Source organism: Vibrio sp. PSi01, from assembly GCF_054960695.1.
The window spans coordinates 1-56,310 of record NZ_JBHNYN010000023.1 but is presented as its reverse complement, the minus strand read 5'-3'; the positions used below and the strand labels follow the sequence as shown (position 1 = coordinate 56,310).

The 56,310-nt window shown below is 45.1% G+C and carries 51 protein-coding genes and 1 riboswitch; of the genes, 18 read left to right on the top strand and 33 right to left on the bottom strand.

The window, feature by feature from the left end; genetic code table 11:
* Positions 1-73: 73 nt before the first annotated feature.
* Positions 74-1,597, bottom strand: coding sequence for a YifB family Mg chelatase-like AAA ATPase (locus tag ACFI6G_RS20460; protein ID WP_016767536.1), 1,524 nt, complete (start codon positions 1,595-1,597; stop codon positions 74-76).
* Between the two features lie 471 nt (positions 1,598-2,068).
* On the opposite strand from ACFI6G_RS20460, the gene ilvG reads away from it, so the two are divergent.
* From ilvG to ilvA, 5 genes are read left to right on the top strand one after another with little or no spacing between them, the layout of a single operon-like run.
* Positions 2,069-3,715, top strand: a complete 1,647-nt coding sequence (gene ilvG / locus ACFI6G_RS20455; RefSeq protein ID WP_010433260.1) for an acetolactate synthase 2 catalytic subunit — start codon at positions 2,069-2,071, stop codon at positions 3,713-3,715.
* 1 nt (position 3,716) lies between these two features.
* Positions 3,717-4,001, top strand: coding sequence for an acetolactate synthase 2 small subunit (ilvM, locus tag ACFI6G_RS20450; protein ID WP_010433257.1), 285 nt, complete (start codon positions 3,717-3,719; stop codon positions 3,999-4,001).
* A gap of 12 nt (positions 4,002-4,013) precedes the next feature.
* Positions 4,014-4,982 carry a branched-chain amino acid transaminase gene (locus tag ACFI6G_RS20445; protein ID WP_462710446.1) on the top strand — a complete coding sequence of 323 codons (969 nt, stop codon included), beginning with the start codon at positions 4,014-4,016 and terminating at the stop codon, positions 4,980-4,982.
* Positions 4,983-5,015: 33 nt separating this feature from the next.
* Complete coding sequence (ilvD, locus tag ACFI6G_RS20440) at positions 5,016-6,857, top strand: dihydroxy-acid dehydratase (protein WP_010433252.1); 1,842 nt, start codon at positions 5,016-5,018, stop codon at positions 6,855-6,857.
* 2 nt (positions 6,858-6,859) lie between these two features.
* A complete protein-coding gene (gene ilvA / locus ACFI6G_RS20435; protein WP_462710445.1) occupies positions 6,860-8,404 on the top strand; it encodes a threonine ammonia-lyase, biosynthetic in 1,545 nt (514 codons plus the stop codon).
* A gap of 99 nt (positions 8,405-8,503) precedes the next feature.
* Here ilvA and punR read toward each other — a convergent pair whose 3' ends face one another.
* The gene (punR, locus tag ACFI6G_RS20430; protein WP_065100098.1) at positions 8,504-9,418 is read right to left on the bottom strand and encodes a DNA-binding transcriptional activator PunR; all 915 of its coding nucleotides are present in this window, start codon (positions 9,416-9,418) and stop codon (positions 8,504-8,506) included.
* 163 nt (positions 9,419-9,581) lie between these two features.
* On the opposite strand from punR, the gene punC reads away from it, so the two are divergent.
* Positions 9,582-10,793, top strand: a complete 1,212-nt coding sequence (gene punC, locus ACFI6G_RS20425) for a purine nucleoside transporter PunC (RefSeq protein WP_010433243.1) — start codon at positions 9,582-9,584, stop codon at positions 10,791-10,793.
* 79 nt (positions 10,794-10,872) lie between these two features.
* On the opposite strand, the gene glmU is transcribed toward punC, so the two are convergent.
* The 23 genes from glmU to ACFI6G_RS20310 form a co-directional block, all read right to left on the bottom strand.
* A complete protein-coding gene (gene glmU, locus ACFI6G_RS20420) occupies positions 10,873-12,234 on the bottom strand; it encodes a bifunctional UDP-N-acetylglucosamine diphosphorylase/glucosamine-1-phosphate N-acetyltransferase GlmU (protein ID WP_010433241.1) in 1,362 nt (453 codons plus the stop codon).
* Between the two features lie 183 nt (positions 12,235-12,417).
* On the bottom strand, positions 12,418-12,840 hold the full coding sequence (locus tag ACFI6G_RS20415; protein WP_010433239.1) for a F0F1 ATP synthase subunit epsilon: 423 nt from the start codon (positions 12,838-12,840) through the stop codon (positions 12,418-12,420).
* A gap of 18 nt (positions 12,841-12,858) precedes the next feature.
* The gene (gene atpD, locus ACFI6G_RS20410; RefSeq protein ID WP_009848119.1) at positions 12,859-14,262 is read right to left on the bottom strand and encodes a F0F1 ATP synthase subunit beta; all 1,404 of its coding nucleotides are present in this window, start codon (positions 14,260-14,262) and stop codon (positions 12,859-12,861) included.
* 34 nt (positions 14,263-14,296) lie between these two features.
* Entirely contained in the window at positions 14,297-15,163 is an 867-nt protein-coding gene (atpG, locus tag ACFI6G_RS20405; protein ID WP_009848120.1) for a F0F1 ATP synthase subunit gamma, read from the bottom strand.
* 48 nt (positions 15,164-15,211) lie between these two features.
* Positions 15,212-16,753, bottom strand: coding sequence for a F0F1 ATP synthase subunit alpha (gene atpA, locus ACFI6G_RS20400; RefSeq protein WP_010433235.1), 1,542 nt, complete (start codon positions 16,751-16,753; stop codon positions 15,212-15,214).
* Positions 16,754-16,766: 13 nt separating this feature from the next.
* Positions 16,767-17,300: a F0F1 ATP synthase subunit delta gene (atpH, locus tag ACFI6G_RS20395; protein ID WP_010433233.1), complete on the bottom strand. Its 534-nt coding sequence runs from the start codon at positions 17,298-17,300 to the stop codon at positions 16,767-16,769.
* A 15-nt stretch (positions 17,301-17,315) separates the two neighbouring features.
* Positions 17,316-17,786, bottom strand: coding sequence for a F0F1 ATP synthase subunit B (gene atpF, locus ACFI6G_RS20390; protein WP_010433231.1), 471 nt, complete (start codon positions 17,784-17,786; stop codon positions 17,316-17,318).
* 59 nt (positions 17,787-17,845) lie between these two features.
* The gene (gene atpE / locus ACFI6G_RS20385) at positions 17,846-18,103 is read right to left on the bottom strand and encodes a F0F1 ATP synthase subunit C (protein WP_004411110.1); all 258 of its coding nucleotides are present in this window, start codon (positions 18,101-18,103) and stop codon (positions 17,846-17,848) included.
* Between the two features lie 49 nt (positions 18,104-18,152).
* Complete coding sequence (atpB, locus tag ACFI6G_RS20380) at positions 18,153-18,950, bottom strand: F0F1 ATP synthase subunit A (protein WP_009848124.1); 798 nt, start codon at positions 18,948-18,950, stop codon at positions 18,153-18,155.
* An 8-nt stretch (positions 18,951-18,958) separates the two neighbouring features.
* Complete coding sequence (locus tag ACFI6G_RS20375) at positions 18,959-19,348, bottom strand: F0F1 ATP synthase subunit I (RefSeq protein WP_010433210.1); 390 nt, start codon at positions 19,346-19,348, stop codon at positions 18,959-18,961.
* A 191-nt stretch (positions 19,349-19,539) separates the two neighbouring features.
* Positions 19,540-20,421 carry a ParB/RepB/Spo0J family partition protein gene (locus ACFI6G_RS20370; RefSeq protein ID WP_010433208.1) on the bottom strand — a complete coding sequence of 294 codons (882 nt, stop codon included), beginning with the start codon at positions 20,419-20,421 and terminating at the stop codon, positions 19,540-19,542.
* 23 nt (positions 20,422-20,444) lie between these two features.
* Positions 20,445-21,218 carry a ParA family protein gene (locus tag ACFI6G_RS20365; protein ID WP_010433205.1) on the bottom strand — a complete coding sequence of 258 codons (774 nt, stop codon included), beginning with the start codon at positions 21,216-21,218 and terminating at the stop codon, positions 20,445-20,447.
* A gap of 14 nt (positions 21,219-21,232) precedes the next feature.
* The gene (gene rsmG / locus ACFI6G_RS20360; protein ID WP_016767540.1) at positions 21,233-21,865 is read right to left on the bottom strand and encodes a 16S rRNA (guanine(527)-N(7))-methyltransferase RsmG; all 633 of its coding nucleotides are present in this window, start codon (positions 21,863-21,865) and stop codon (positions 21,233-21,235) included.
* Positions 21,865-23,760, bottom strand: a complete 1,896-nt coding sequence (mnmG, locus tag ACFI6G_RS20355; protein WP_010433200.1) for a tRNA uridine-5-carboxymethylaminomethyl(34) synthesis enzyme MnmG — start codon at positions 23,758-23,760, stop codon at positions 21,865-21,867. Before mnmG ends, rsmG begins: the two co-directional genes overlap by 1 nt.
* Before the next feature lie 481 nt (positions 23,761-24,241).
* On the bottom strand, positions 24,242-24,676 hold the full coding sequence (gene mioC, locus ACFI6G_RS20350) for an FMN-binding protein MioC (protein ID WP_010433198.1): 435 nt from the start codon (positions 24,674-24,676) through the stop codon (positions 24,242-24,244).
* A 49-nt stretch (positions 24,677-24,725) separates the two neighbouring features.
* Positions 24,726-26,087 (bottom strand): tRNA uridine-5-carboxymethylaminomethyl(34) synthesis GTPase MnmE, encoded by a 1,362-nt coding sequence (mnmE, locus tag ACFI6G_RS20345; protein WP_010433195.1) that lies wholly within the window; start codon positions 26,085-26,087, stop codon positions 24,726-24,728.
* A gap of 130 nt (positions 26,088-26,217) precedes the next feature.
* Positions 26,218-27,837 carry a membrane protein insertase YidC gene (gene yidC / locus ACFI6G_RS20340; protein ID WP_010433191.1) on the bottom strand — a complete coding sequence of 540 codons (1,620 nt, stop codon included), beginning with the start codon at positions 27,835-27,837 and terminating at the stop codon, positions 26,218-26,220.
* 2 nt (positions 27,838-27,839) lie between these two features.
* A complete protein-coding gene (gene yidD / locus ACFI6G_RS20335; RefSeq protein ID WP_004735802.1) occupies positions 27,840-28,097 on the bottom strand; it encodes a membrane protein insertion efficiency factor YidD in 258 nt (85 codons plus the stop codon).
* On the bottom strand, positions 28,064-28,387 hold the full coding sequence (gene rnpA, locus ACFI6G_RS20330; RefSeq protein ID WP_016767542.1) for a ribonuclease P protein component: 324 nt from the start codon (positions 28,385-28,387) through the stop codon (positions 28,064-28,066). Before rnpA ends, yidD begins: the two co-directional genes overlap by 34 nt.
* A gap of 45 nt (positions 28,388-28,432) precedes the next feature.
* Positions 28,433-28,567, bottom strand: coding sequence for a 50S ribosomal protein L34 (gene rpmH / locus ACFI6G_RS20325; protein WP_004735800.1), 135 nt, complete (start codon positions 28,565-28,567; stop codon positions 28,433-28,435).
* A 206-nt stretch (positions 28,568-28,773) separates the two neighbouring features.
* Entirely contained in the window at positions 28,774-29,511 is a 738-nt protein-coding gene (locus tag ACFI6G_RS20320) for an amino acid ABC transporter ATP-binding protein (RefSeq protein ID WP_016787669.1), read from the bottom strand.
* Entirely contained in the window at positions 29,508-30,179 is a 672-nt protein-coding gene (locus tag ACFI6G_RS20315) for an amino acid ABC transporter permease (protein ID WP_010433176.1), read from the bottom strand. The genes ACFI6G_RS20320 and ACFI6G_RS20315 overlap by 4 nt, the downstream gene beginning before the upstream one ends.
* 130 nt (positions 30,180-30,309) lie before the next feature.
* The gene (locus tag ACFI6G_RS20310) at positions 30,310-31,059 is read right to left on the bottom strand and encodes an amino acid ABC transporter substrate-binding protein (RefSeq protein WP_016784131.1); all 750 of its coding nucleotides are present in this window, start codon (positions 31,057-31,059) and stop codon (positions 30,310-30,312) included.
* Between the two features lie 310 nt (positions 31,060-31,369).
* On the opposite strand from ACFI6G_RS20310, the gene dnaA reads away from it, so the two are divergent.
* The 5 genes from dnaA (at position 31,370) to ACFI6G_RS20285 (ending at position 38,512) form a co-directional block, all read left to right on the top strand.
* On the top strand, positions 31,370-32,791 hold the full coding sequence (dnaA, locus tag ACFI6G_RS20305; protein ID WP_016784132.1) for a chromosomal replication initiator protein DnaA: 1,422 nt from the start codon (positions 31,370-31,372) through the stop codon (positions 32,789-32,791).
* An 81-nt stretch (positions 32,792-32,872) separates the two neighbouring features.
* Positions 32,873-33,973, top strand: coding sequence for a DNA polymerase III subunit beta (gene dnaN / locus ACFI6G_RS20300; RefSeq protein ID WP_010433159.1), 1,101 nt, complete (start codon positions 32,873-32,875; stop codon positions 33,971-33,973).
* A gap of 53 nt (positions 33,974-34,026) precedes the next feature.
* Positions 34,027-35,106 (top strand): DNA replication/repair protein RecF, encoded by a 1,080-nt coding sequence (recF, locus tag ACFI6G_RS20295; RefSeq protein ID WP_010433158.1) that lies wholly within the window; start codon positions 34,027-34,029, stop codon positions 35,104-35,106.
* A 17-nt stretch (positions 35,107-35,123) separates the two neighbouring features.
* Positions 35,124-37,541, top strand: a complete 2,418-nt coding sequence (gyrB, locus tag ACFI6G_RS20290; RefSeq protein WP_462710444.1) for a DNA topoisomerase (ATP-hydrolyzing) subunit B — start codon at positions 35,124-35,126, stop codon at positions 37,539-37,541.
* A 536-nt stretch (positions 37,542-38,077) separates the two neighbouring features.
* Positions 38,078-38,512, top strand: a complete 435-nt coding sequence (locus tag ACFI6G_RS20285; protein ID WP_010433156.1) for an Hsp20 family protein — start codon at positions 38,078-38,080, stop codon at positions 38,510-38,512.
* A gap of 107 nt (positions 38,513-38,619) precedes the next feature.
* Here ACFI6G_RS20285 and ACFI6G_RS20280 read toward each other — a convergent pair whose 3' ends face one another.
* The 4 genes from ACFI6G_RS20280 to glyQ all read right to left on the bottom strand — a co-directional run bounded on the left by ACFI6G_RS20280 (position 38,620) and on the right by glyQ (position 45,413).
* Positions 38,620-39,870, bottom strand: a complete 1,251-nt coding sequence (locus ACFI6G_RS20280; RefSeq protein WP_016790455.1) for a valine--pyruvate transaminase — start codon at positions 39,868-39,870, stop codon at positions 38,620-38,622.
* A gap of 254 nt (positions 39,871-40,124) precedes the next feature.
* Positions 40,125-42,212 (bottom strand): alpha-amylase, encoded by a 2,088-nt coding sequence (locus ACFI6G_RS20275; protein WP_016791878.1) that lies wholly within the window; start codon positions 42,210-42,212, stop codon positions 40,125-40,127.
* Between the two features lie 202 nt (positions 42,213-42,414).
* Entirely contained in the window at positions 42,415-44,481 is a 2,067-nt protein-coding gene (glyS, locus tag ACFI6G_RS20270) for a glycine--tRNA ligase subunit beta (protein WP_016787670.1), read from the bottom strand.
* 2 nt (positions 44,482-44,483) lie between these two features.
* Positions 44,484-45,413, bottom strand: coding sequence for a glycine--tRNA ligase subunit alpha (gene glyQ / locus ACFI6G_RS20265; RefSeq protein ID WP_004736678.1), 930 nt, complete (start codon positions 45,411-45,413; stop codon positions 44,484-44,486).
* Between the two features lie 210 nt (positions 45,414-45,623).
* A riboswitch (yybP-ykoY riboswitch) is annotated at positions 45,624-45,799 on the top strand.
* 34 nt (positions 45,800-45,833) lie between these two features.
* Between glyQ and ACFI6G_RS20260 the strand changes: the two genes are divergently transcribed.
* Both ACFI6G_RS20260 and ACFI6G_RS20255 read left to right on the top strand, forming a co-directional pair.
* Positions 45,834-46,388, top strand: a complete 555-nt coding sequence (locus ACFI6G_RS20260; RefSeq protein ID WP_010433152.1) for a TMEM165/GDT1 family protein — start codon at positions 45,834-45,836, stop codon at positions 46,386-46,388.
* Positions 46,389-46,539: 151 nt separating this feature from the next.
* Positions 46,540-46,794 (top strand): hypothetical protein, encoded by a 255-nt coding sequence (locus ACFI6G_RS20255; RefSeq protein WP_016767550.1) that lies wholly within the window; start codon positions 46,540-46,542, stop codon positions 46,792-46,794.
* 83 nt (positions 46,795-46,877) lie between these two features.
* Here ACFI6G_RS20255 and tusA read toward each other — a convergent pair whose 3' ends face one another.
* Positions 46,878-47,129: a sulfurtransferase TusA gene (gene tusA, locus ACFI6G_RS20250; RefSeq protein ID WP_004736675.1), complete on the bottom strand. Its 252-nt coding sequence runs from the start codon at positions 47,127-47,129 to the stop codon at positions 46,878-46,880.
* Between the two features lie 149 nt (positions 47,130-47,278).
* On the opposite strand from tusA, the gene ACFI6G_RS20245 reads away from it, so the two are divergent.
* Both ACFI6G_RS20245 and ACFI6G_RS20240 read left to right on the top strand, forming a co-directional pair.
* Complete coding sequence (locus tag ACFI6G_RS20245; RefSeq protein ID WP_010433144.1) at positions 47,279-47,464, top strand: hypothetical protein; 186 nt, start codon at positions 47,279-47,281, stop codon at positions 47,462-47,464.
* 155 nt (positions 47,465-47,619) lie between these two features.
* Entirely contained in the window at positions 47,620-48,561 is a 942-nt protein-coding gene (locus ACFI6G_RS20240; protein ID WP_010433141.1) for a LysR family transcriptional regulator, read from the top strand.
* A gap of 135 nt (positions 48,562-48,696) precedes the next feature.
* Here the strand turns inward: ACFI6G_RS20240 and acuI are convergent, their stop codons facing one another.
* The 3 genes from acuI to fadB all read right to left on the bottom strand — a co-directional run bounded on the left by acuI (position 48,697) and on the right by fadB (position 53,281).
* On the bottom strand, positions 48,697-49,677 hold the full coding sequence (gene acuI, locus ACFI6G_RS20235) for an acrylyl-CoA reductase (NADPH) (protein WP_010433138.1): 981 nt from the start codon (positions 49,675-49,677) through the stop codon (positions 48,697-48,699).
* Positions 49,678-49,919: 242 nt separating this feature from the next.
* Positions 49,920-51,083 carry an acetyl-CoA C-acyltransferase FadA gene (gene fadA, locus ACFI6G_RS20230; RefSeq protein ID WP_009848166.1) on the bottom strand — a complete coding sequence of 388 codons (1,164 nt, stop codon included), beginning with the start codon at positions 51,081-51,083 and terminating at the stop codon, positions 49,920-49,922.
* A gap of 26 nt (positions 51,084-51,109) precedes the next feature.
* Complete coding sequence (gene fadB / locus ACFI6G_RS20225; protein WP_016767551.1) at positions 51,110-53,281, bottom strand: fatty acid oxidation complex subunit alpha FadB; 2,172 nt, start codon at positions 53,279-53,281, stop codon at positions 51,110-51,112.
* A 227-nt stretch (positions 53,282-53,508) separates the two neighbouring features.
* On the opposite strand from fadB, the gene ACFI6G_RS20220 reads away from it, so the two are divergent.
* Genes ACFI6G_RS20220 through hemG form a run of 3 tightly spaced genes read left to right on the top strand, consistent with a single transcriptional unit; the run spans position 53,509 to position 56,162 of the window.
* A complete protein-coding gene (locus ACFI6G_RS20220) occupies positions 53,509-54,132 on the top strand; it encodes a YigZ family protein (protein WP_016767552.1) in 624 nt (207 codons plus the stop codon).
* A gap of 34 nt (positions 54,133-54,166) precedes the next feature.
* A complete protein-coding gene (locus ACFI6G_RS20215) occupies positions 54,167-55,624 on the top strand; it encodes a TrkH family potassium uptake protein (protein WP_016787671.1) in 1,458 nt (485 codons plus the stop codon).
* Positions 55,625-55,634: 10 nt separating this feature from the next.
* On the top strand, positions 55,635-56,162 hold the full coding sequence (hemG, locus tag ACFI6G_RS20210) for a menaquinone-dependent protoporphyrinogen IX dehydrogenase (RefSeq protein WP_016767554.1): 528 nt from the start codon (positions 55,635-55,637) through the stop codon (positions 56,160-56,162).
* Positions 56,163-56,310: the final 148 nt, after the last annotated feature.

Below are 56,310 nucleotides of genomic sequence, written 5' to 3'. Positions count from 1 at the left end.
AAAAAGCAGGCTTTCTTGTTTTTATACCAATCGTAGTAAATAAATGACCCGTTGTTTACTACGATTGGTATTACTATACAGCTTGAGCTGTGAGTTGCTTCAACAACCGATCCATGGCTCGATAGCCAAGCGCTTCCGATAGGTGCTTCTTTTCAATCTGCTCATTACCGTCAAGGTCAGCAATGGTTCGCGCCACCTTGATGATCCGGTGGTAAGCGCGAATCGATAAGCCCAATCGGTGCAATGCCGTTTCCAGAAACTCCGCATCCTCACGTCTTAACGGGCAATACTTTTCAATTTCTCGGCTACCTAACAGTGCATTCGATTTATGATTGCGAGATAGCATCAGCTCACGAGCCTGCCTGACCCTTTGCTTTACGACTTGAGTCGTTTCACCACGGTCGCCACCTTCGGCTAACATCCCTTTGGGCAACAGGGGGATCTCTAACGACATATCGAATCGGTCCAATAACGGCCCTGATAGTCGATTGAGGTAGCGAAGGATGATTTGTGGGTTCGCTCGAGCTTGATTGCCTTCATAATAACCTGTAGGGCTTGGGTTAAGTGCACCGACTAATTGAAAGCGCGCAGGAAAACGCGTCTTACCTGCCGCACGAGAGATAATGATTTCACCCGACTCCAACGGCTCTCGCAAAGAATCGAGTACCTTGCGCTCAAACTCAGGCATCTCATCAAGAAACAATAACCCGTTATGCGCCAAAGATATCTCACCAGGGCGAGGCACCGAACCACCACCCACCAATGCTGCCATTGAGCTCGAATGATGGGGGGACCGAAAAGGTCGTTGCTTCCAGTTGTATTGATTGATCTCTTGTTGAGTTAAAGAAGCGATCGAAGCCGTTTCCATCGCTTCTTCGTTACTCATCTCAGGCAATAAATCGCGTAGTCGCGAGGCCAACATCGTTTTGCCAGTTCCAGGCGGGCCGAGGAACAATAAATTATGGTTACCAGCAGCAGCTATTTCTAATGCTCGCTTGCCTTGCTGCTGGCCGATAATATCTTGTAGGTCGCGAAGCACTGAAACATCAGCCTGATGATGTTCCGTTCTATATAGACCAAGCTGAGCCTGACCACACATATCTGCACAAACCTCCAACAAGGTTTGCGCCGACTTATGTGCCCCTTTACCGACTAAAGCAGCCTGATCGCCATTGTGATGCGGTACGACTAAGCAACGCTCAACTCTGTCAGCAGCGAGTGTTGCAGGCAGTACCCCTTTCACCGAGCGCAACTCACCCGACAGCGCTAACTCACCAATAAATTCATGTTGAGCTATTTTTGATGTGGGTAACTGGTCCGACGCAACTAAAATCCCAAGCGCGATAGGCAAGTCAAACCGCCCACCTTCTTTCGGTAAATCTGCGGGAGCTAAGTTAACCGTGATTCTTTTCGATGGAAACTCAAAGCGAGAATTGATGATCGCGCTTCTCACTCGATCTTTAGATTCCTTGACCGTTGTTTCAGGTAAACCCACCAACGTAAAACCGGGCATTCCATTGCTGATATGCACCTCGACTGTCACTTCTGGAGCCTCTACACCCACACTAGCTCGACTATGAATTATCGCGAGTCCCATAACTTTCCTTTGTCTTTGATTTAAAAGTATTCGCCCTGGATATTCATTGCTCACCAAAGCGATAAGGTTGTTATATAGCGTGGTGGAATGGTGTTTTAATGTGAAAAAAGAATGACATTTTCCTTGTCATGCAGCAGATTTGTGTGATAACACTAGAGATGTAGACATTTACTTAAGACAATAAACGAGAAAACTCGAATTTTATGACATTTAACGCTCGCATTTATGCACTGATTAACCTGATTATCGTAGTCATTATTGAGACTGCGCGGGGGCGAGTGGGAAAAAAGTAACCACGAATTAGAAAAAACCCCCGCACTGAAAAGTTCGGGGGTTTTTTCTAATTTAAAGATTCGATTTTTATAATTTTATTATTTTCGGCTTTGCCGATTTACAGGAAGAATGGGAGCACAAGATGTGCAGAGACAATGGAAACAATTACCAAAATAAAGGTAATACGGAGGAATTACGATGAAAGGCGCAGAACTGGTCGTATCCGCACTCAAGCAACAAGGCATTGAGACCGTATTTGGTTACCCAGGCGGTGCCATCATGCCAATCTACGATGCTCTTTATGACGGCGGTGTTGAACATATCCTATGTCGCCATGAGCAAGGTGCAGCAATGGCTGCCATTGGTATGGCTCGTGCAACTCAAGATGTGGCTGTTTGTATGGCAACCTCAGGCCCTGGTGCGACAAACCTAGTAACCGGCCTTGCTGATGCCTTTATGGATTCCATCCCACTCGTTGCTATCACAGGTCAAGTTGCTAGCTCACACATCGGTACTGATGCATTTCAAGAAATGGATGTGATTGGCATGTCTCTGTCATGTACTAAACACAGCTACCTAGTAACCGATATTGAAGACCTCGCTCCAACACTAGCGGAAGCGTTTGTCGTAGCAAAATCAGGTCGTCCCGGCCCGGTTATTGTTGATATCGCAAAAGACGTTCAATTAGCAGAAACACCTGTCGATGTTCTTCCTGAATTTACACCACCAGCGATACCTGTTGCGACAACTGACGCGATTGAACAAGCACAACACTTCCTATCTCAAGCGACTCGTCCTGTTTTATACGTAGGTGGTGGCGTTCAACTGGCTAAAGCAACGGAATCCGTTCGCGAATTTTTACGCCTAAACCCAATGCCAGCCGTAAGCACGCTCAAAGGCTTAGGTACTATCGAGCGTGACGACCCACATTACCTTGGTATGCTTGGTATGCACGGCACCAAGGCCGCTAACCTAGTTGTTCAAGAGAGTGACCTGTTGATTGTTGTCGGTGCTCGTTTTGATGACCGAGTAACAGGCAAGCTCGATACCTTTGCTCCTCACGCAAAAGTCATTCATATCGATATCGATGCGGCTGAGTTCAGTAAATTGCGCCTGGCAGATGCACCAATTCGTGGTGACATCAACAAAATCATGCCTCAACTGGAACTGAGCCAAGACATCTCATCTTGGGTTCACCACTCTGAAGGGCTACGTACTTCGTTCAAATGGCGCTACGACCACCCAGGCGATCTTATCTTTGCTCCACTACTGCTCAAGCAACTATCTGACATGATGCCTTCAAGCTCTATAGTTTCGACAGATGTAGGCCAACATCAGATGTGGGCAGCTCAGCATATTCAACCACGCGATCCACAAAACTTCATCACCTCTGCTGGATTGGGCACCATGGGCTTTGGTTTACCAGCAGCAATGGGTGCATCGGTTGGTCGTCCTGATGACCAATCTATTCTTATCTCTGGTGACGGTTCATTCATGATGAACGTACAAGAACTTGGCACGTTAAAACGTCGTCAAATCCCAGTGAAGATGGTACTGCTTAATAACTCTCGCTTAGGCATGGTTCGCCAATGGCAATCTCTGTTCTTTGATGGCCGCCATAGTGAAACCATCTTGGATGACAACCCAGATTTCGTGATGCTGGCAAAAGCATTCGATATCCCGGGCAAAACCATCACACGTAAAGAAGAAGTAGAACCTGCATTAAAAGAGATGCTTGAGAGCAAAACCGCTTACCTACTTCATGTTCTTATCGATGAAGAAGAAAACGTATGGCCACTAGTACCGCCAGGTGCTTCAAACAGCGAAATGTTGGAGAACACATAACATGAAAAGATACTTACTAGACATCAAAGCCGATGATAAACCAGTACTACTAGAACGTGTTCTTCGTGTTATCCGTCACCGTGGTTTCATCGTTAAACAAGTGGCAGGAACCCAAAACCAAGAAAGCAAAGTGGCAAGCGTTGAGATCATTGTTGACAGTGACCGTCCGATTTCATTCTTGGTTAATCAAATAGAAAAGCTGTGGGATGTGCGTACCGTTGACGTTATCTCTATCAGCCGTAATGAATTGCCAAACAACAACTTACAACAAAAGATAAGCGCATAAGGAACCGCAAACATGACAGCTAAAACAGCAGACTATATTTGGTTTAACGGTGAAATGGTTCCTTGGGCAGAGGCGAACGTTCACGTTCTTACTCACGCAATGCACTACGGTACTTCTGTATTTGAAGGCGTTCGTTGCTATAACACGCCAAAGGGTCCGGTTATCTTCCGTCACCCAGAGCATGCAAGACGCCTAAAAGACTCAGCGAAAATCTACCGCTTCCCAATTCCTTTTACTGAGGAAGAAATAATGGAAGCGACTCGCGAAACGCTACGCCAAAATAAGCTAGAGTCAGCGTACATCCGCCCTCTAGGCTTTGTGGGTAACGTTGGTTTAGGTGTTTGCCCTCCTGAAAATACAGAAATGGATCTGATCATCGCCGCTTTCCCATGGGGTTCTTACCTTGGTGAAGAAGCGCTAGAAAATGGCGTAGATGCGATGATCTCAAGCTGGAACCGTGCAGCACCAAATACAATCCCAACCTCAGCAAAGGCTGGTGGTAACTACCTATCTTCATTGCTAGTTGGTGGTGAAGCGCGTCGTCATGGTTACGATGAAGGTATTGCTCTGAGTGTTGATGGTTATCTTTCAGAGGGTGCAGGCGAGAACATTTTTGTTATTCGTAACGGCATTCTCTCTACACCACCAGCAACCAGCGCGATTCTGCCGGGTATCACTCGTGACTCGATCATGACACTAGCAAAAGACATGGGTTATGAAATCCGTGAAGAGAACATTGCTCGTGAAGCCCTGTACCTTGCTGACGAAGTCTTCATGACAGGTACAGCAGCAGAAATCGTTCCGGTTCGCAGCGTAGACAAAATTACAGTAGGTGAAGGCAAACGCGGTCCTATCACTGAAAAAGTTCAAGCGGCTTACTTTGGTTTATTCAATGGCTCGACTGAAGATAAGTGGGGCTGGTTAGATTATGTTTACCCAGCAGACCACCCGTCAGAAAACAAAACGCAAACAACTAAGTAAGCAACAGCCAAATATTTTATAAGGATTTAAGCAATGCCAATCTATCGTTCAGCAACGACTACCCACGGACGCAACATGGCTGGTGCGCGCGCTTTATGGCGTGCAACTGGCGTTAAAGATGATGACTTCGGTAAGCCAATCATCGCGGTTGTAAACTCGTTCACTCAATTCGTACCAGGCCACGTTCACCTTAAAGATATGGGTCAACTGGTTGCGGGTGAAATCGAGAAAGCGGGCGGTATCGCTAAAGAATTCAACACCATCGCTGTGGATGATGGTATCGCAATGGGTCACGGCGGCATGCTGTACTCACTGCCATCACGTGAGCTTATCGCAGACTCAGTAGAGTACATGGTGAATGCGCACTGTGCAGATGCGATGGTGTGTATCTCTAACTGTGACAAAATCACTCCGGGAATGATGATGGCTGCAATGCGCCTCAACATCCCTGTAATCTTTGTTTCTGGCGGCCCAATGGAAGCCGGTAAAACCAAGCTTTCAGATCAAATCATCAAGCTAGACCTTGTTGATGCGATGATTCAGGGTGCCGATCCAACCATTTCTGATGCGCAAAGTGAGCAAGTAGAACGTTCTGCATGTCCAACATGTGGCTCATGTTCAGGCATGTTCACAGCTAACTCAATGAACTGTCTGACAGAAGCGCTTGGCCTCTCTCAGCCAGGTAACGGTTCTATGCTAGCAACGCACGCTGACCGTGAAGAGCTATTCATCAATGCTGGTAAACGCATCGTTGACCTAACTAAGCGTTACTACGAGCAAGATGACGAATCAGCACTGCCACGCAACATTGCTAACCGCGCAGCCTTTGATAATGCAATGGCGCTAGATATCGCGATGGGTGGTTCAAGTAACACAGTACTTCACCTTTTAGCGGCAGCTCAAGAAGGTGAGATTGATTTTGATATGGGTGATATCGACGAGATGTCTCGCCGCGTTCCACACCTATGTAAGGTTGCTCCTTCAACACCTAAATACCACATGGAAGACGTGCACCGTGCTGGTGGCGTAATGGCTATCCTAGGTGAGCTTGATCGTGCAGGTCTATTGAACAACCAAACTCGCACCGTTCTTGGTCTAAGCATGCAAGAGCAACTTGCTCAATACGACATCATGCAGACAGAAGACGAAGCCGTACTTAAATTCTTCCGCGCTGGCCCTGCGGGCATCCGTACCACCAAAGCTTTCTCACAAGATTGTCGTTGGGATCGTCTTGATGACGACCGCAAAGAAGGTTGTATTCGTACCAAAGAGAACGCATTCAGCCAAGAAGGTGGCCTAGCGGTACTTTCGGGTAATATCGCCGTTGATGGTTGTATCGTTAAAACCGCGGGTGTTGATGAAGAAAACCTTAAATTCCAAGGCCCTGCAATCGTATTCGAAAGCCAAGATACGGCAGTAGACGGTATCTTAGCGGGTAAAGTAAAAGCAGGCGAAGTGGTTGTTATTCGCTACGAAGGTCCTAAAGGTGGTCCGGGCATGCAAGAGATGCTCTACCCTACCACTTACCTAAAATCTATGGGTCTAGGTAAGTCTTGTGCACTATTAACTGACGGACGTTTCTCTGGTGGTACATCAGGTCTGTCTATCGGTCACGCCTCTCCAGAAGCCGCAAGCGGTGGTGTAATTGGTCTAGTGAACACAGGCGATATCATCACTATCGATATCCCTAGCCGCTCAATCACGCTTGATGTTCCTGAAGAAGAACTAGAAGCACGTCGTGTTAAGCAAGATGCACTAGGCTGGAAACCAGAAAACCGTCAACGTGAAGTGTCTTTCGCATTGAAAGCTTACGCAAGCATGGCAACCAGTGCTGACAAAGGCGCTGTACGTGATAAGTCTAAGTTAGAGGGCTAACTATGAGTGATGACGCCTCCAGTCCCCAGAAACAAACTGGCGCAGATTATCTGCGTCAGATCCTGAGAGCGCCAGTTTACGAAGCGGCGATTGTGACACCTCTACAGGATATGCCACGTTTAAGTGCTCGAATTGGTAACCTGGTTCAGCTAAAACGCGAAGATCGCCAACCTGTGCACTCGTTCAAGTTGCGTGGTGCCTACAACATGGTATCAAGCCTCAATGAGCAACAGAAATCCGCTGGTGTGATTGCGGCATCGGCTGGTAACCACGCTCAAGGCATGGCACTGTCGGGTTCTAAATTGGGTATTCAGACCACGATTGTGATGCCAAAAACCACACCAGACATCAAGGTTGATGCGGTACGTGGATTTGGCGGTAATGTTGTTCTGCACGGCAGTAACTTTGATGAAGCGAAAGCGGAAGCGGAACGCCTTTCGGCTAAACATGGCTACACTTTTGTTCCTCCTTTCGATCACCCATTGGTGATTGCTGGGCAAGGTACGATGGGTATGGAGATGCTGCAGCAAAACGGCCACATGGATTATATCTTTGTGCCTGTTGGTGGCGGTGGCTTAGCGGCTGGTGTTGCTGTGTTAATCAAGCAGCTGATGCCAGAGATTAAAGTCATTGCGGTTGAACCGGAAGACTCGTCTTGCTTGAAGGCAGCGCTGGATGCAGGCGAGCCTGTGGTCCTGGATCAAGTCAGCATGTTTGCAGATGGCGTTGCGGTTAAACGTATTGGCGAAGAAACCTTCCGGCTTTGCCAGCAGTACATCGATGGCCATGTTGCGGTTTCTAGTGATGAGATCTGTTCTGCGGTTAAAGACATCTTTGAAGACACCCGTGCGATTGCCGAACCTTCGGGAGCACTTGCTCTAGCTGGTTTGAAAAAGTTTGCAGAACAAAACCAACTGCAAGGTAAGCAATTAGCAACAGTACTTTCTGGTGCAAACACTAACTTCCACGGTCTGCGTTATGTCTCTGAACGTTGTGAATTAGGTGAGAAGCGAGAGGGTCTACTTGCGGTGACGATTCCTGAGCGACAAGGGGCATTCTTAGAGTTCTGTAATCTGATCGGTGGCCGAGCTGTGACTGAGTTTAACTACCGCCACAATGATGAAAGCCTAGCGAATATCTTCGTTGGTGTACGTCTGCAAGGTGGTCAAGAAGAACTCGAGCACATCATCAATGACCTACGCGAGGGTGGTTATCCTGTTGTCGACCTTTCTGATGATGAGATGGCGAAACTGCATATTCGCTATATGATTGGTGGTAAACCATCGAAACCACTAAAAGAGCGCCTATACAGCTTTGAGTTTCCGGAGTATCCAGGTGCATTGATTAAATTCCTTGATACCTTAGGTACCCACTGGAATATCAGCTTGTTCAACTATCGTAACCACGGTGCTGATTATGGTCGCGTATTGTGTGGCTTCGAACTTGGTGATGATGATTTGGCTCAGTTCTCTACACACTTAAGAGAACTCGGTTATCAGTGTAAAGATGAAACCAATAACCCTTCCTACAAGTTCTTCTTGTCTTAAGAGTTAACTATCAAATCAAAAAAGAGCGAGTGTTTACTCGCTCTTTTTATTGGTGAATATTCAGCTCAAGCTTGAAAAAGATCATTTTATAAAGAGTTATTAGATCGCCTTTCGATGATCCAACCAATCTTGATGAAGTTGCTCACTCGACCCTAAGTACTTCACCATCCATTCGATCAATTTATGGTTATCGTCTTTTCGCCACACCAAACAGCAATGACTCTGCGGGCTTGGTTCTGGCAGTATTTTCTCCACCAGCAAGCCTTGCTCGATAATAGGCGCGGCAATGTGCCTTGGCATGTAACCTACACCAACGCCATTTTTTAGACATTCAATCGCACTATACCAGTTAGGTAACAACAGTCGCCTTTGATTCGAAAAGTGTCCTGTGTGTCGCTTAGGCAGTACACTAGAAGTATCATCCAAACATATTGCTGGGTATTGGCTAACAAACGCTTCATTAAGGTTTTGCTCACGGACGCATGGGTGACTTGGCGACATCACAAATGCCCAATCTAAACGCCCCATATCCTTTACTTCGAAGTCGCCACCGACCGGAATCGCCGAAGTGGCTCCAATGACGACATCCGCCCTGCCCTGTGCAATGGCTTCCCAAGAACCATTAAACACTTCCATGTTGATCTGCAGCTCAGCGAACTCAAAGGTTTGATAAAACTCTTCAATCATCGGCTTCATCTTATCGAGCTTAACCACGTTATCGAGCGTTAGGCGCAAGGTTTTCTTCCAACCACGTGCCGCTCGGCGAGTCTGGGCACTGATCTCCTCCATCTGTCTCAGTAGCGCACGTGCCTCTTCAATGAACAACTCACCTGCTGGTGTCAGCTCTACCTTTCTCGGTAAACGTCTGAAAAGTAGAACATCCAGTTCTTGCTCGACTTGCCGAACACCATAGCTGATCGCTGATGGTACTTTGTGTAATTGCTCTGCAGCCGCAGTAAAACTGCCTAAGCGAGCAACCGTATCGAGCATTTCTAAAGAGGATTTAGAGAACATAAGCCTTCAAATTTTTTGATTGATAACCATATATTTTAGCGTTTTATTTTATCAGTTCTGAAAAATAGAATGTCAGCATAAACAAACAGGGACTTTAACCTCTGTATATCAAACAATTTTTTTGATGATAAAAACATCACTACCTTTAGTTTAATGGCATCTTATGAATATTTCTAAATTTCAATTGGTCTATCTTGCAGTTCTCTCAATGCTTGGTTTTATCGCGACTGATATGTACCTCCCTGCATTTAAGGCAATGGAGATTGATTTCGCAACTGGTCCAGAACAAATCGCACTGTCTCTAACCGTATTCCTTGGCGGTATGGCAATGGGTCAACTTCTTTGGGGTCTAGCGAGTGACAAGTATGGCCACCGAAATACACTGGCGGTTGGTCTTGTTATCTTTACTGCAGCGTCATTCGGCTTAGCATTCAGCACCGAGGTATGGCACCTACTGACACTACGATTCATTCAAGCAATCGGTGTATGTGCCCCAGCGGTAATCTGGCAAGCAATGGTTATCAAGCGCTACTCGCAAAGCAGTAGCCAGCAAATTTTTGCGACTATCATGCCTTTGGTAGCGCTATCTCCTGCACTAGCACCTCAGTTAGGTGTGTTGCTAGCAGACAGTTTTGGTTGGCACAGTATCTTTATCACATTGACGCTAATGGGCGCATTGTTGATCGCAACGACCATGGCTCAACCAAAAGAAGCGCCAGAAGTAAAACAAACATCGATCAAAACCGACATCAAAGCACTGCTTCATTCAAAGCCATACATGGGCAACGTATTGATGTTTGCATCGGCGTCAGCTGCGTTCTTCGCTTATCTAACGGGTATGCCAGAGATCATGGCTCAACTGGGTTATGAAGCAAAAGATATAGGCCTTAGCTTCATTCCACAGACAATTGCATTCATGGCTGGTGGTTATTTCGGTAAGCAAGCAGTGAAGAAGTACGGTGATGGTGTGGTACTAAGAAACCTTATCGGCTTGTTCAGCGTAGCGGCGATGCTTATCTTTATCGCATCACAGTGGGAACTGACATCAATCTGGCCTCTACTAGCACCTTTCTGTTTGATTGCTGTAGCAAATGGCGCACTTTACCCAATCGTGGTAAACCGTGCTCTATCAAGTGCCAAGCAAAGCCCAGCAACGGCGGCTGGTTTACAGAACAGCCTGCAAATCAGTATCAGTGGCCTATCAAGTGCCTTGGTGGCAGCAATGGCTAGCCAAGCATTGAGCGCAACAGGTATCGCAGTGGTAATTTGTTTAGGTGCATTGTGGGTTGGCTACATCATTTCAAACAAAGAGCTATCTGAACATTTCGCTACACCGGATAACTCTCGAGTGGTGACAGATGAGAAACAAGACTAGTTTCTAATCCAATCCCCAAAAAAAAAGAGCGATATTATTCGCTCTTTTTCATATCTAGATAATCATGTTTATTACGAGACTATTTTTTCTTAACCGGACGTTGCCAGTTCGCGATCTTGCGCTCTTTAGCTCGGCTGATAACTAATTCATTTTCAGCAACATCACGAGTTACTGTAGAGCCAGCACCAACGGTAGCGCCGTTGCCAATAGTAACTGGTGCGATTAATTGGCTGTCTGAGCCAACAAATACGTCGTTGCCGATGATAGTCTTAAACTTATTAGCACCATCGTAGTTACAAGTAATTGCACCCGCACCTACGTTTACACGCTGACCAATTTCAGCATCGCCTAGATACGTTAAGTGGTTCGCTTTAGAACCTTCACCAAGGCGAGTGTTCTTCACTTCTACAAAGTTACCAACGTGCGAGTTATTACGCATGTCAGCACCAGGGCGTAGACGAGTGAAAGGACCAACCGTACAGTCTTCACCGACCGTTGCACCTTCAATTACGCTGTATGGACGAACGATGGTGTTGTCATCAATCTCACAGTCTTTCAATACACAACCCGTACCGATAACCACGTTGTCGCCGATGCTTACGCTGCCTTCGATGATAACGTTAGTATCAATCTCAACATCCATACCGCACTGCAATTCACCACGCAAATCGAAACGGCTTGGGTCGCGTAACATTACGCCTTGCTTCAATAGCTTATCAGCCTGCTCAGCTTGGTAAGCGCGCTCTAAACGAGCCAGTTGAGAGCGGTCGTTCACGCCTTCCACTTCAATAGGGCTTACCGGGTGTACTGCTTCAACGGCACGACCTTCATCGTGAGCTGCAGCAATAACGTCAGTCAGGTAGTATTCACCTTGTGCGTTATCGTTGCTTAGGCCTGACAACCAACGTTTCAGATCGCCACCAGTAGCAACCATAACGCCAGTATTGATCTCTTTGATAAGCTTCTGCTCATCCGTAGCGTCTTTTTGCTCAACGATAGCGACAACAGGACCGTTACGACGAATAATACGACCGTAGCCCATTGGGTTGTCCAACACGACCGTTAACAATGCAATACCACCGTTGGGTTGAGCGTCTAATAGATTTTCAATGGTTTCTGGAGAGATGAGAGGCACGTCGCCGTATAGCACAAGTACTTTTTCATCATCCGCGAAGTGCGCAGATGCTTGATCAACCGCATGACCAGTACCCAACTGCTCAGCTTGTAGTGCCCAGTTAACAGACTCTTCAGCTAAAACAGCTTTCATCTGATCACCACCGTGGCCGTAAACCAAGTTGATGTTTTGAGCGCCTAGCCCATTACAAGTGTCGATCACATGTTTCACCATTGGCTTGCCCGCAAGCGTATGCAGAACCTTTGGTGTGTTTGAATACATGCGAGTGCCTTTGCCCGCTGCGAGAATCACTGCGCTAAACTTCATTGTAAACCTATCCAACATTATTTTTATTAAGCCGATATTGTAACCGTTTTGGGTCTATAAATTAAATATCAATCACACTAAACCATTATTAATACGTAAAACTGAACAATTTCGATGTATCAAAAATGCAAAAAGGCGCCCCGTAGGTCGCCTTTATCTCAGAGCCAATAATCTTATAAAAGATTAACGGCGCTGCTTCGTCAGTTCGATAACTCGTAACTGAGCAATGGCTTTAGCCAGTTCACCGGCCGCTTGTGCGAAGTCCATGTCGCCATGCTGATTTTGGATATTCTCCACAGCCTTGCGCTTAGCTTCTTCCGCCTTTGCTGCGTCTAGTTCTTCACCACGGATAGCAGTATCAGCCAGTACAGTCGCTGTACCAGGTTGAACTTCTACCATACCACCAGAAACATAAATGATTTCTTCGTGGCCGTGCTGCTTAACAATACGCACCATACCAGGCTTGATAGCGGTCAGCAGTGGAGTGTGACCATGGAAAATACCAAGTTCACCTTCACTACCGGTCACCTGAAACGTTTCAACAAGACCAGAGAAAAGTTGTTTCTCTGCACTTACAACGTCTAGATGAAAGGTTATTGCTGCCATATCGCCTCCTAGTTAGCCTTATAGCTTCTTAGCATTCTCGATAGCTTCGTCAATTGCACCACAGTACATGAACGCTTGCTCTGGAATGTCATCGTATTCACCAGATAGAAGACCTTGGAAGCCACGTAGAGTCTCTTTAAGAGGTACGTAAACGCCTGGGTCACCTGTAAATACTTCCGCTACGTGGTAAGGCTGAGTTAGGAACTTCTCAATCTTACGAGCACGAGATACAACTTGCTTATCTTCTTCAGATAGCTCGTCCATACCTAGGATAGCAATGATATCTTTCAGCTCTTTATAGCGCTGAAGTGTAGACTGAACGCCACGAGCGATGTCGTAGTGCTCTTGTCCAACTACCAATGGATCCAGTTGACGTGAAGTAGAATCTAGCGGGTCGATCGCTGGGTATAGACCCATAGATGCGATATTACGGTTAAGTACTACCGTTGCATCCAAGTGAGCGAACGTTGTTGCTGGAGACGGGTCAGTCAAGTCATCCGCAGGTACATATACCGCCTGTACAGACGTGATAGAACCAGCTTTAGTTGACGTGATACGCTCTTGCAGAACACCCATTTCTTCAGCTAGTGTAGGTTGGTAACCTACCGCAGAAGGCATACGACCTAGAAGTGCTGATACTTCAGTACCTGCTAGTGTGTAACGGTAGATGTTATCAACGAACAGTAGAACGTCACGACCTTCGTCACGGAAGCGCTCTGCCATTGTTAGACCAGTCAGTGCAACACGTAGACGGTTACCTGGTGGCTCGTTCATCTGACCGTAAACCATCGCTACTTTTGATTCTTCAGGTTTTTCGATGTTTACAACACCTGCTTCCTGCATTTCAAAGTAGAAATCGTTACCTTCACGAGTACGCTCACCTACACCTGCAAATACAGATAGGCCTGAGTGTTGAAGTGCGATGTTGTTGATAAGTTCCATCATGTTAACGGTCTTACCTACACCAGCACCACCGAATAGACCGATTTTACCACCCTTAGCGAATGGACAAATCAAGTCGATTACTTTAACACCAGTTTCTAGAAGAGCTGTCTCGTTAGACTGCTCTTCGTAGCTTGGAGCTTCACGGTGAATGGCGTAATGCTCTTCAGCACCAATCTCGCCACACTCATCAATCGCGTCACCTAGGACATTCATGATACGACCCAATGTCTTAGTACCTACTGGTACTGAGATTGGAGCGCCAGTATTTTCAACTGTCAAACCACGACGTAAACCATCAGAGCTACCCATTACGATTGCGCGAACTACGCCACCGCCAAGTTGTTGCTGAACTTCAAGAACTAGACGCTCTTTCACTTCATTAACATTCAGAGCATCGTATACACGAGGTACTTCGCCCTGTGGGAACTCTACGTCGACTACCGCACCGATGATCTGTACGATCTTACCTGTAGCCATCGTTAATCCTCTAACTATTTAGTTTTACCTAAGCTTAAACCGCAGCTGCGCCTGAAACGATCTCAGAAAGTTCTTGTGTAATCGCCGATTGACGGGCTTTGTTATACACAAGTTCTAAGTCATCAATAATGTCACCAGCGTTATCTGTTGCTGATTTCATAGCAATCATTCGAGCTGCTTGCTCACAAGCAAGATTCTCGACCACACCTTGGTACACTTGAGATTCGACATAACGAACCAATAGTGCATCTAGTAGTGGTTTTGGCTCGGGCTCATAAATGTAGTCCCAAGAATGACTGCGTTTCATTTCTTCGCTATCTGATTTAGGCAAAGGAAGTAATTGATCGATCGTTGGTTCTTGAACCATAGTGTTTTCAAACTTGTTGAACACTACGAACAGGCGATCTAATTCGCCTTCATCATATTTCTTCAGCATAACGCTTACAGAGCCAATCAAGTCTTCAAGGCTTGGACGATCGCCCAGACCTGAAACTTGAGCTGCTACTTTCGCGCCGCTGTTGTTGAAAAATGCTGTTGCTTTAGAACCTACAATTGCAAGCTCTACATCAGCACCTTTCTCAGACCAATCTTTCATGTCGTTCATGGCTTTCTTGAACAAGTTAATGTTCAAACCACCACAAAGACCACGGTCTGTAGAAACGATGATGTAACCAACACGTTTGGCTTCACGTTCCTCAAGATAAGGATGCTTATACTCGAGGCTACCATTAGCCAAATGACCGATCACTTTACGCATTGTTTCTGCATATGGACGAGTAGCTTCCATTGCGTCTTGAGAACGACGCATTTTTGAAGCTGCTACCATTTCCATTGCTTTCGTAATCTTCTGTGTGCTTTTAACACTACCGATTTTATTACGTATCTCTTTTGCGCCGGCCATCGTTACTCTCCGTTAATGGTATGAGGTGGCCCTAAGACCACCTACCAATTACCAGGTCTGGGTTGCCTTGAAATCGTCAACAAGCTTCTTCAGCTCAGCTTCGATTTCTTTATTGAAAGCACCCGTTGTGTCGATCTGTGTTGCTAGATCGGCATATTGACCACGAGCAAACGACAGTAAAGCAGCTTCAAAATCTAGAACTTTTGACAGTTCAACATCTTGAAGGTATCCACGCTCTGCAGCGAAGATTACTAGAGCTTGGTCAAATACAGACATAGGAGCGTATTGCTTCTGCTTCATCAGTTCTGTAACTTTTTGACCGTGGTCTAGTTGCTTCTTAGTCGCTTCATCAAGATCCGATGAGAATTGTGCAAATGCAGCAAGTTCACGGTATTGAGCTAGAGCAGTACGGATACCGCCAGATAGCTTCTTGATGATTTTAGTCTGCGCCGAACCACCTACACGAGAAACTGAGATACCTGGGTCAACAGCTGGACGTACGCCGGCGTTGAATAGCTCAGTTTGTAGGAAGATCTGACCATCAGTAATCGAGATTACGTTCGTTGGTACGAATGCAGATACGTCACCAGCTTGCGTTTCGATGATAGGAAGAGCAGTTAAAGAACCAGTCTTGCCTGTCACTTCGCCGTTAGTGAATTTTTCTACGTATGCTTCGCTTACACGAGCAGCACGCTCTAGTAGACGAGAGTGAAGGTAGAAAACATCACCTGGGAACGCTTCACGACCTGGTGGACGCTTAAGTAGTAGCGAGATTTGACGGTAAGCTACAGCTTGCTTAGATAGGTCATCATAAACAATCAGTGCATCTTCACCGCGATCACGGAAGTATTCGCCCATCGCACAACCAGCATAAGGTGCAAGGTATTGCAGCGCTGCAGATTCAGAAGCCGATGCAACAACAACAACAGTGTTTGCTAGTGCGCCGTGCTCTTCTAGTTTGCGAACTACGTTAGCAATAGTCGACGCTTTTTGGCCGATAGCTACGTAGATAGAGAAAATACCAGAATCTTTTTGGTTAATAATCGCATCGATCGCCATTGCTGTTTTACCAGTCTGACGGTCACCGATTACTAGTTCACGTTGACCACGACCGATAGGGATCATTGAGTCAACAGACTTGTAACCAGTTTGAACAGGTTGATCTACCGATTTACGGTCGATTACACCTGGTGCGATAATTTCTACAGGCGAAGTCAATTTAGCTTCGATTGGACCTTTACCATCAATTGGCTCACCTAGCGTGTTTACAACACGACCAAGCATTTCAGGACCTACTGGTACTTCTAGAATACGACCAGTACCTGTAACTTTCATGCCTTCCTGTAGGTCAGCATACGGGCCCATTACAACAGCACCAACCGAATCACGGTTCAAGTTCAGTGCTAGAGCGTAACGGCCACCCGGTAGTTCGATCATTTCACCTTGCATCACGTCCGCTAGGCCGTGGATGCTAAGGATGCCATCGCTTACAGAAACGATAGTACCTTCATTGCGAGCTTCACTAACAACGTCGAAAGATTCAATACGTTGTTTAATTAGATCGCTAATTTCAGTGGAATTAAGTTGCATGCTCCAATCCCCATTAAGACTGCAATGCATCGCTCAGGCGGTCTAAACGACTGCGCGCTGAGTTATCGATGACTAGGTCTCCGGCTCGAATAATAACTCCACTAAGTAGAGTCTCATCTATACTGCAATTCAGCTGAACTTTGCGCGCAAGGCGCAGTTCCAATTTGCTGATAATGCTTGTGCGTTGTTCTTCAGAAAGTTCAACAGCTGAAGTAACTTCAACGTCGATCTCTTTCTCATACTCTTTTTTGAGTATAAAGAACTCTTTACAAACATCAGGAAAAGCCATTAAGCGGCCATTCTCTGCCATCACTTTAATTAAGTTCTGGCCGAATTCATCAAATTGTTCGCCACAAATTACAATGAATACTTCAGCTAATTTTTCAGCAGTCATAGAACCGCTTAATAAATTGTGAACATCATCATTTTGTGCCACTTCGGCAGCAAAAGTAAGCATTTGACCCCATTGGTCTAGCTCACCTTTATCTACCGCAAAGTCAAACGCTGCTTTAGCATAGGGGCGTGCGATTGTAGTCAAATCAGACATATACAGCCCCTTGCTTTAAAGTTTTGCAGTAATGTTGTTAAGAAGATCATCGTGTACATCTTTATCGATTGTACGCTCAAGGATTTTCTCAGCACCAGCTATAGCCAGAGTTGCGACTTGTTTGCGCAGGTCATCACGGGCACGTGTACGCTCTGCTTCAATTTCTGCTTCAGCTTGCGCTAAGATTTTCTGGCGTTCTGCCTGAGCTTCTTCGCGTGCTTCATCAATAATTTGAGCTTTACGTTTGTTTGCCTGATCAATAACCTCAGTTGCAGTGCGCTTTGCTTCTTTCATTTGCTCAGAAGCGTTGGCTTGTGCCAGGTTCAAGTCTTTAGCAGCGCGTTCAGCGGCTACAAGACCGTCAGCAATTTTTTTCTGACGTTCTTCAATTGCTTGCATGATTGGTGGCCATACATATTTCATGCAGAACCAAACAAACAGTGAAAAAGCAATTGCTTGACCTAGCAGAGTTGCGTTCATATTCACAACAGCTACCCCTCGTTAAGAATCAACTACAAAAATTTAATTAACTATTAAAGAGTTAATTAGCCTGCTAGTTGACCAACAAATGGGTTAGCAAACGTGAATAGTAGTGCGATTACGATACCGATCATTGGAACAGCATCCAGTAGACCAGCGATGATGAACATCTTAACTTGTAGCATTGGAGCCATTTCAGGTTGACGCGCAGCGCCTTCTAGGAATTTACCACCAAGAATAGCAAAACCAATTGCAGTACCTACGGCACAAAGACCAACAATAATAGCAACAGCGATTGCTGAAAAACTTAGTACAGTTTCCATTTACGTTCTCCGATTAACATTAATAGTTAGAATAAAGCTTAAAAATTTTTTAGTGATCACTATCTTCATGAGCCATTGATAAGTAAACGATTGTCAACATCATGAAAACAAACGCTTGAATCAATATAACTAAGATATGGAAGATAGCCCAAGGTAGTGCACCTACCCATTGTAAGTACCACGGTAGCATTGCCGCGATAAGAATAAACACCACCTCACCCGCAAACATATTACCAAATAAACGCATACCTAGAGATAGTGGCTTCGCTAATAACGAAATTACCTCAAGTACCAAGTTAAATGGGATCATGATTGGGTGATTAAATGGATGCAGTGCCAATTCTTTAGCAAACCCGCCTAGGCCTTTCACTTTGATGCTGTAGTAGATCATCAGAGCAAAAACACCCAAAGCCATTGCCATGGTTATATTTACATCAGCTGTAGGAACCACTTTCAAGTAAGGGATACCTAGCCAATGCTCTGCAGGATATGGTAAGAAATCGATAGGCACTAAGTCCATCAAGTTCATAATGATAATCCAGCAGAATATAGTCAGTGCTAGTGGGGCAATCAGAGGGTTGCGACCATGGAAAGTTTCTTTAACGTTGTCGCCAACGAATTCCACTACCATTTCAACAAAACACTGAAGCTTACCAGGTACACCTACTGTTGCTTTCTTAGCGACTGAGCGAAAAACCCAAAGGAATAACATCCCTGTCAACACCGAAAAAAACAGACTGTCTATATGTACGTTCCAGAAACTTGTCTCCTCTACAAGACCAAACTTAGCTAAAGAAAGGTTTTGTAAATGGTGTTCAATGTATCCGGATGCTGTTGGCGCAGCCATAACTCATCCTATTTTTTATTGTTAATGAAAAGCACTGGCGCAAAGATATTAATACCTAGAACCAGTAAATAGGTCAGTTTGAGGGGAATTAATTCCACCTGCATATACATGTAGACAATAGAGAATAGTAGAACTGTGATAAGGATCTTTAGTGCTTCGCCTGCGTAAAACGACGCCGCAACTAACTTAGTTGCGCGAGCTCCACAAAATAGGAAAGCACACACACAAAAAACCACATTCGCGATGACAAAAATACCGCCACCAACCAATGCAGCAAAACCCCAATCAGGATTAACAGCTAAACCTAACCCTATCGCCACTAATATAACCGCGCTAAGCTCGATCAATAACATTTGCTTTGCAAGCACTCGTCCTGGTCTTGCTAACGCCGCTACCATGTATTCGTTCCTCTTTAAGCCCACTTTACCACTCGCTTAAAAGCGTGCTGAGAAATTGGCGAAAATTATACGTTCAGCCAAATTGATTGCAATAAGAATGCAGCAATCATTTACATTTCTGTATACAAACCGACAACTTTTGTAAGAAATTACTTGTTTATTTCATAATTGACCTAAATCAATTATCTCATTTAGTACTCTAGTTTAGCAATAAGTTGCTCTAATTTGTGAGGCTCATCAAGAGTAATTGTCACTTTTGACTTACCGCTAACAGAACGAGTAACTGAAACGTTTGCTTGCAATTTTTCCGTGAGTCTTCGTGAAAGTTCGATGGCCTCAGTGTCTTCGGGCTTCGATTCAGCTTCAACGTCTGGTTTTAAGCACTTTTTGACAAGTTGCTCAGTTTGACGCACGGTCATTTTTTTGGTTGCTGCAGTATTCGCTGCCTCAACCTGGGTAACACCTTCAAGCGCAAGCAGTGCTCTAGCATGCCCCATTTCTAGTTGTTTACTGGAAACTAAACCTTTTACTTCATTTTCGAGCTGATTTAGACGTAATAAGTTACTAACGGTAGCTCTGGATTTACCAATCACATCGGCGACCTGCTGATGTGTCAGTGAAAACTCGTTCTGCAAGCGCTCTAGCGCTTGTGATTCTTCGATAACATTCAGATCTTCACGTTGAATGTTCTCGATCAATGCCATCGCAATCGCGGCCTTGTCTTCTACTCTCTTGATCAAGCATGGAACTTGTTTAAGACCAGCTTGACGAGCCGCTCTCCAACGACGTTCACCAGCAATAATCTCAAATTGGTCGTGCGCTAAAGGGCGTACAACGATCGGTTGGATAATGCCTTGAGATTGGATAGATACCGCTAACTCTTCTAGCGCTTCCGGCGCAATATCCTTACGCGGTTGATATACACCTGGCTTTAAGCAACCGACAGCAAGTTCGATGAGCTCACCATCAGCCGATAACGCTTGACTATGAGAAGCTACTTGTTGTTTTTCACGAGCCAGAGAGCTAGTTGCAAGCAATGCATCTAGCCCCTTTCCTAAACCGCGCTTAGACATTGAGCGAATTCCTTTGGTTAGACCTATACTGGGACTTCTTCACGACGCAACATTTCGCCTGCAAGAGCAAGATATGCCTTCGCTCCTGCGGAATATTTGTCGTAGTACATTGCTGGCTTGCCATGACTAGGCGCTTCTGCCAGACGCACATTTCTAGGGATAACAGTTCGGTAGACTTTGCTACCAAAATGTTTTTTGAGTTGATCAGATACTTCGTTCGATAAGCGGTTACGAGGATCGTACATAGTACGTAGAAGACCTTCGATCTTAAGATTCTCGTTTACTACCGCAGCGAGTTTACTGATGGTATCCATCAACGCAGTCAAACCTTCCAATGCAAAATATTCACATTGCATCGGAACCAATACGGAATCAGCCGCAGCCATCGCATTGATTGTAAGCAGGTTTAAAGAAGGTGGGCAATCGATAAAGATGAAATCATAGTTATCGCGAACTGATGCGAGCGCGTTCTTAAGACGAACTTCACGAGCAAACACTTCCATTAATTTGATTTCTGCCGCAGTCACATCACCGTTTGCGGCGATGAGGTCATAATTGCCAGATGTACTCCGACAAACTACCTCATCAAATGGGGTGTCTTCAACCAACAAATCGTAAGCAGTTGCTTCAACCTGATACTTGTCGACACCGCTCGCCATAGTGGCATTACCTTGAGGATCGAGGTCAACAACCAATATCTTGCGTTTTGTTGCCGCCATTGATGCTGCCAAATTAATGCAAGTTGTTGTTTTTCCTACGCCACCTTTCTGGTTGGCAATTGCTACTATTTTACCCACTATGGCCTCGCTGATTATCCCTGACGCGATAAAGTAACTAGATGACGCTCTCCATCAAGCTCTGGTACTTGCAAAGCTTTAATGTCTGTCACTGAACACCATTCAGGTAACAGATCAATTTCGTCTCTAGGATGTTGTCCTTTAAGAGCCAAAAATACACCGGATTGCTCTTTAGGTAAATGGTGACACCACTCTACCATGTCTGTCATTGACGCAAACGCACGACTGAGCACTGCATCAAACTTTTCTTCAGGTTGAAATTCTTCAACGCGACTTTGAACCGGTACTACGTTGTCGATACCCAGCTCATGAATCACCTGCTTGATGAAACGAATACGCTTACCTAAGCTATCTAACAAGTAAAACTCACGGTCAGGGTTCATGATTGAGAGCGGAATCCCAGGAAGACCAGGGCCGGTACCGACATCAATAAAGCGCTTGCCTTGTAAGTGAGTGCTAACAATGATGCTATCTAAGATATGTTTCACCATCATTTCTTGCGGGTCACGAACAGACGTTAAATTATAGGCCTTGTTCCATTTATTGAGTAACTCAACGTAGCCCACTAATTGGCTACGTTGTTTTTCCGATACTTCAAGTTCAGTCTGGCCAATCAGGTGATCCAGTTTTTCGCGCAATACGCTCATTATGCTTCCTCACCTTTTTTCAACAGGCCATGCTTTTTCAGATAAACCAACAAAATCGAGATTGCAGCAGGTGTAATACCAGAGATACGCGATGCAATACCGATCGAGTCAGGTTTAGCGGTAGTTAGTTTTAGAACCACTTCATTAGAAAGCCCTTTTACCTTGCTGTAGTCGATGTCAGCCGGCAGTTTGGTGTTTTCATGACGCAGTGATTTTTCAATTTCATCTTGTTGACGCTGGATATAACCATCGTACTTTACTTGGATCTCAACTTGCTCAGACGCTTGTTGATCTTCCAGTGCCGGACCAAAACGATCCAATGCAGTTAGCTGTGAATAAGTCATTTCAGGGCGACGAAGAAGATCTTCACCGCTCGCTTCACGAGACATTGGTGTTTTAAGAATTTGGTTCAGTTGATCAATATCTTCAGATTTAGGATTAATCCACGTTTCTTTCAGACGTTGACGCTCTTTCTCCATGTTTTCTACTTTCTCATTGAATCGAGCCCAACGAGCGTCATCCACCAAGCCAAGTTCACGTGATTTTTCCGTCAAACGGATATCAGCGTTGTCTTCACGAAGGAGCAAACGGTATTCCGCGCGAGACGTAAACATACGGTAAGGTTCTTTGGTGCCCATCGTCGATAAGTCATCGATAAGAACGCCCATGTAAGCTTGATCGCGACGCGGGCTCCAGCCTTCTTTGCCTTGAGTAAACAAACTTGCATTGAGACCTGCCATCAAGCCTTGTGCAGCTGCTTCTTCGTAGCCAGTGGTACCGTTGATTTGACCCGCAAAGAATAGACCTTTAATAAACTTAGTTTCGTAAGTCAGCTTAAGGTCGCGAGGATCAAAGAAATCGTACTCAATCGCATAGCCAGGGCGAACGATATGAGCATTTTCAAAGCCCTTCATCGAACGAACAATTTGAACCTGTACATCAAACGGTAGACTGGTAGAGATACCATTCGGGTATAGCTCATGAGTCGTTAGACCCTCAGGTTCGATAAAAATTTGGTGACTGTTCTTATCAGCAAAACGCATCACTTTGTCTTCAATCGAAGGACAGTAGCGAGGGCCAATACCTTCAATCACACCCGCGTACATTGGGCTGCGATCTAGGTTAGCGCGAATAACGTCATGCGTATTTTCATTGGTATGCGTGATGTAACATGGAATTTGACGAGGCTGTTGAGTTCGGCTACCCATGAACGAGAAAACAGGCGTCGGGTTATCACCGTGCTGAACCTCAAGCTCAGAAAAATCAACGCTACGCGCATCGATACGAGGGGGTGTACCTGTTTTCAGGCGATCAACTCGGAATGGAAGATCACGAAGACGGTCAGCAAGTGCGATCGATGGTGGATCACCGGCTCGACCACCAGAAGAACTTTCCATACCAATATGGATCTTTCCGCCTAGGAAGGTGCCAACAGTCAGTACCACAGCATCAGCGCGGAACTTAAGGCCCATCTGCGTCACCACACCGACCACTTGATCTTGTTCAACGATCAAATCATCAACCGATTGTTGGAACAAAGTTAGGTTTGGTGTGTTTTCAAGAGCATTTCGAACAAAAGCTTTGTAAAGTGCGCGGTCAGCTTGTGCACGAGTCGCACGAACTGCAGGGCCTTTTGATGCGTTCAATGTTCTGAACTGAATACCTGCATGATCAATAGCTTGCGCCATTAATCCACCCATTGCATCGACCTCTTTAACCAAATGGCCCTTACCGATCCCGCCAATAGCTGGGTTGCAAGACATTTGTCCTAACGTATCGATATTATGAGTAAGTAATAACGTACTTTGACCAGTACGTGCAGATGCGAGTGCGGCTTCCGTTCCTGCATGGCCACCACCAACAACGATGACGTCAAATTTTTCGTGATAAAGCATGAACCAACCTCAGGTATTCAAATGTTTTCTAGACAGATAAAAAGGAGCGATATTCTACCTGTTTTCATAGCTTGAGAAAACGTTTTTGGAATTTTTCGAAAAAGCAGTTTTTAATTAATATAGATAAGATCTTTAAAGAGATCTTTTATTAGATCTATTATTAGGATTGAGGGTGTCTGTGGATAAGTCAAAAATGATCAACAAGATCATGGATCTTTTTTGGATCAAACTATGTGATCTAACTTTGATCATGATGAGGATTAGCTGGGATCAAAATGGCTACTTATTCACAGGGTGAAATTAGTCTAAAACTTGTTATTTGGATAACTATAGGTTAATCACCGTATATGTATGATCTTATCCACAGAAGAAATTGAAAATAAATGGATAGTTTTTAATTTTTTTGGAAAAAGTTATTCACAATCACGATATTCAGAGGCAAAAAAAGCGGCATAAGCCGCTTTTTGGGATATAGGAGAGTTTAAAACTGGTCACTATGATCGTTAAACCATGCTTCTGCAGCGTCTTCAGGTACCGGAGTTTCCAGTACATCGATGGTAAAACAGTCAGAAATAGGGTGGGCACCGAGCTCTTTCAGCAAGCTGTGGACTGATTTTCCCGCCAAACAGAAGGTATCGTAACTTGAATCCCCAAGCGCTACGACAGCAAAGCGAATCTGACTTAAATCTGGTGATTGCTGGGTCAATGCGTCGATAAACGGCTTAATATTATCTGGAAACTCGCCAGCACCATGAGTTGAAGTCACTAACAACCAGAAGCCTTGTTGGGGAATGTCATCGTATTCCGGCTGGTTATGAAGGGTTATCTCTTGACCTTGCTCTTCAAGAAGATCATTAAGGTGATCGCCAACGTACTCAGCACCACCTAAGGTACTGCCTGTAATAATGTGGATCATTAAACTGTCCTTACTAAAGAAAAGGCCAGCATAAGCCGGCCTTTAAAGATTATTTGCCAATACAGAATGAAGAGAAGATGCGACCTAATAAGTCATCTGAACTAAATTCACCCGTGATCTCATTAAGATGTTGCTGAGTGATTCGAAGCTCTTCTGCCAAGATCTCTCCGGCCATATAACCTTCAAGCTGTTGTTGGCCGATGTCCAAGTGCTCTGATGCACGTTCTAAGGCGTCTAAGTGACGACGACGTGCCATGAAACCGCCCTCATTCCCACCAGCAAATCCCATGCACTCTTTAAGGTGGCTGCGCAATGCGTCGACCCCTTCGCCTGTTTTCGCTGATAAGCGAATTAGAGTGGGATCGTTAACGTGGCAAATACCTAGTTCTTCACTGGTTTGATCCGCTTTATTTCGGATCACTGTCATACCGATATTATTTGGTAGTCGATCAACGAAATCTGGCCAGATATCTTGCGGGTCAGTTGCGTCTGTTGTGGTGCCATCGACCATAAATAAAACTCGGTCTGCCTGAGCAATTTCTTCCCAAGCTCGTTCAATACCAATTTTTTCTACTTCATCTGAAGCATCACGCAGGCCTGCGGTATCAATAATATGCAGTGGCATACCATCAATATGGATATGTTCACGCAGTACATCACGTGTGGTGCCTGCAATATCGGTCACAATTGCAGATTCTTTGCCTGATAATGCATTCAATAAGCTCGATTTCCCCGCATTTGGGCGCCCGGCTATCACCACCTTCATGCCTTCACGCATGATGGCACCTTGATTGGCTTCTTGGCGCACGGCTTCCAGATTGTCGATGATAGCCTGTAAGTCAGCACTTACTTTACCGTCGGCAAGAAAATCAATTTCTTCTTCAGGGAAATCGATAGCCGCTTCAACATAGATTCGTAGGTGTATCAGTGAATCAACCAGCGTGTTAATGCGTTTAGAGAACTCACCTTGTAGAGACTGTAGTGCCGATTTTGCCGCCTCTTCCGAACTTGCATCAATTAAATCAGCAATGGCTTCGGCTTGCGTTAAGTCCATCTTGTCGTTCAAGAAGGCACGCTCTGAGAACTCACCAGGACGTGCAGCACGCACGCCTGTGATAGTTAGGATGCGTTTGATTAGCATGTCCATAACCACTGGTCCGCCGTGACCTTGCAGCTCTAACACGTCTTCGCCAGTAAACGAATGTGGGTTAGGGAAGTAAAGCGCGATACCTTGGTCGAGTTCGATGCCATCCTGAGATTTAAACGGCAGGTACTCCGCATAGCGAGGCTTGAGTGTTTTGCCTGTTACTTCTAATGCAACCTGAGTGGCCAGTGGGCCGGAAACGCGGATAATACCTACGCCACCACGGCCAGGCGCGGTCGCTTGAGCAACAATCGTATCTGTAGTCATAGTTGTGCCTGCTAGCATGTGAAAGCCACAATGGGGCGTTCACGATTAATCAATTAGCTGAATTGTAATCAGCTAAAAACAAAAAGGCGACCTTTTGGTCGCCTTTCTTTATCTCTTTCTGTTATCGAACTTACTTAGAATGTAAGCCTTTCTTTTCCAGCGCGCGATAGATAAGCGTTTGCTGAATCAGAGTTACGATGTTCGATACTAGCCAGTAAAGAACCAGACCTGAAGGGAAGAACAGGAAGAAGAATGTGAACATAACCGGCATAAAGGTCATGATCTTCTGCTGCATCGGATCCGTTACAGTTGTCGGGCTCATCTTCTGGATTAGGAACATTGAAGCACCCATCAGAAGTGGCAAAATGTAGTATGGGTCTTGTGCTGAAAGGTCAGTAATCCAACCGAAGAACGGTGAATGACGCAGTTCAACTGACTCCATTAGTGCCCAGTATAGTGAAATGAAGATAGGCATTTGTAGAAGGATAGGTAAACAGCCACCCAGTGGGTTTACTTTTTCTTTCTTGTAAAGCTCCATCATTTCTTGGCTCATGCGTTGACGGTCGTCGCCAATACGCTCACGCATTGCAGTCAGCTTAGGCTGAAGCATACGCATTTTCGCCATAGACGTGTACTGAGCTTTCGTTAGTGGGTACATAGCACCACGAACGATGAACGTTAGACAGATGATTGCCAGACCCCAGTTCACAACGATGCCTTGAATGAACGAAAGCAGAGTATGAAGTGGTTTAGCAATGAACCATAACCAACCGTAGTCAACTACTAGGTCTAGGTTTGGTGCAACAGCAGCCATTTGGTCTTGAAGTTTAGGACCAACCCAAAGCGTTGCTTTAAAGCTTGCTTCGTCGCCAGTAGCAATGGTTTTGTTCGGCATGCGAACACCGATGTCGCCAAGGTTACCAATGACACGAGTGTAAAGGTTGCTGCCTGCTTCGTCGCGTGGAATCCATGCACTTGCAAAGTAGTGCTGAATCATCGCTGCCCAACCTTGACCATTTGCTAGGTTAAGAGACAGGTTGCGATCTTGCATGTCGTCGAAGCTGTATTTTTTATAGCGTGTATCTTCCGTAGAGTAAGCACCACCACGGTAAGTTGGCATTGTTAGGCTACCACCGTCGTCCATAACGTTCTGACGTAGGTGAGCGTACATGCCGAATGTCGCGTTGTTACCAGAGTTGTTTACTACATCGTATTCAACATCCATTGCGTAGCTACCACGCTTAAGGACGAATGTTTTCGTGTACTCAAGGCCGTTCGCTTGGTAAGTCATCGGGATGCGTAGTTCATCCTGACCATCAGCAAGTGTGAAGCTATCTGCTGAAACTGTGTAGCTAGGGCGGTTTGTGCTGCTTAGGTCGATACCTTGAGGACCCACTAGACCGCTTTGAGCGATAAATTGGTGACCTGGTTCGTTCTTAAGAAGAACAAAAGTATCTTCAGAATCGAACTCTGCAGAGTAATCATTTAGATTTGCTTTAACGACATCACCACCAACCGTATCAATTGACAGAGTCAGTACATCAGTTGTTACTGTGATAGTTTTTGCAGAAGCAACTTGGCCCGGAGCTGGGTCTAGATCATCTGCATAAGATGGCGCTGGTAGGGTGCTGCCAGATTGTGCCTGCTCAATCGCTTGTGGAGCCGGGTTCTTAGCTACATTCCATTGTTGGAAAAGTAGGAAAGAAACCAAAGCCAATGCGATTAACAGGATATTACGTTGAGAATCCATCGTTATTTATCTCTGTCTTGTTTTTGGACTGGTGGAACGGGGTCAAAGCCCCCTTCGTTCAAAGGATGGCATTTTAATAGACGTTTGCCTGATAACCAACACCCTTTTACAAAACCGTGAGCTTTCAACGCTTCTATCGCATATAAAGAGCAGGTTGGAGTAAATCGGCAGCGTGGGCCGATGAGTGGACTAATAAACCATCTATAAAAATAGATGGGTATTAGCGCTATCCACGCGAAGGGCGAGACAGGCGAAGCCATAATTTGTCGAGTAGCTTGAACATTTCTTCATTGCTTAAATCTTGCGCGCTCTTTTTAGCGATTACAACATAATCTTTGTTAGGAAGTTTGTGTTGAATGTTACGAAAGCTTTCACGAGTAAGACGCTTGAATCGGTTACGACCCACGGCGGTTTTAATCTGTTTTTTCGGAACGGCTAATCCAAGGCGAGGATTTGAAAGAGAGTTATTTCGGGCAATGATGGTGAAATGAGGGGAGCCAGCTCGATGAGCTTGCTTGAAGACATTCTGATAATGTTCGGGAGTTAACAAGCGTAACTCCCGACCGAAGGCTAGCTTATTCAAAATAATCAAAGATTACTTAGAAAGACGCTTACGGCCTTTTGCACGACGTGCATTGATTGTTGCGCGACCGTTCTTAGTAGCCATGCGAGCACGGAAACCGTGAGTACGCTTACGCTTTAGAACTGTAGGTTGAAAAGTGCGTTTCATTGTAATTACCTTACTGATCAGTAGTTTTAGGTTTTTGTTAAACCCGGCGTGGGCATTTTTTCTCTTCTTTATATAAGAAAGGAAAACCGACGCCTCTCAACAAAGAGGCGGAATTGTAATCACTGTCACAAAAAGTGTCAATGATTGGGTTAACTAAAATTCCGGTCGGGGGATTATACGTAGAATAACTAAAATCACAAGGATCCTTAGTCGATCCCAACCTTATTTAAGAATTTTTTTAATTTTGGATCCTGTGGATTACCAAAAATATCCTGTGGAGATCCCTGCTCGACAATGTGGCCATCGGCCATGAAGATCACTCGGTCTGCGACCTCTCTAGCGAACTGCATTTCATGGGTAACCACCAGCATAGTTTGATGCTGATTTGCTAATTTTTTCATGAGGTTAAGTACTTCACCAACCCATTCAGGATCGAGCGCTGAAGTAGGCTCATCGAACAACAAAAGCTCTGGTTGAAGGGCCATTGCTCGGCCGATCCCAACGCGTTGTTGTTGACCTCCAGAAAGCGCAGCTGGGTAGCTATCTGCTTTTTCTCCTAGACCAATATCATCGAGTATTTGTTGCGCTTTTTCATGGGCTTGCTTCTTTTTCCAACCTCGAACGGTAATCAAACCTTCAGCAATATTCTGCTTCGCAGTTTGGTGAGCAAATAACGCATAGTTTTGGAATACAAAACCGGTCTTACGGCGCAGTGCCAGCACCTCTGCTTTGGTATGTTTCTTAGTATCAACCTTGATATCGTCAATCGAAATCGTACCTTGATCGGCTTGCTCGAGAAAATTTACGCAACGTAGCAGTGTGGACTTACCTGTTCCACTCGAACCTATGATGACAATTATCTCACCTTGTTTGATTTCAAGGTCGATCCCTTTCAATACTTCGGTGTCACCAAACTGCTTGTGGATATTTTGTAATTTGATCATCGTACATACGCCTTATTCAGTTTCACTTCGGCCCAAATTTGAATACGAGTGAGGATAACGACCACGCCCCAATAAATCAGCGCTACAGCTAAGAAAGCCTCGAAGAAGCGGAAACTTGAAGACGCTTCCATCTGAGCTTTGGCCATGATTTCGGCTACACCTAGGGTGAATGCAAGTGAAGTCGATTTGATCATGTCGATGAAGTAGTTCATCAATGAAGGCAATGCCACGCGAGTTGCTTGCGGTAAGACGACTCGTCGCATTGCTTGGCTAGTTGTCATGCCTACAGACAAACTGGCTTCCATTTGGCTGCGATCAATACCAATAATCGCGGCACGAATACTCTCTGCCATATAAGCGGCAAAGTGAAGGGTTAAACCAATCACGGCCGCGCCAAACGCATCGAGTCCAACCATCCACGGAAATACCTGCGGTAGGCCGTAGTATAGAAGGAACAACTGTACTAGCAGCGGAGTTCCGCGAAAGAAGCTAATATACAGCTGACTCAGTTGATCGAGCACTGGGATTTTGAATACACGAATATTTGCCAATATCAAAGACAGGATAAGAGCAAAGAACAAACCCCAGGTCGCCATCTCCATGGTTGTGCCAAGATACTTCAGCAGTATTGGCAGTAGCTCTAGCATGTAATTAAAGTCAAATCCCATAATCTATCTCGTATTTTTATTGGAAGTGTTGTTTGGAAATACTGTTATATCAGGCTTTTTAATCTGAACTCAAAAGCAAAAAGCCCACCGCTGTGTAAAGCAGTGGGCTTTGAATGGAGAAAGTGAGTAATTACTTATGAGTAATATCCGCACCAAACCATTTCTGAGAGATACTTTCTAACGTACCATCTTCGCGCATTGCTGCTAATGCTTTATTTACTTCTGCTTGCAGTTTTTTACCGTTGTCGTTGTCAACGAAAGGCCAAGCGTTTTCAATTGTTTCGAATGGTTGTCCCGCTAGCTGTAATGGTAGACCTGTCTTCTTGATAAGTTCTAGTGCTGATAGGCGATCCATAACGAACGCATCTGCACGGCCAAGAGCGACATCATGCTCAATACCTGTATCGTAGGTTTTCACATTGATTTTGCCATCTTTGTCGTAGCTGCGCAGCAGTTGCTCAAAGTTTGAGCCAAGGTTTACCGCAACCGTCTTACCATCTAGGTCTTCGATTCCTTTGATGCTGTCATTACCTTTACGAACGGTAATTTGTGCGCCGTCTACTACGTAAGGGTCTGCGAAAAGATATTTCGCTTTACGCGCATCCGTCATTGTAATTTGGTTTGAAATGGTATCAATTCGACCCGTTTCAAGAAGACCAAACAGACCAGAGAAGTTTGCCGTTACGTATTCAACGTTGTAATCGTTACGCTTACCGATCTCATCCCATAAATCCACTTCAAAACCTTGTAGTTGGTCTTGTTTAACGAACGTAAACGGGAAATAGCGACCAGACATACCGACTTTAACTTCAGTCGCAGCTTGAACAGTAGCAGCAGAGAGTGCGATAGCCGCAATTGCAGCCTTAATCCAGTTATTCATTTGGTAACTCCTTATATTTATGGGATTGGATGTTACTGGGAAAATGCTCTCTAGAATAAATAACCAGATGTTATTAACCATAACCAGATTGAATTCCCATTTTGGGGATAACTAGTAAGGATCCGGGCATAAGTGGATCATTATGTGAGTAAATTAGGGGCAAGATGTGTGGATCCACCGATAAATTACAAATTTATTGTGAATAACTTGGATCTTATTCACTGGATCTGTGATCAATTGCTGGTGATCTGACTTATCAACAGGTAAAATTAGCAGTCATTTCATATTACTTAAATAGAGTGAGGGCACCGTGTCATCTTCGCTTTGGTTGCAGTGTTTGCAACAGCTTCAAGAAGAGTTACCAGCTACAGAATTCAGTATGTGGGTTCGTCCGTTACAAGCGGAACTCAATGACAATACTCTAACTCTATTTGCACCGAACCGTTTCGTACTCGATTGGGTTCGCGATAAGTATCTAAATAGCATTAACCGTTTACTGCAAGAATATTGTGGTAACGATATCCCACATCTGCATTTTGAAGTGGGAAGCAAGCGCGTGATTGCTCCTAAACCTGCGACACCAGCACCGGCGCGTACACGTACGGCAGCCGATGTGGCCGCTGAGTCATCCGCACCTGCGCAGTTACAAGCTCGTAAGCCTGTTCACAATATCTGGCGCGATGAAGAGCCTGTGGCGGTTGACCTTAACCACCGTTCAAACGTGAACCCAAAGCATAAGTTTAATAACTTTGTTGAAGGTAAGTCGAACCAACTGGGTTTGGCTGCGGCACGTCAGGTTTCTGATAACCCAGGAACAGCTTATAACCCGTTGTTTTTGTATGGTGGTACTGGTTTAGGTAAAACGCACTTGTTGCATGCGGTGGGTAATGCCATTGTCGATAATAAACCGAATGCTAAAGTGGTTTACATGCACTCCGAGCGCTTTGTTCAAGACATGGTGAAAGCGCTCCAAAACAATGCGATCGAAGAATTTAAACGTTACTACCGTAGTGTTGATGCTTTGCTTATCGATGATATCCAATTCTTCGCTAATAAAGAGCGCTCTCAAGAAGAGTTCTTCCATACCTTTAACGCACTGCTTGAAGGCAACCAACAGATCATCCTAACTTCTGACCGTTATCCTAAAGAGATCAACGGGGTAGAGGATCGCCTTAAATCTCGCTTCGGTTGGGGTTTGACGGTTGCGATTGAGCCACCAGAGCTTGAAACGCGGGTTGCTATCTTGATGAAGAAAGCAGAAGACCACCAAATCCACCTTGCGGATGAAGTGGCTTTCTTTATTGCTAAGCGTCTACGTTCTAACGTTCGTGAACTGGAAGGCGCATTGAACCGTGTTATCGCGAATGCGAACTTCACTGGTCGCCCGATTACGATCGATTTCGTACGTGAAGCACTGCGTGACCTACTTGCACTGCAAGAGAAATTGGTCACCATTGATAATATTCAGAAGACAGTAGCCGAGTACTACAAAATCAAAGTAGCCGATCTCTTGTCGAAACGTCGCTCTCGTTCTGTTGCTCGTCCACGTCAATTGGCGATGGCTCTGGCTAAAGAGCTAACAAACCACAGCTTGCCTGAGATTGGCGATGCATTCGGTGGCCGTGACCACACGACTGTACTGCATGCTTGTCGTAAAATTGCTCAGCTGCGTGAAGAGAGCCACGACATTAAAGAAGATTATTCGAACTTGATTCGTACCCTTTCTTCTTAATACACAGTATTCTTAACCTTAATAAGCAGAATCTTGGCCACGTACTATTACGCAGTGCCATTTAGACCGTAAGAGCAAGATATGAAATTTACCATTGAACGTAGTCACCTGATTAAGCCATTACAACAAGTATCTGGCGCACTCGGTGGCAGGCCAACGCTTCCAATTCTAGGAAACCTACTAATTAAAGTAGAAGATAACGTGTTGTCGATGACAGCGACGGATCTAGAAGTTGAATTGATCAGCCGTGTAACGCTTGAAGGTGATTTCGAAGCGGGCAGCATTACTGTGCCTTCACGTAAGTTCCTAGATATTTGCCGTGGTTTGCCTGACAGCTCAGTGATCACTGTGGTATTGGATGGTGACCGTATTCAGGTTCGCTCTGGTCGTAGCCGTTTCTCATTGGCAACATTACCAGCGGCAGATTTTCCAAACATTGAAGACTGGAGCAGTGAAGTTGAAGTGTCTGTGACACAGGCTGAGCTACGCGGTCTTATCGAGAAAACCCAATTCTCAATGGCGAACCAGGATGTTCGTTACTACCTCAACGGCATGTTGTTTGAGATTGAAGGTTCTATCTTACGCAGCGTAGCGACTGATGGTCACCGTATGGCAGTATCTCAAGCGCAATTGGGTGCTGACTTTGCCCAGAAGCAGATCATTGTTCCCCGTAAAGGTGTTCAAGAGCTAGTGAAGTTATTGGATGCGCCTGAACAGCCTGTAACGCTGCAAATTGGCAACTCTAATGTGCGTGCTGAAGTGAACAACTATGTCTTTACTTCTAAGCTCGTTGATGGTCGTTTCCCTGATTATCGCCGCGTAATGCCGCAAAATACTACCAAGACACTTGAAGCCGGTTGTGATGAATTACGCTCCGCATTTTCTCGTGCAGCGATTCTGTCGAATGAAAAATTCCGTGGTGTTCGAGTTAATCTTGTGGATAGCGAGATGCGTATTACAGCGAACAACCCAGAACAAGAAGAAGCAGAAGAAGTGCTAGATGTTAACTTCGACGGTGACGCGCTAGAGATTGGCTTTAACGTAAGCTACGTATTGGATGTTCTGAACACACTGCGTTGTGAACAAGTTCGTATCTCAATGTCAGACGCTAATGCGAGTGCCTTGATTGAAAATGCACAAGATGACAGCGCGATGTACGTTGTTATGCCAATTCGTTTATAAGCTGCAATATGTTGACCTACCGAGTCGTGATTGAAGATTAATATGAAGACGTTATGCCTTTATCGCGCTTAATCGTTAAGCAATTTAGAAATATAGAAGCCTGTGACATTCAACCGTCATCAGGCTTTAACTTTCTTATAGGGGCTAACGGTAGCGGCAAAACCAGTGTCCTGGAAGCGGTGTATCTGCTCGGACATGGTCGCTCATTCAAAAGCTCATTAACCGGTCGTATCATTCAAAATGAGTGTAGCGAACTGTTTGTTCATGGCCGTTTTATGACCTCGGATCAATTTGAGCTGCCAATTGGCATTAATAAGCAGCGCGATGGCACGACAGAGGTTAAAATAAGCGGTCAAACTGGGCAAAAATTAGCTCAGCTAGCTCAAGTATTACCATTGCAGTTGATTCATCCTGAAGGGTTTGATTTACTGACGGATGGACCTAAACATCGCCGGGCATTCATTGATTGGGGAGTTTTCCATAGTGAGTCTGGTTTTTATGATGCATGGGGCAGGGTCAAGCGACTCAATAAACAGCGTAATGCATTATTGAAAACGGCAACGAATTATCGAGAGCTAAGCTATTGGGATCAAGAATTAGCCCGTTTAGCAGAAAGCATCAGCCAATGGCGCGCTACCTACGTTGAGCAGTTAAAAGAAGTGGCAGAGGAAATCTGTGCGACCTTCCTTCCTGAGTTTGAGATAAAGATTAACTACTATCGTGGTTGGGATAAAGACACCCCATACGCTGAGATATTAGAAAAGAATTTTGAAAGGGATCAGCAGCTTGGTTACACATTTAGTGGGCCAAACAAAGCGGATCTAAAGATAAAAGTGAACGGCACTCCAGTGGAAGATGTCTTGTCACGAGGTCAATTGAAGTTGATGGTGTGCGCGTTGCGCGTAGCACAAGGGCAGCACCTCACCCAAATGACAGGTAAGCAGTGCATCTATTTAATAGATGACTTCGCTTCCGAATTAGATAGCCAACGCCGAGCACGTCTTGCTGAGTGTTTAAAGGCGACTAAGGCTCAAGTTTTTGTAAGCTCTATTACCGCTGATCAGATTGCTGATATGCATGACGAAAATAGCAGGATGTTTCATGTGGAACATGGCAAAATAGAGCAAGGATAATTAGTCAGAGAGTAACTATGTCAGATAATTACGATTCATCGAGTATTAAAGTACTGAAGGGTCTGGATGCGGTACGTAAGCGTCCTGGAATGTACATTGGCGACACGGATGATGGTACCGGTCTGCACCACATGGTTTTTGAGGTGGTAGATAACTCTATTGATGAAGCGCTAGCTGGTCACTGTAATGACATTATTGTAACTATCCATGAAGATAGTTCTGTGTCTGTAAGCGATGACGGCCGTGGTATCCCAACAGAATTGCACCCAGAAGAAAACGTATCAGCAGCAGAAGTAATCATGACGGTTCTTCACGCTGGTGGTAAGTTCGATGATAACTCGTACAAGGTATCTGGTGGTCTGCATGGTGTTGGTGTTTCAGTAGTTAACGCACTTTCTAAGCAAGTTACTCTTACTATCCACCGTGGTGGCAAAATCCACACTCAAACCTACAGCCACGGTGAGCCTCAAGCGCCACTAGCTGTTATCGGTGACACGGATAAAACCGGTACAGAGATTCGTTTCTGGCCGAGTGAAGAAACCTTCACTAACATCGAGTTCCATTATGATATTTTAGCTAAGCGTCTACGTGAGCTATCATTCTTGAACTCAGGTGTGTCAATTAAGCTGATTGACGAGCGCGAAGAAGACAAAATGGATCACTTCGAATACGAAGGCGGTATCCAAGCGTTTGTTGAGCACCTTAATACTAACAAAACGCCAATCATCCAAAAAATCTTCCACTTTAACTCTGAGCGTGAAGACGGTATTACCGTTGAAGTTGCGATGCAGTGGAATGATGGCTACCAAGAAAACATCTACTGTTTCACCAACAACATCCCTCAACGCGATGGTGGTGCTCACTTAGCAGGTTTCCGTGCTGCACTAACTCGTACATTGAATAGCTTCATGGACAAAGAAGGCTTCTCGAAGAAAGCGAAGACTTCAACATCAGGTGATGATGCTCGTGAAGGTTTGACGGCGATTGTTTCGGTGAAAGTGCCAGATCCTAAGTTCTCAAGCCAAACTAAAGACAAGCTGGTTTCTTCAGAAGTGAAGTCTGCCGTAGAGTCTACTATGGGTGAGAAATTGTCTGAGTTCCTCATTGAGAATCCAGGTGAAGCGAAAATCGTTTGTTCGAAAATTATCGATGCAGCACGAGCTCGTGATGCAGCGCGTAAAGCGCGTGAGATGACACGTCGTAAAGGCGCATTAGATTTAGCAGGCCTTCCAGGTAAACTCGCTGACTGTCAGGAAAAAGATCCTGCACTGTCTGAACTGTATATTGTGGAAGGAGACTCTGCTGGCGGATCAGCTAAGCAGGGGCGTAACCGTAAGAACCAAGCAATCCTACCGCTTAAAGGTAAAATCCTTAACGTAGAGAAAGCACGTTTCGATAAAATGCTGTCTTCTCAAGAAGTCGCAACGCTAATCACTGCACTTGGTTGTGGTATTGGCCGTGACGAATACAACCCAGACAAACTGCGTTACCATAACATCATTATCATGACCGATGCCGATGTCGATGGTTCTCACATCCGTACACTGCTACTGACGTTCTTCTACCGTCAAATGCCTGAGCTGATTGAACGTGGTTACATTTACATTGCTCAACCGCCACTTTACAAAGTGAAGAAAGGTAAGCAAGAGCAATACATTAAAGATGAAGATGCGATGAACCAGTATCAAGTATCTTTGGCTTTAGACAATGCAGAACTGCACGTAAACCCTGAAGCGCCAGCGTTCGCAGGTGAAGGTCTAGAGAAGCTTGTTCAGCAATACAATGCGGGTATTAAGCTTGTTGACCGCATGAGCCGCCGTTACCCACGCGCATTGGTTCACGAACTGATTTACGTTCCTCGTCTAACGGCTGAGCAGTGTCATGATGACGTGGAAGTTGAAGCTTGGGGTAAGCAGCTTGTAGAACAGCTAAACGCGAAAGAAGTCGGTGCTAGCCAATACAGCCTTGAAGTTGAAAAACATGAAGAGCTAGGTTTGAGCGTACCTAAGATCGTGGTTCGTACTCATGGTGTAACTCATGAACACCTACTAAGCATTGATCTGATTAACTCGAAAGAGTTCGCGAAGCTGGCTGATCTATCTGAAGCCCTTGATGGCTTGATTGAAGAAGGCGCTTACATCAAGCGTGGTGAGCGTACTCAAGCGGTTTCTAGCTTTGTTGAAGCTCTGAACTGGTTGGTGAAAGAGTCTCGTCGTGGCTTAAGCTTGCAACGATACAAAGGTCTAGGTGAGATGAACCCTGACCAGCTTTGGGAAACGACAATGGATCCTGAAACTCGCCGTATGATGCAAGTAACCATTGACGATGCCGTTGGTGCAGATCTGTTGTTTACAACGTTGATGGGCGACCAAGTAGAGCCTCGTCGTAACTTCATCGAAGAGAATGCATTGAAAGTAGCAAACTTAGACGTTTAATTACTGCGATGCGTCGTTATTTCGCATGATTTCTGCGTTCGGCGTACTCACATACACTTGTATGCTGCGTGCGCCTTGCTTGAACTAATGCGAACTAACTTATCCTCGAAGCAATTAAATTGATGTCTTCGTTGTATTGATTAAGTTCATAAAATTATGAAAGCACTGCCTATTGGCGGTGCTTTTTTGTGTCGGTAAGGTCTTGAAAAATATTGAGTTGAAAAAATAATTGAAAATAATCCCTTGAAACTATTTTGCTCAATCCACATATCTAGTTGTGAAGAGGATGACTGTCTTGCTCTACAAGAGAAGAAACAGAACCTTCATAACCGTTGCTAGAGTATCGCTCAATAGAGGATAACTTTGGCAGCACACAATTTAAAAATTGATTCATTGTCATGTCCCAGCGTTGTCGCCAAAAGAGGCGAAACCCGAGGAATGCAAACTGAATCCCTTAGCTGTTTACTGGGTCACTCACAAGTTCGATCTTAGTAAAAATCACAGCTAAGACTATTGCTTACTAAAAGGATAGCATTATGAGAACTGTAGATTTCACTCCACTTTACCGCAACGCAATCGGCTTCGATCGTCTATTCAACATGATGGAAGCGAACACATCGAAAAATACTTCTGGCGGTTACCCTCCTTATAACATCGAGCAAAAAGACGAGAATAACTACCGTATTACTATGGCAGTCGCTGGCTTTGCAGATGACCAATTAGATCTGACTCAAAAAGAGAATACGCTAATTGTGAAAGGTGAGCGTAAAGAAGAAGTAGAGAAAACCTTCGTATATCAAGGTATTGCAGAGCGCGATTTCGAACGTAAATTCCAACTGGCTGACTATGTAAAAGTGGTAGGCGCAAGCATGGAAAATGGTCTCCTTCACATCGACCTAGAACGCGAGATCCCAGAAGCGATGCAACCGCGTAAGATTGCTATTAATGGTAATAGTCTTCTAGAAGGTTAAGCGTTATTAGCTCATTTGAGCTAATAAATATCGGAAAGTAAAAGTGAAAGAGCACCTTATGAGGTGCTCTTTTTTGTATTTGGCCTACAGTAACCTAAAAGCTTTGATTACTGTTCTGAGTAAGCCTTTTTCACTTCCTCTGCAATGATTGAAATGCCTTTCTGCATTGCTTCATCATCTTGCACGTAGTTCATACGTAAGCACTGGTGAGCATGATCCCACTCGTCTTCTTGGCCGATAAAGAAGTATTCACCAGGAACAATCAATACGCCACGAGCTTTGAGGCGGTCGTACAGCTCCATGGTGGTAATTGGCAACTCATCAAACCATAGCCATAAGAAAATCGCGCCTTCAGGCTTGTGGATACGGAAGCGAGGGTCATCGATCGCTTCTTGTAAGAGCTCAACTGCACGTAGAGATTTATCTTTATAGAAAGGTTTGATTACCTCGCTACTTAAGCGCAGTAAATCGCCTTTTTCAATCATGTGGTTAGCAATCGCAGGGCCAACACTATTAGGTGCTAGGCTGATAATGCCATTCATGTTGGTCAGAGCTTGTGTTACTTCTTCGCTCGCAATCACGATACCGCAACGCACACCAGGCAAACCAAGCTTAGATAAGCTCATGCACAGAATGGTGTTTTCATTCCAGAACGGTTCGACATCTTCAAAGATGATGTTTGGAAACGGCAAGCCATAGGCATTATCGATCAATAGCGGTATGTTGTTTTCGCGCGCAAGTTTATCCAGTTTACGTACTTCTTCGTCGGTCAGCACGTTACCGGTTGGGTTGGTTGGGCGAGAAGCACAGATGGCGGAAACCGAGTCATCAACCTTAAGCTTTTCAAAATCAACGTGGTATTTGAACTGTCTATTTTCAAGAAGCTCGATTTCTGGGTGGTAAGAGATAAAAATATCGTCATCAATGCCAGCATCGCCGTAGCCGATATATTCCGGTGCGATCGGCAACAAGATTTTCTTGTGAGAACCGTCTGGTTGTTGACCTGCTAACAGGTTGAAGAGGTAAAAGAAGCCACTTTGACTGCCGTTGGTTAGGCTGATGTTCTTTTCGCTGATGTCCCAGTCATAAGTTTCTTTCAGCATTGCCGCTAACGACTTAATAAAGCTGTTCTTGCCCTGCGGACCATCGTAGTTAGCGAGGGCGGCGATGAGTTCTCCACTGGCGAGCATATCGGCACTGGCTTGGTTAAAGTAATCGAGCATGGCTGGGATAGCGGCTGGGTTGCCACCACCGAGCATGATTGCGCCAGGAGTGCGCAGGCCATCATTCAAATCATCCATTAAACGAGTGATTCCAGAGTATCGATTAAATTTTTCACCAAACTTAGAGAACTGCATTACTTATTTTACCTAATTCATTGTGATTGCTTGTTATGTGTCATTAAGGCAGACCTTATGTCTACCAACAGTGTATTCCTTGAACATACCGCAATGTTTTTGCGACGCATAGCGCCAAATGCTCTAACACGAAAAAAACTTCTATAAAGTTTAACTAATGAGTGTCTGCTTTCTTATTGAACGAGTGTTTCGTGATCAAAAAAGGAGAAGCCTAAGCTTCTCCTTTTAATTTTGCGGATTATTTCAATGAATGTTTACTTCGTTCCGGTGTAAACAACCAATACTTTGTCATCTCGGTATTGGCGTTCGAACGCATAGTAGCCCTTGTTGTTGCGGATGATGTGCTTACCTTGAGCTACTGCTGGGTGTCGTTGGCGGAATTGGCCAAGTGCTTGCCAGTGTTCCAGCAATTCTGCTCGTTCGCCTGTGATTTGCTCCCAAGGCATGTCAGAGCGAGTACCTTGCATTGGGTCTGAGCCTGTTGGGCCGAAATCACGAGCGATTTCATCTCCGTAATAGATCTGCACCGCACCGGGAGCCAGCATCAACGCGTTTGCAGCTTTGGTCTGTTTCGCAAAGTCGCTGCCATGTTGTGTCCAGAATAGAGAGGTGTCGTGAGACGATAGGTAACTCAGTACGTTGAATTCGCTGTCGTTGTTGATCTTCTCTGCGTAACGAAGGTAATCAGCATCAAGATCGGATAGGCACTTGAGCGCCTTTGGTGCGATATCACTCTGGAATTCAAAGTTGATGATCGAATCAAAGCCGTTAGCAAAATAGTCTGATTTGACTACGCTGTGTGCCCATACTTCGCCTGTCATCCAAAAAGGTAGGTCATCCAGGGCTTTGTCTGGGTTGTTTTGCTTCCATTCTGCAAGCGCTTGGTTAGTGCTCTCTTTAAGCTCTGCCCACGCGTCTAACTCAACGTGCTTGGCGGTATCGACTCTAAAACCATCAACGCCATATTCACGTACCCAGTCAGACAACCAAGTGATTAGATGTTCACGAGGGGTTTGGAGTTCATCCGTGGCGCTGGTGGACTTGTTGCGATAGAAGTTAGGTAGCCCAGTGGTCTCTGTCGATTCTGTTTTGAAATCGGGTAAATGCGCCAAAGACATGGTGAGGTTATTGTAACCTGGAGAGTCATAGGCTCCGATATCACTGCGCAGCCAAGCTTTGCCCCACCACTTTTCCCATGCTTCTTTATCGCTGTATGAGATGTAGTTGTTGAAGTAGTGCCAGTTCTGACCTTTAGCGGGTTGCCAATCTGTCCAGTTTTCACCAAGCGTTTGTTTAGCTTGTTCATCGGTCAGGTTGAGTTTACCAAAATCAAACTCTTGCATGTCGGCAAGCGTGGCGTAGCCAGTGTGGTTCATCACCACGTCCCAAACAACACGAATGCCTTTGCTGTGCGCGGTATCGATGAAGGTTTTCAGCTCGTCTTCGGTACCCATGTTGTCATCAAGCTTGGTCCAGTCTTGATGGTAATAGCCGTGATAGCCATAGTGTTTGAAGTCACCGCGATCACCACCGCCAACCCAGCCGTGGATTTGCTCTAGTGGAGAGGTAATCCAGATAGCATTGGCCCCGAGCGATTCAATGTAGTCGAGCTTTTCGGTTAAGCCTGCTAGGTCACCACCGTGGAAGGTGCCGATTTCGTCTTGTCCATCTTGGCTGCGACCATAGCTGTTGTCGTTGTCAGGGTTGCCATTGTGGAAACGGTCAGTCATTACGAAGTAAACCGTGGCGTTATCCCAACTAAAATCGGCTTTGGTTTCTGGTTCTACTTTCTCTAGTAGCAGAATACCTTGGCTGTTTTCTGCAGGCTGCATGGTGACGCTGCCATTAGTTACTGTGATTTGTTTGCCTGAAAGGGCGTCTCTTACCAAGGTACCATCATCAAAGGTTTGAGCAACGTTGATGGTGGTTGGCTGGTCACTAGGTATTGGGCAGGCAAAGCTTTGAACTTGTTGCTGCTTTGGCTTTATCTGAACCGTGAGTTCATTGGTCTGTGGGTTGAGTGTAAATTGATAGGTGTTAGCGCGAAAGACTTTAATAGCGATTTCGGACTTTTCGGCGCAGTCGTCTAGGCGAAGGGGTTTATTGAATTTGATGCGACTCTCTTCAGCCAGAGCAAAGTTAGTACCACAGGTACTTTGAGCGTCGCTGATAGAGAAGGTATAACTACCTTTAGCGAGTTCCTGTTCTGCAATCACGGTGCCTTTACCGGATGATTCGAATACGACAGTGTCGTTATCAATTGTCAGCAGTAGATTGTTGTCATTGGTTTGGCTGCATGCGCTGAGTGCGAGTATTGAAAGCGCGAGTACTGTCTTTTTCATTGTTCCCTTCCCCTGAATAAACAGGTTATTTATAGCAAACAATACCCTCTACAGTCTGAGTGCTGTTTCATTCAGTTAATCAATAACACCTCTACAAACAAATGCTTGGTTCACAAAAACAAAAAGGGAAGCTTTCGCTTCCCTTTGGGTATTTACTGTTAGTTACTCAGAGTATGACTAAGAGCAACTGTCTCACTCGTGCTTATTTTTGCAGTAGAGAGATGTCAGCAATCTGTAGGAACAGGTTACGTAGGTTGTTCAGTAGCGTTAGACGGTTCTTCTTAAGCGCTTCATCATCAGCCATAACCATTACGTTATCGAAGAATGCATCAACGGGTTCACGTAAGTCAGCAAGTTTGCTTAGGGCTTCTTGGTAGTTGCCTGTCGCGAATGCTGGTTCTAGTGCTTCTGTCATTACTTCAACGTTTTCAGCCAGTGCTTTCTCTGCGTCTTCTTGAAGAAGTGCTAGATCGATTTCTGCTGGTAGCTCGCCATCGAATTTCGCAAGGATATTACCTACACGCTTGTTCGCTGCTGCTAGTGCTTCTGCTGCTTCCAGTTCACGGAAGTGAGAAACCGCTTTAACACGTTGGTCAAAATCAGCAGGTTTAGTTGGACGACGTGCTAGTACCGCTTGGATGATATCAACGCTGAAACCAGCATCTTGGTACCATGCGCGGAAACGACCTAGCATGAAGTCGATAACGTCAGCTTCAACGTTGTCGTTAGTTAGCTTGTCGCCTAGTAGCTCTTTCGCTTTACCGATTAGATCGGTTAGGTCTATGTTGTAGCCGTTTTCAACGATGATACGTAGCACACCTAGTGATGCACGACGTAGAGCGAATGGGTCAGAACCTTTTGGTGCTTGGCCAATACCGAAGATACCTACGATAGTGTCTAGCTTGTCTGCCATTGCGACTGCAGAAGAAATACCAGTGCTTGGTAGTGTGTCACCCGCGAAACGAGGCATGTACTGCTCGTAAAGTGCCAGTGCTACTTGCTCGTCTTCACCATCGTGAGTCGCGTAGTGCATCCCCATCACACCTTGAGTATCCGTAAATTCGAATACCATTGATGTCATTAGGTCACACTTAGCCAGTAGGCCAGCACGCTTAGACTTTTCAACGTCAGCATCGATTTTCTCAGCAATGTAGCCAGCAAGTTCTGTGATGCGGTCGGTTTTGTCTTTGATAGTGCCCAGTTGCTTCTGGAAGATAGCTTGCTCTAGTTCAGCAAGACGGTCGATAAGCGGACGCTTACGGTCTGTGTTGAAGAAGAACTCAGCATCAGCTAGACGTGGACGTACAACCTTCTCGTTACCTTCGATTACGTGACGAGGCTCTTTAGACTCGATGTTCGAAACGAAGATGAAGTTTGGCAGAAGGTTCTTATCAGCGTCATACACTGGGAAGTACTTCTGGTCGCCTTTCATGGTGTAAACCAAAGCTTCAGAAGGGACTTTTAGGAATTCTTCTTCAAACTTCGCTGTAAGTACTACTGGCCATTCAACCAGAGACGTTACTTCTTCAACAAGGTCATCTTCTAGGTCAGCTTTACCGCCAACCGCTGCTGCCGCTTTTTGCGAATCAGCAAGGATGATCGCTTTACGTGCTTCGTAATCTGCCATTACTTTACCGCGCTCTTCTAGGATCGCAGGGTATTGGTCAGCAGAATCGATTGTAAACTCTTGTTCGCCCATGAAACGGTGGCCACGGATAGTACGAGCAGATGCTACACCTAGGATTTCGCCTTCAACAAGCTCATCACCTAGTAGTACTGTCAGTGTTTTTACTGGACGGATAAATTGAATGTCTGAGTTACCCCAGCGCATCGCTTTAGGGATTGGTAGGCCAGCCAGTGCTTTCGCAGCGATATCCATCACCAATTCTTGAACAGGTTTGCCAGCTACTTCTTGTTTGAAAAGAAGCCACTCGCCTTTGTCTGTTTTCAGACGGTCAGCTTGCTCAACAGTGATACCGTTACCACGAGCCCAACCTTGTGCTGCTTTAGTCGCGTTGCCTTCAGCATCGAATGCTACAGAAACAGCAGGACCACGCTTTTCAACGACTTTGTCAGCTTGGCCTTCAGCCAGTGCGGTTACTTTAAGAGCTAGACGACGAGGTGCTGCGTACCACTTGATGCCTTCGTGAGAAAGCTCAGCCGTTTTAAGACCCGCTTCAAAGTTAGAAGCAAAGGCTTCTGCTAGAGAACGAAGTGCCGTTGGTGGAAGCTCTTCCGTACCCAGTTCAATTAGAAAATTCTTCGCCATGATTATTTACCTTCCTTTTCTTCTACAGATCGGCACATTGGGAAGCCAAGTGCTTCACGTGACGCGTAGTACGCTTCTGCAACAGCTTTAGTCAGGTTGCGGATACGAAGGATGTAACGTTGACGCTCTGTTACAGAGATAGCTTTGCGCGCATCAAGGATGTTGAATGCGTGACCTGCTTTTAGAATGCGCTCGTAAGCTGGAAGCGGCAGTGGCTTCTCAAGCTCAAGTAGCTCTTTACACTCTTTTTCGCACTGGTCGAAGAAAGTGAATAGGAAATCTACGTCTGCGTGCTCGAAGTTGTATGTTGATTGCTCAACTTCGTTTTGGTGGAAGATGTCACCGTAAGTCACATTAGAACCGTCTGGTGCTACGTTCCATACAAGGTCGTAAACAGAATCTACTTCCTGGATGTACATTGCTAGACGCTCGATACCGTAAGTGATCTCGCCAGTTACAGGCTTACACTCAAGGCCGCCAACCTGTTGGAAGTAAGTAAACTGAGTTACTTCCATGCCGTTTAGCCATACTTCCCAACCAAGGCCCCATGCGCCTAGTGTTGGGTTTTCCCAGTTATCTTCAACGAAGCGAATGTCGTGAACAAGTGGGTCGACACCAAGAACTTCAAGCGAGCCTAAGTACAACTCCTGGATGTTATCTGGAGAAGGTTTTAGAGCTACTTGGAATTGATAGTAGTGCTGCAGGCGGTTCGGGTTTTCACCGTAACGACCATCGGTCGGACGACGAGAAGGTTGAACGTACGCCGTAGACATTGGCTCTGGGCCAAGTGCACGTAGACATGTCATTGGGTGAGAGGTGCCAGCACCTACTTCCATATCTAGTGGTTGAACAATGGTACAACCGTTTTGTGCCCAGTAATCCTGCAGCGCGAGGATCATTCCCTGGAAGGTTTTGATATCGTATTTTTGCATAGTCAGGTTCGCGCGATTCTTTTAAATGAATGATAAAAATAACCTCTGAGTATACCGAGATATTGGTAAAGCGAGTAGGGGTAATCTTGTTTAATTAGTGGTCTAAAATGTCGTTTAGTGGATTTTTTTGCCTTTAATGTTTGTTTTTCGGCACAAGTGGATATTTTGATAAGTTTGACACTTGTGTTTGAAAGCGTGGGTGATTAAAATCTCGCGGTCTTTGGGGAGTAGCTTACTTATTCATATCCTATTGAATGAGTTCGTCCGTCAACATAATTGATGCAAAATCATCATGGCGTTCGAGGCAACCACCACCTTGGTGGCGCTTAGCAAGACCTTAGACAAGCATCGTGAACCGGGATGGGGCGCGAGGTTTGTCTTTGGTTAAATATAATAATCTCCATCCCAAATGAGCATGTCGTGAGCGTTTTAGCAATTTCAATTACAACTGTCGCCTTAGCCGAGATCGGTGATAAGACCCAGTTGCTATCCCTTTTATTAGCCAGTCGATATCGAAAACCGATACCTATCATTGCGGCTATCTTCTTTGCCACCATTGCCAATCATGCCCTTGCTGCATGGCTCGGGGTTGTAGTCGCCGATTATCTTTCACCTGAAGTTTTAAAGTGGGTGCTGGTGGTCAGTTTCATCGCTATGGCGGGCTGGATTCTGATTCCCGATAAGTTGGATGACGATGAGCAGATCTCAAACCGAGGCCCGTTTGTCGCCAGTTTCATCGCGTTCTTCATTGCTGAGATTGGTGATAAAACCCAGATAGCGACCTCCATTCTAGGGGCTCAATACTCTGATGCATTAATGTGGGTGATTCTAGGTACTACGATCGGTATGTTATTGGCGAATGTGCCAGTGGTTATCATCGGTAAGTTGTCGGCAGATAAGATGCCGCTTGACCTGATTCGTAAGATCACGGCCTTATTATTCGTGGGTTTAGCTATCGCTGCGGCTTTCTATTAACAGGTAGTATTGAGTCTTATTATACTCAATCAGTAGAGTAATGTGTTGTAGGTCATACTCTTACAGTATTGTGGGGTTTATCGAGCGAATGGACATATAACTGTCATACTTGTCATGATATTTTAATATTGTGAGTTAAGAACACGAGGGCATGATTATGTTGACGCGTTATATGGGTATTACTCCACAAAGCCAAAGTTATCTATTTACTTTTGGTCTTGCACTTACATTATTAGGCATGGTGTTGACGGACATGTGGCTACCAATGGTCGCGGGTGCCATCATCATGACTGCGCTTGCGGTAGAGGCTTGGATTCGGGTCGCGCATATTATTCCGATGCGCAAAGATATCCGAGAAATTCAGCATCAGCTCGAGCATCTGCAAAACAAGTCTAGAAACGAATAAACAAAAAGCCGCTCGTACTCTGAGTTCTGTTTAAGAACATAAGGTACGAGCGGCTTTTTTGATACTTGATACTCGGTGGGGCGTTACGCCTCCAATCCCTTTCTGATCAAATACTGGTAAGGCAAAGTTTCTGTCGCTTGGCCTACCAACTGATGATCCATGAATCGACAAAAGCTCGGAATATCTCGAGTTGTCGAAGGATCGTCAGCTTTTACCAGTAATACATCGCCATCCTGCATGTTTCTAATTGTCTTCCTGACCATCATTACTGGCTCCGGGCAACGCAGGCCTTCAGCTTCTAAAGTATGGGTTGCCAGTTCAGGTTTGAATGTCATGGTTTGTATCTCTATATCTATCTAACGAGTGAATAATACGTCTGCAGAAAAAATATGCAATAAGTGCTTGGCAAACGGAATTATTTCCTATAACTTAATTAACAAGTTGATAACAACTTGAAACAAAGGCAACTAGCTAAGGAGTGGCGATGTTGACAGGATTAGATAGATTAACAATTTATTCGGTTCTCTGTTTTATTTCTTTTTGTGCGTTAGTACTACGCTCACCGACAGAGACTTCACTGATGCCTATCTTTGGCATAGTAGCAACGATTATTGGTATTTGGGTCGAGATGCGCCGTTGGCAAAGCATAGCCGAAGAGCAAGAGCACTAACCTTAATACAACAAGTAAATTCCGATACGACAACATTCCGACACTATCCCCAATTTTCTTGGGCTTCCCCGCGTAATTGCGGGATTTTTTTTATCTAAAGCATGCTATAAACAACGTAGTGATCAATGGTGATAGTATACAGCTAGGTAAGTGGCGTGGAATTAGAAGACATCTATCGTAGAGACCTGAACTTATTGGTCGCCTTAAAGGTATTGATTGAAGAAGGCAGTGTTAGCCAGGCTGCGCTTCGTCTCAATTTAAGTCAATCTGCAACCAGTCGTGTATTAGGGCGTCTTAGAGAGCTACTTAATGATCCTCTATTTACGCGCCAAGGTCAGCATCTTATTCCTACCAAGAAAGCACTTGAGATCAGCCAGCGTATTGATCAACCGTTAGAATCTTTCCGTCAACTGCTTAGCCCGAGTGATTTTGACCCTTACTATTGTAGTGAGCGTTTTTTAATTGCGACCACTGACTACGCGATGCAAACCATCTTGCCTTATGCATTGCCTAAGATTTATGAACAAGCGCCGAATATCTCGTTGGAATTTGCGCCGTTGCAGCATGAGCATTTGTTTAAGCAACTCAGTACTGAGCGCGTTGATATGGCGATTTGTCGTCCGAGTGGCAGCATCGCACCACTTCATAAAGACGTATTAGGGCCGGTTGGTGTGTCTTGCTTGTTATCCCAAAATCACCCATTGGCCGATCAACCATTAAGCCTTGAAGATTATGTCTCACTTCCGCACGCGATGATCGCGATCAGTGATGGCGTTAAAGCTTTACTCGATAACGCTTTAGCTAATCAAAACCCACGTAAAATGGTGTTGCGTGCTTATCACCTTGAGGCTGCATTGGCGATTGTCGATAGAATGCCGTTGGTGATCACTGTGCCTGCTGATTTAGCTTACTTGGTGGCTGAGCGTTATGACTTAGTCGTTAAACCGCTGCCATTCGAGTTTATGCCGTTTGATTACTCATTGATCTGGCACTCGCGCTGCGATTCTTCCGCCTCGCAACAATGGTTAAGAAGAGTGGTTAAAGAGGAGTGTGGCGAATTGATTCAAAAGCGTATTGCGGATGTTGGCTTAGGTTAACTGGGACTTAGCTTTGGTTTACTCGATCCTAATGACAAAAACACAAAAGGGCTGATTACTATCAGCCCTTTGTTATTTTGGGTTATCCAAGCCTAAAGCTGTTGCTTAAGGTTTGATAACTTAAGGTTTGAGAATCTATAGCTTAATGACTACGCGACCAGTGATTTGACCGTTAGTGATGTCTTCTGCAGCTTGAATTGCGCCATCTAAAGACACTTCTTTAGTTGCTTGCGCGTAGAAAGACTCAGGTAGCAATTCCGCTAGTTGTTCCCACGCTTTAATACGTTTTTCACGAGGGCACATTACCGAGTCCACACCCTGTAGGCGAACGTTACGCAGAATGAATGGCATTACCGTGGTTGGTAAGTCAAAACCGCCTGCTAGACCACACATTGCAACCGCACCGTTGTAATCAATTTGCGCCAATACTTTTGCAAGTACTTTGCTACCTACCGTATCGATAGCACCAGCCCACAGTTGTTTCTCAAGTGGCTTCGCCGGTTCTTCTAGTTCAGCTCGCTCTACAATGCGTGTTGCGCCTAGTGATTTTAATAGTTCGCCATTTGCAGAAGCACGACCAGTTACAGCTGCGACTTTGTAGCCCAGTTGGTTTAGTAGAGTGATAGACACACTGCCTACGCCGCCACTTGCACCTGTTACTAGGATTTCACCGTCTTCTGGTTTGATGCCTGCATCTACGATAGCTTGCACACAAAGCATTGCTGTAAAGCCTGCTGTACCAATAGCCATTACTTTTTTAGCGTCTAGACCTGATGGCATTGGCACTAACCAATCACCGTTTAGGCTTGCTTTCTCCGCCATGCCGCCCCAGTGGCCTTCACCAACACCCCAACCCGTTAGAACAACTTCGTCGCCCGCTTTGTAGCGTGGGTCATCAGATTGTGAAACCACACCAGAAAGGTCGATACCAGGAACCATAGGAAAGTTACGAACGATGCGTCCTTTACCTGTAATCGCCAAACCATCTTTGTAGTTCAAAGAAGAGTAGCTAACATCAATCTTCACGTTACCTTCTGGTAATTGAGACTCTTCAATTTGAGAAACTGACGCGATAGTTTTTTTGTCTTCTTGGTTTAGTACAAGTGCTTTAAACATGATCTGCTCCGTGGAGGAATATTAGGAAACTGAAGTAACTTTAGTTGAATCATTCAAGAAAAAATAATGAAACATCAACATTGAATATATGCGTTTTGTGCATAGACGTCAGTGTTGGTTTTTCTCTCTTAGAGTTTGCTGAACGAAATCGATGCATTGTTGGATGCCAAGTAATAAAAAGTGCAGCTATATAAATATAGCTGCACAAAAAATTACCCTTCAAGTATTACAGTCAGTAAACGCTATGGACGTTCAAATACCGTTGCAATACCTTGGCCTAAACCAATACACATGGTCGCTAAGCCGTATTTCACATCTTGTGCTTCCATCAGGTTGATTAGCGTCGTCGAGATACGAGAACCAGAACAGCCTAGCGGGTGACCAAGAGCAATCGCACCGCCGTTAAGGTTTACTTTCTCATCAACCACATCCAATAGACCTAGATCTTTCGCACAAGGTAGAGATTGAGCGGCAAACGCTTCGTTTAGCTCAATCACACCCATATCTTCAATGGTTAGGCCTGCACGTTTCAGCGCTTTTTGCGTAGCAGGTACTGGGCCGTAACCCATGATTGAAGGATCGCAACCTGCGATAGCCATAGACTTCACGCGAGCGCGAATCTTAAGGCCAAGTGCGTTGGCTTTCTCTTCGCTCATGATAAGCATTGCAGAGGCACCATCAGATAGTGCTGATGAAGTACCTGCTGTTACCGTACCGTTTGCTGGGTCAAATACTGGGCGAAGCTGAGACAAGCCCTCAACCGTAGTTTCTGGACGAATGACTTCATCGTAATCCAGAGTGAACAATGAACCGTCTGCTGCGTGAGCTTCTGTTGGTAGGATTTCGTTCTTGAAACGACCTTCAACCGTAGCTGCTTGAGCTCGAGCATGTGAGCGTGCTGCGAATGCGTCTTGGTCTTCACGGCTAATACCGTGCATTTTACCTAGCATCTCAGCCGTTAGGCCCATCATACCGGCAGCTTTCGCTACGTGTTTAGACATGCCTGGGTGAAAATCAACACCATGGTTCATTGGTACATGACCCATGTGTTCGACACCACCTATCAGGCAGATTTCAGCATCACCAACCATGATAGAGCGGGTTGCATCATGCAGAGCTTGCATAGATGAGCCACATAAACGGTTGACCGTTACCGCACCAATCTCAATCGGTAGACCAGCAAGCAAAGCAGCGTTACGTGCGACATTGAAGCCTTGCTCTAGCGTTTGTTGTACACAACCCCAGTAAATGTCTTCAATTTCGACAGGGTTTACTTCTGGGTTACGCTCTAAAATGCCTTTCATTAAATGTGCCGACAGATCTTCAGCACGAGTGTGACGGAAAGCTCCACCTTTGGAACGTCCCATTGGGGTGCGAAGGCAATCAACAACAACTACATTATTCATTTTGCTATTCCTTTTCCAAATGTGGGTTACAGAGAACTGGCTTGTTGGCCGTCGTAAAAGCTTTCGCCCTTCGCTGCCATATCAAGCAATAGTTGAGGAACTTGGTACATTGCACCTAAGTCTTGGTAGCTCTTCGCCATTTCAACGAAGTTACCAATACCCACACTGTCTAAGTAGCGGAATACGCCGCCTCTGAATGGAGGGAAACCTAAACCGTAAACCAGTGCCATATCCGCTTCTTGCGGTGTCGCGATGATGCCTTCTTCTAAACAAAGCACCACTTCGTTGATCATTGGAATCATCACGCGCTGGATAATTGTCTGGTCATCAAAGTCTTGTGGCTGTTGGCATACGTCAGCCAAGATAGGAAGAATGTCTTCAGAGAAGGTCTTTTTAGGGCGACCGCGTTTGTCCACGCTGTATGTATAGAAACCGCTGCCGTTCTTCTGACCATATTTTTCAGCGACGTAAAGTGCGTCAATCGCATCACGACCTTCTTTGCCCATACGTTCAGGGAAGCCTTGTGCCATTACTGCTTGTGCATGGTGTGCTGTGTCTAAACCTACAACGTCTAGCAAGTAAGCTGGGCCCATTGGCCAACCGAATTTGCGCTCCATGACTTTATCGATCTTTGTGAAATCAGCACCGTCGCGTAGCAACATGCTGAAACCACCGAAGTAAGGGAAAAGTACACGGTTAACGAAGAAGCCTGGACAGTCGTTAACAACGATAGGGGATTTACCCATCTTCGCTGCGTAAGCGACTACGCGATTAATGGTTTCTTCTGAAGTGTGCTCACCTCGGATGATCTCAACCAAAGGCATGCGATGTACTGGATTAAAGAAATGCATGCCACAGAAATTTTCTGGGCGTTTCAAAGATTTCGCTAACAGGTTGATTGGAATCGTTGAGGTGTTTGATGTAAGAACTGTGTCTTCACCAACCAAACCTTCCACTTCGCTCAAAACTGCTGCTTTTACTTTAGGGTTTTCTACAACCGCTTCCACAATCACATCTGACTGCTCAACCCCAGCGTAATGTAGGCTTGGGGTAATAGAAGACAGAATGCCTGCCATTTTGAATCCATCTAGGCGACCGCGTGATAAGCGCTTATTCAACAACTTAGAAGCTTCGCTCATACCAAGATCTAGAGACGCCTGTGCGATGTCTTTCATCATCACTGGCACGCCTTTCAATGCTGACTGGTAAGCAATACCGCCACCCATGATGCCAGCACCAAGTACTGCTGCACGTTCAGTAGCTTTGTTGGCAGACTTACCCGCTTGTTTCGCTAGGCCTTTGATGTATTGGTCATTAAGGAATAAGCCGACCAATGCTTTCGCTTCCTCAGATTTTGCTAGCTTAACGAAGTGTTTACGCTCGATATCCAATGCAGCATCACGATCACTACGTGCTGCTTCTTCGATAGCGATAACAGAAGTGATTGGGGCTGGGTAATGAGGTCCTGCTTTTTGAGCTACTAAGCCCTTAGCCATAGTAAAGCTCATCATCGCTTCTAGTTTGCTTAGCGAAAGCGCTGATGTTTTTTGTTTACGGCGTAGCTGCCAATCAAGTTTCTCATTGGCTGCCAAAGAAACCGTGTTAATCGCTGATTCTAGTAGTTGGTCGGTTTCAACAATCGCATCTAACAAGCCAACTTTAAGTGCTTCATCTGCACGACATGCTTTGCCTTGCGTGATAATTTCCATTGCGCTGTCAGCACCTATAACACGTGGCAGGCGTACACAACCACCAAAGCCAGGCATGATGCCCAGTTTGGTTTCTGGGAGACCTATGCTGGTGGTCTTGTCACCGATACGGAAATCGGTCGCTAAGACACATTCACAGCCGCCACCTAGGGCATGGCCACGCATCATTGAAAGAGTTGGGACAGGAAGGTCTTCGAGCTTGCTGAAGATTGAATTCGCGAATCTTAACCATTCATCAAGTTCTGCTTCTGGCTTAGCAAATAGGCCAAGAAATTCAGTGATGTCTGCGCCTACGATGAACGCGTCTTTGTTTGAAGTTAAGATTAAACCACGTAATCCAGCGTGAGCATTAAGAGCATCTAACGCTTTATCTAGTGATTCTAAAGTAGCAAGGTCGAGTTTGTTTACAGAGGCTGGCGCACAGAAGCTAAGTTCTGCAATACCGTCTTGTAATTCCTTTACCTGTAAGGTGTTAGCTTGGTAAATCATTGTCTATCTCCATGACATACAATCCACGATTGTTTGAGAGAATCTTGTTATCTTTCTATTATTGTAGAATACCTGGTAAGACCAGTTATGTTAGTCTGTACCTCTGCTTGATTAATTTCAATACATTTTTTAAACAATTGTTTAACATTGTGCGATAGCACAGATCCTCTAACCGTTATTATTCACGCGTGATACACTTCGCTGCTCTTATTAATTAAGTTAGCGATATGAATGAACAGCCTTATTTAATACCGTCAGCATCGGCTCTGTTTGAAGAAGAGATAAAGAAGAGCGTTTTCATTACTCAGCTTGCTCATACACCAAGTGTAGAAGCTGCTAAACAGTTCGTAGAACAGGTAAAAAAAGAGCATTCTTCAGCTCGACATAATTGTTGGGGATTTGTTGCAGGGCGACCTGAAGACTCGATGAAGTGGGGCTTTAGTGATGATGGTGAACCTTCTGGTACTGCTGGAAAGCCTATCTTGGCGCAACTGTCTGGTTCGGGTGTTGGCGAGTTAACAGCTGTTGTGACTCGTTATTCTGGCGGAATAAAACTCGGAACGGGTGGTTTGGTTAAGGCATACGGTGGAGGGGTACAACAAGCTCTCAAGCTGCTTCAAACTATCGAGAAAAAAATAACCACAAAATTACGGCTAGAGTTAGACTATGGTTTCGTGCCAATTGCACAATCTATTATGGCTCAGCATCAGGCTGTTGAGGTCCAAGCGGATTATGGTGTTCAAGTTGAGTTTATCATTGAGATAGAGCTCCTGCAGGTAGATTCGTTTACTCAGACCATGATCAATAAAAGCGGTGCCAAGGCACTGGTAACGAAAGTTAAAGACAACTAGGAAGTTTGAAGCATTTAGCTTCGTTCAATAGCTCATGCAATTTCGCTCAATTATTCGAATCGTCGGATTATTATTAGCACTTTTTAGTGTATCAATGCTCGCACCTGCGCTCGTCGCACTTATCTATAGAGATGGTGCGGGTGTACCATTTGTGACGACTTTTTTCGTTCTATTATTCTGTGGGGCAACTTGTTGGTTCCCCAACCGACGTTATAAACATGAGTTGAAAGCGCGAGATGGCTTTCTTATTGTGGTGTTGTTCTGGACGGTAATCGGCAGTGCGGGCGCATTGCCGTTTTTGATCGCCGATAACCCGAACGTTTCGGTAACCGATGCTTTCTTCGAATCGTTTTCTGCATTAACGACGACCGGTGCAACGGTAATTGTTGGCCTCGATGACCTACCTAAGGCAATTCTATTTTATCGCCAGTTTCTACAGTGGTTTGGTGGCATGGGTATCATCGTATTGGCGGTCGCCATCCTTCCCGTTCTCGGTATCGGTGGTATGCAGCTATATCGTGCTGAAATCCCAGGTCCAGTTAAAGACAGTAAGATGACTCCGCGTATTGCTGAAACGGCAAAAGCGCTTTGGTACATCTATTTGAGTCTAACTATTGCTTGTGCGGTAGCGTTTTGGCTTGCAGGTATGAGTTTCTTTGATGCAATCAGCCACAGTTTCTCTACTATTGCGATTGGTGGCTTCTCGACTCACGATGCGAGTATGGGCTATTTCAACAGTCCGGCGGTTAACATGATTACGGTCGTGTTCCTTCTTATATCTGCGTGTAACTATTCGCTTCACTTTGCTGCATTTGCTTCTGGGGGGGTCCATCCTAAATATTACTGGAAAGATCCTGAATTCCGCGCGTTTATCTTTATTCAGGTGGTCTTGTTCTTAGTTTGTTTTTTGTTACTGCTTAATCATCATTCTTATGACTCTTATTACGATGCCTTTGATCAAGCCTTGTTCCAAACGGTATCTATATCTACGACAGCAGGCTTCACCACTACTGGTTTCTCCGAGTGGCCATTGTTCTTGCCCGTTTTGCTTCTATTCTCTTCTTTTATAGGTGGATGTGCAGGCTCAACAGGCGGTGGTATGAAAGTCATTAGAATCTTATTACTTACTCTGCAAGGTGCTCGTGAAATGAAGCGTCTTGTGCACCCGCGAGCTGTCTATACCATCAAGGTCGGAGGTTCTGCGTTACCACAACGTGTCGTTGATGCGGTTTGGGGCTTCTTCTCTGCATACGCATTGGTTTTTGTGGTTTGTATGTTGGCTCTTATTGCTACAGGGATGGATGAGCTAAGCGCTTTCTCTGCTGTAGCGGCAACATTGAATAACCTTGGCCCAGGCTTAGGTGAAGTGGCAATGCACTTCGGCGATGTGAATGACAAGGCTAAATGGGTGTTGATCGTATCCATGCTGTTTGGCCGTTTAGAGATATTCACCTTATTAATTTTATTGACCCCTACGTTTTGGCGTAGCTAAGGACAACATTGTGGCAAAAGCTCTATTTTTGTATTCAAGCCGTGAAGGGCAGACCAAGAAAATATTGAACTATATAAAAGAAGAAATGAATGAATTCGAATGTGAGCTGCAAGATCTGCACACCATTGATAATGTCGACTTTGCTCAATACGACCGAGTTTTGATTGGTGCATCTATTCGCTATGGGCACCTCAATAAGAAGCTATATCAGTTTATTGATGCCAATCTTGCTCAGCTGCAATCAAACAAGGTTGCTTTCTTTTGCGTTAACTTAACAGCTCGTAAAGAAGAGCAAGGCAAAGATACTCCCGAAGGTAGCGCCTATATTAAGAAGTTTCTTCTTAAGTCCCCGTGGCAACCAACTTTGATCGGTGTGTTTGCGGGTGCCCTCTATTACCCTCGTTATAACTGGTTCGATAAAACCATGATTCGCTTCATTATGAATATGACAGGTGGAGAAACGGATACAACCAAAGAAGTCGAGTACACAAATTGGGAAAAAGTCTCTTTATTCTCTAAGAAACTGCAAGAGATGTAAGAGAAAAGCTTACTTTTGAGGCGTTTTGAGTTCTTTTTAATCGAACGAATAAAAAAACGAGAAAAACTTCAAAAAGGGCTTGCCAGTGTGATCGAAATCTCTATAATGCGACCTCGTTGAAACGGGAAGGCTTCTTAGGAAACCAAAG

Coding starts and splice junctions, on each gene's coding strand:
- ACFI6G_RS20255 (WP_016767550.1), top strand. CDS start 46,540: ATGATTATGTTGACGCGTTATATGGGTATTACTCCACAAAGCCAAAGT.
- ACFI6G_RS20460 (WP_016767536.1), bottom strand. CDS start 1,597: ATGGGACTCGCGATAATTCATAGTCGAGCTAGTGTGGGTGTAGAGGCT.
- atpD (WP_009848119.1), bottom strand. CDS start 14,262: ATGGCTACAGGTAAGATCGTACAGATCATCGGTGCGGTAGTCGACGTA.
- ACFI6G_RS20220 (WP_016767552.1), top strand. CDS start 53,509: ATGAATGAACAGCCTTATTTAATACCGTCAGCATCGGCTCTGTTTGAA.
- acuI (WP_010433138.1), bottom strand. CDS start 49,677: ATGTTTAAAGCACTTGTACTAAACCAAGAAGACAAAAAAACTATCGCG.
- ACFI6G_RS20315 (WP_010433176.1), bottom strand. CDS start 30,179: ATGGGATTTGACTTTAATTACATGCTAGAGCTACTGCCAATACTGCTG.
- atpE (WP_004411110.1), bottom strand. CDS start 18,103: ATGGAAACTGTACTAAGTTTTTCAGCAATCGCTGTTGCTATTATTGTT.
- ilvM (WP_010433257.1), top strand. CDS start 3,717: ATGAAAAGATACTTACTAGACATCAAAGCCGATGATAAACCAGTACTA.
- recF (WP_010433158.1), top strand. CDS start 34,027: ATGCCTTTATCGCGCTTAATCGTTAAGCAATTTAGAAATATAGAAGCC.
- glyS (WP_016787670.1), bottom strand. CDS start 44,481: ATGGCGAAGAATTTTCTAATTGAACTGGGTACGGAAGAGCTTCCACCA.
- ACFI6G_RS20245 (WP_010433144.1), top strand. CDS start 47,279: ATGTTGACAGGATTAGATAGATTAACAATTTATTCGGTTCTCTGTTTT.
- dnaN (WP_010433159.1), top strand. CDS start 32,873: ATGAAATTTACCATTGAACGTAGTCACCTGATTAAGCCATTACAACAA.
- yidC (WP_010433191.1), bottom strand. CDS start 27,837: ATGGATTCTCAACGTAATATCCTGTTAATCGCATTGGCTTTGGTTTCT.
- ACFI6G_RS20375 (WP_010433210.1), bottom strand. CDS start 19,348: ATGGTAGCGGCGTTAGCAAGACCAGGACGAGTGCTTGCAAAGCAAATG.
- mnmG (WP_010433200.1), bottom strand. CDS start 23,760: ATGCTTTATCACGAAAAATTTGACGTCATCGTTGTTGGTGGTGGCCAT.
- ACFI6G_RS20280 (WP_016790455.1), bottom strand. CDS start 39,870: ATGCAGTTCTCTAAGTTTGGTGAAAAATTTAATCGATACTCTGGAATC.
- atpB (WP_009848124.1), bottom strand. CDS start 18,950: ATGGCTGCGCCAACAGCATCCGGATACATTGAACACCATTTACAAAAC.
- ilvG (WP_010433260.1), top strand. CDS start 2,069: ATGAAAGGCGCAGAACTGGTCGTATCCGCACTCAAGCAACAAGGCATT.
- atpH (WP_010433233.1), bottom strand. CDS start 17,300: ATGTCTGATTTGACTACAATCGCACGCCCCTATGCTAAAGCAGCGTTT.
- punR (WP_065100098.1), bottom strand. CDS start 9,418: ATGTTCTCTAAATCCTCTTTAGAAATGCTCGATACGGTTGCTCGCTTA.
- tusA (WP_004736675.1), bottom strand. CDS start 47,129: ATGACATTCAAACCTGAACTGGCAACCCATACTTTAGAAGCTGAAGGC.
- yidD (WP_004735802.1), bottom strand. CDS start 28,097: ATGGCTTCGCCTGTCTCGCCCTTCGCGTGGATAGCGCTAATACCCATC.
- ACFI6G_RS20285 (WP_010433156.1), top strand. CDS start 38,078: ATGAGAACTGTAGATTTCACTCCACTTTACCGCAACGCAATCGGCTTC.
- fadA (WP_009848166.1), bottom strand. CDS start 51,083: ATGAATAATGTAGTTGTTGTTGATTGCCTTCGCACCCCAATGGGACGT.
- fadB (WP_016767551.1), bottom strand. CDS start 53,281: ATGATTTACCAAGCTAACACCTTACAGGTAAAGGAATTACAAGACGGT.
- gyrB (WP_462710444.1), top strand. CDS start 35,124: ATGTCAGATAATTACGATTCATCGAGTATTAAAGTACTGAAGGGTCTG.
- mnmE (WP_010433195.1), bottom strand. CDS start 26,087: ATGACTACAGATACGATTGTTGCTCAAGCGACCGCGCCTGGCCGTGGT.
- ilvA (WP_462710445.1), top strand. CDS start 6,860: ATGAGTGATGACGCCTCCAGTCCCCAGAAACAAACTGGCGCAGATTAT.
- ACFI6G_RS20310 (WP_016784131.1), bottom strand. CDS start 31,059: ATGAATAACTGGATTAAGGCTGCAATTGCGGCTATCGCACTCTCTGCT.
- atpA (WP_010433235.1), bottom strand. CDS start 16,753: ATGCAACTTAATTCCACTGAAATTAGCGATCTAATTAAACAACGTATT.
- glyQ (WP_004736678.1), bottom strand. CDS start 45,413: ATGCAAAAATACGATATCAAAACCTTCCAGGGAATGATCCTCGCGCTG.
- ilvD (WP_010433252.1), top strand. CDS start 5,016: ATGCCAATCTATCGTTCAGCAACGACTACCCACGGACGCAACATGGCT.
- rsmG (WP_016767540.1), bottom strand. CDS start 21,865: ATGAGCGTATTGCGCGAAAAACTGGATCACCTGATTGGCCAGACTGAA.
- ACFI6G_RS20415 (WP_010433239.1), bottom strand. CDS start 12,840: ATGGCAGCAATAACCTTTCATCTAGACGTTGTAAGTGCAGAGAAACAA.
- ACFI6G_RS20320 (WP_016787669.1), bottom strand. CDS start 29,511: ATGATCAAATTACAAAATATCCACAAGCAGTTTGGTGACACCGAAGTA.
- ACFI6G_RS20215 (WP_016787671.1), top strand. CDS start 54,167: ATGCAATTTCGCTCAATTATTCGAATCGTCGGATTATTATTAGCACTT.
- mioC (WP_010433198.1), bottom strand. CDS start 24,676: ATGATCCACATTATTACAGGCAGTACCTTAGGTGGTGCTGAGTACGTT.
- atpG (WP_009848120.1), bottom strand. CDS start 15,163: ATGGCCGGCGCAAAAGAGATACGTAATAAAATCGGTAGTGTTAAAAGC.
- ACFI6G_RS20370 (WP_010433208.1), bottom strand. CDS start 20,421: ATGTCTAAGCGCGGTTTAGGAAAGGGGCTAGATGCATTGCTTGCAACT.
- punC (WP_010433243.1), top strand. CDS start 9,582: ATGAATATTTCTAAATTTCAATTGGTCTATCTTGCAGTTCTCTCAATG.
- glmU (WP_010433241.1), bottom strand. CDS start 12,234: ATGAAGTTTAGCGCAGTGATTCTCGCAGCGGGCAAAGGCACTCGCATG.
- ACFI6G_RS20275 (WP_016791878.1), bottom strand. CDS start 42,212: ATGAAAAAGACAGTACTCGCGCTTTCAATACTCGCACTCAGCGCATGC.
- ACFI6G_RS20445 (WP_462710446.1), top strand. CDS start 4,014: ATGACAGCTAAAACAGCAGACTATATTTGGTTTAACGGTGAAATGGTT.
- rpmH (WP_004735800.1), bottom strand. CDS start 28,567: ATGAAACGCACTTTTCAACCTACAGTTCTAAAGCGTAAGCGTACTCAC.